The organism is Leisingera sp. CC-HEC093, from assembly GCF_059429195.1.
On record NZ_JCAIJR010000005.1, the window covers coordinates 1 to 57,671 of the forward strand.

Genomic DNA, 57,671 nt, shown 5'->3' on the forward strand with positions numbered 1-57,671 from the left:
CCCTCCGATCGCAGGGTTCGCCGCGCTTTGAAGCTGGTAGGCTCCGGCGCTATTGTTGTCGACGAGAGCATAAACCGCCGCCCCGGTATTGGGCAGGCCTTTTACGGTGACGCCCTCCAGCCCGCCACTGCCATAACTAAGAACATCAATGCTGCCCGGCAGACGGCTGGTCAGATCCTCTGTATTACTGAAGTTAAAGGTGGCCCGGCCGGACACGTTGCCGGCAACTTCAATGACATCGCTTTGAATTGCGCCGTCATTGAAAACTGCATCCATTTCAAACGTGCCGTTAAGCACCGCATCTCCTGAGACTCTGAAAACGTCATCGCCTGCCCCGTCAGCCAGGTCGATTACCGCGCCTGTCTGATGCGTCAGCCGGCCCGCTCCGGTGACTGTCCCATCAGCAATGATCGTCCCGCGGTTCACCACAGCTGCGTGAACCGTGGCGCCATCGGACAGGCCAAGAGACGACTCGTTGGTCAGTGTGCCCGATGACAGTACACCACTGCCTGATACCTGCAGCGCAGCGTCGCGCAGATCGATGCCCGCAGCCCTTGCGCGGCTGCCGCCGCTCACTTCCAGCGTACTGAAGGACAAGCTGCCCTCGACGAACATTCTTCCGGTGCTGGACAACGCTCCGGTCACGTCCGACGTCCCATCGACGGTCAGGGTTCCGCTGTTGCTGAAGAAACCCGAAACATCGCCGGCCAGCGTTGTTGTACCGTGATTAGTGACGTCACCGGTTACAGTCCCGTCCAAATCCAGCGTTGCGCCGGAATTGTTGACCACGTCTCCGATCACATCGCCGCCTGCGGAGATTTCGGCAATGCCGGCATTCTCCACCCGCATTTCAAGCCGTGCGCTGCCGCCGACCGTCAGACTGCCGGCTGCTGAGTTCTCAAATGTTGTGCCCCCTGATCCAACAAGCGTGGCACCGGTCATCTCTACCCAGCCGTCATTAACCACCGTTCCACCAGCATCCAATGTGGTGGTCCCGCCAGTTAAGGCCAGCCTGCCGCTGCCGGAATTGGAGATGCTGTCCATTCCAGTCAGATCGCCTGAGACGGTGACCGCTGAACTGTCCTGAATGGTCAGGCTGCCGTCCAGCGTGCCAGACAAATCTGCAGTTCCGCTGCCGCTGTTGACCATATCTCCGGCGATCACCCCTGTGGTCACAAAGGTACCGGAATTGGAGACGCCGCCGTTCAGGCTGCCGCTGTTGCTCAGCATGCCGCCCGACAGGGCCACAGCCCCGTCCACCGAACCGCTGTTGGCCACGGTGCCGCCCGAGATCGCCGCCGCCCCGGTAACTGTCCCGCTGTTGGTGAAGCTGCCGCCGGTCTGGCTCAGAGATCCTACAGTACCCGCATTCGACGCGGTGCCTGCGTTGCTCAGCGCAGTCACCGTACCGCCGCTGGCGATAGTCAGACCGCCGCTGGTGCTATTCTGCAAGGCCGCCGCCGTACCGCCCGTGACCGAGGCGGTGCCGCTGTTGGTCAAGCTCGCGACATTGCCGCCGGTGATGCTCACCGTGCCGCCATTGTCCACCATCCCGGCGCTGCCGCTGGTGGTCAGCTCCGCGCCCGATGCAACCGTCACATCGCCGTCCAGCGTACCGGAGCTGTCCAGCGTGCCGCCCGACAGTGTCACAGCCCCGTCCATCGAACCGCTGTTGGTCACGGCACCGCCGGAGATGACCGCCGCGCCGCTGACCGTGCCATTGTTGGTGAAGCTGCCACCGGTCTGACTAAACGATCCAACGGAACCCGCATTCGACGCAGTGCCTGCATTGCTCAGCGCAGTCACCGTACCGCCGCTGGCGATAGTCAGACCGCCGCTGGTGCTATTCTGCAAGGCCGCCGCCGTGCCGCCCGTGACCGAGGCGGTGCCGCTGTTGGTCAAGCTCGCGACATTGCCGCCAGTGATGCTCACCGTGCCGCCATTGTCCACAATCCCGGCGCTGCCGCTGGTGGTCAGCTCCGCCCCCGCCGCCACCGTCACATCACCGTCCAGCGTGCCGGAGCTGTCCAGCGTTCCGCCCGACAGTGTCACAGCCCCGTCCATCGAACCGCTGTTGGTCACGGCACCGCCGGAGATGACCGCCGCGCCGCTGACTGCGCCGCTGTTGATAAAGCTGCCGCCATTCTGCTCCAGCGTGCCAACCGTGCCTGCGTTCGACGCAGTCCCTCTGTTGTTCAGCGCTGTCACCGTGCCGCCGCCGGTGACGGTCAGTGTGCCAAAGGCGGAATTCACCAGGGCGTCAACCGTCCCGCCGGTGACCGAAGCCGTATTGGTGTTGTTCAGGTTTGAAACCGTCCCGCCGGTGACCTCCACAATACCTGAGTTTTGAACCTGCCCTGCGGTGCCGCTGGTGGTCAGCGACGCGGCCCCGCCGATCAGCACATTGCCGGACATGACGCCTGTATTGGTCAGAGTGCCTCCCGACGACGTGAGCGGGCCGCTGATGGTGCCCGAGTTGTCCAGAGTTCCGCCTGTTGCGATGACTGTACCGGTTACCGTGCCGCTGTTGCTGATGCTCCCGCCAGACTGAGTCAGCGTATCAACCGTGCCGCTATTCGTAATGCCTCCCCCAGAGTGAACCAGCGTGCCAATAGTGCCTGCATTACTTACAGTGCTGGTTCCCGAGTTGTTAACCTCCGTCACGGCAGCCCCGCTTGCCACCGTGAGGCTGCTGCTGCCGGCATTGCTGATTTCTGCAGCAGTCCCGCCTGTCACTGCCACGGAGCCGTTGTTCTGAACCACACCAGCTGTCCCGCTGGTTGTGAACACAGCACTTGCCGACACATTGACCTGGCCTGAAAGCGTCCCGCTGTTATCCATCGAGCTGTTGGACAAGGACACCGCGCCGCTGACCGCGCCGCTGTTGGTGAAGCTGCCGCCGGTCTGGTCGAGCGTGCCGACGGTGCCCGCGTTCGTGGCGGTGCCTGCGTTGCTGAGCGCCGTCACCTCGCCGCCGCTGGCAATCGTCAGATCGCCGGTGGCGCTGTTTTCCAGGTCCGCAACCGTGCCGCCGCTCACCGTGGCATTGCCGCTGTTGGTCAGACCGGCGACGCTGCCGCCGGTGACATTGACCGTGCCGCCGTTGTCCACCGTCCCGGCAATGCCGCTGGTGGTCAGCTCCGCGCCAGCCGCCACCGTCGCAGCCCCGCTGAGGGTGCCGCTGTTGGTAAAGCTGCCGCCGGTCTGGTCCAGGGTGCCCACGGTGCCTGCGTTCGTGGCGGTGCCTGCGCTGCTGAGCGCCGTCACCTCGCCGCCGCTGGCAATCGTCAGATCGCCGCTGGCGCTGTTTTCCAGGTCCGCAACCGTGCCGCCGCTCACCGTGGCATCGCCGCTGTTGGTCAGACCGGCGACGCTGCCGCCGGTGACATTGACCGTGCCGCCGTTGTCCACCGTGCCGGCAATGCCGCTGGTGGTCAGCTCCGCCCCCGCCGCAACCGTCACAGCGCCGCTGAGGGTGCCGGAGCTGCTGGCCGTCCCCGCCAGCACCGAGGTTGTGCCGCTCACCAAACCTGCATTGGTGAAGCTGCCCGAGGTCTCCACATTATCGGAAACCGTGCCGCTGGCGGTGTTCTCCAGCACCCCGTCCGCCGCATTGCTGAGGGTGCCGTGGCTGGTGCTGATGGTGCCTGCGTTGGTGATTTCCCCGTGCGCGCCGTTGCTGAGCTGCGCCACCGACAGGGTTGCGCCGTCCCCCACCGTGATGGTGGCGGCCGCCCCCGCCGTGCCGCTGTTGGTCAGCACCGTGCCGCTGCCCTCCACCCGGTCGCCCGCGCCGATGCTGAGACTGCCGCCCGCGGTATTGGCGAAGCTGTCGCCGCTGCCGCCGCCCAGCGTCAGCGTGTCGCTGCCGCCGTCCTGGGTCGAGATCGCACCTGCGTTGGTCAGCCCCGCGCCGCTGTTGCCGCTGCCGGCGTTCAGCACCCCGGAGCCGGTGAAGGTGATGCTGCCGGTGGCGGTATTGATGATCGCGCCGGCGTCTTCCACCGTGCCCCCGTCGCCCACCGTGATGCTGCCGCTGTTGGTCAGCGTGTTGCCGGTGCCGCTGAGCGACGCCCCCGCCCCCAGGGCCAGAACCGCCCCGTCCTCGTTGCTGACCGTCTCCGCCTCCAGCGACCCGCCGGCCCCGACAGAAACCAAACCGCTGTTGCTCAACGCGCCGACGTTTTCCAGCGCCGCACCGCCTGCCACCTCAAGGCTGCCGCCATTCACCGATACAGCATGGCCTCCAGCGTCCACATCGCCGGAGATCTGTGCCGTGGATCCGCTCTCCGCACGCAAATCGCCGCTCAGATCGGTATTGAGGGAGAGATCGCCATGGTTGGTCACATTGCCGGTCAGCGTCACGCCGTCCGTCACCACGGAACTGCTGCTCAGAACGATGTCATCTGCAGAGATATGCAGATCCGCAGCGCTGCCATCCAGGGTGCCGGTATTGGTAAAGCTGTGGCTGTCCGCAACACTCAAGGTCACTGTATCGCTGCCGCTGGAGGCGATTGTGCCGTTGTTCACGACATTCCCGTCTACCTCGGTGTCCGCAGCGATTTCAAAGATGGCGCTGTTGCCGCCTTCCACCGTGACATCGCCGCCAAAGCTGCCGCCTTCGGCAACCAGCCTGCCGCCCGACAGGGTCACAGCCCCGTCCATCGAACCGCTGTTGGTCACGATGCCGCCCGAGATCGCCGCCGCGCCGCTGAGGGTGCCGCTGTTGGTAAAGCTGCCGCCGGTCTGGTCGAGCGTGCCCACGGTGCCCGCGTTCGTGGCGGTGCCTGCGTTGCTGAGCGCCGTCACCTCGCCGCCGCTGGCAATCGTCAGATCGCCGGTGGCGCTGTTTTCCAGGTCCGCAACCGTGCCGCCGCTCACCGTGGCATTGCCGCTGTTGGTCAGACCGGCGACGCTGCCGCCGGTGACATTGACCGTGCCGCCGTTGTCCACCGTCCCGGCAATGCCGCTGGTGGTCAGCTCCGCGCCAGCCGCCACCGTCGCAGCCCCGCTGAGGGTGCCGCTGTTGGTAAAGCTGCCGCCGGTCTGGTCCAGGGTGCCCACGGTGCCTGCGTTCGTGGCGGTGCCTGCGCTGCTGAGCGCCGTCACCTCGCCGCCGCTGGCAATCGTCAGATCGCCGCTGGCACTGTTTTCCAGGTCCGCAACCGTGCCGCCGCTCACCGTGGCATCGCCGCTGTTGGTCAGACCGGCGACGCTGCCGCCGGTGACATTGACCGTGCCGCCGTTGTCCACCGTCCCGGCAATGCCGCTGGTGGTCAGCTCCGCCCCCGCCGCAACCGTCACAGCGCCGCTGAGGGTGCCGGAGCTGCTGGCCGTCCCCGCCAGCACCGAGGTTGTGCCGCTCACCAAACCTGCATTGGTGAAACTGCCCGAGGTCTCCACATTATCGGAAACCGTGCCGCTGGCGGTGTTCTCCAGCACCGCGTCCGCCGCATTGCTGAGGGTGCCGTGGCTGGTGCTGATGGTGCCTGCGTTGGTGATTTCCCCGTGCGCGCCGTTGCTGAGCTGCGCCACCGACAGGGTTGCGCCGTCCCCCACCGTGATGGTGGCGGCCGCCCCCGCCGTGCCGCTGTTGGTCAGCACCGTGCCGCTGCCCTCCACCCGGTCGCCCGCGCCGATGCTGAGACTGCCGCCCGCGGTATTGGCGAAGCTGTCGCCGCTGCCGCCGCCCAGCGTCAGCGTGTCGCTGCCGCCGTCCTGGGTCGAGATCGCACCTGCGTTGGTCAGCCCCGCGCCGCTGTTGCCGCTGCCGGCGTTCAGCACCCCGGAGCCGGTGAAGGTGATGCTGCCGGTGGCGGTATTGATGATCGCGCCGGCGTCTTCCACCGTGCCCCCGTCGCCCACCGTGATGCTGCCGCTGTTGGTCAGCGTGTTGCCGGTGCCGCTGAGCGACGCCCCCGCCCCCAGGGCCAGAACCGCCCCGTCCTCGTTGCTGACCGTCTCCGCCTCCAGCGACCCGCCGGCCCCGACAGAAACCAAACCGCTGTTGCTCAACGCGCCGACGTTTTCCAGCGCCGCACCGCCTGCCACCTCAAGGCTGCCGCCATTCACCGATACAGCATGGCCTCCAGCGTCCACATCGCCGGAGATCTGTGCCGTGGATCCGCTCTCCGCACGCAAATCGCCGCTCAGATCGGTATTGAGGGAGAGATCGCCATGGTTGGTCACATTGCCGGTCAGCGTCACGCCGTCCGTCACCACGGAACTGCTGCTCAGAACGATGTCATCTGCAGAGATATGCAGATCCGCAGCGCTGCCATCCAGGGTGCCGGTATTGGTAAAGCTGTGGCTGTCCGCAACACTCAAGGTCACTGTATCGCTGCCGCTGGAGGCGATTGTGCCGTTGTTCACGACATTCCCGTCTACCTCGGTGTCCGCAGCGATTTCAAAGATGGCGCTGTTGCCGCCTTCCACCGTGACATCGCCGCCAAAGCTGCCGCCTTCGGCAACCAGCCTGCCGCCCGACAGGGTCACAGCCCCGTCCATCGAACCGCTGTTGGTCACGATGCCGCCCGAGATCGCCGCCGCGCCGCTGAGGGTGCCGCTGTTGGTAAAGCTGCCGCCGGTCTGGTCGAGCGTGCCCACGGTGCCCGCGTTCGTGGCGGTGCCTGCGTTGCTGAGCGCCGTCACCTCGCCGCCGCTGGCAATCGTCAGATCGCCGGTGGCGCTGTTTTCCAGGTCCGCAACCGTGCCGCCGCTCACCGTGGCATTGCCGCTGTTGGTCAGACCGGCGACGCTGCCGCCGGTGACATTGACCGTGCCGCCGTTGTCCACCGTCCCGGCAATGCCGCTGGTGGTCAGCTCCGCGCCAGCCGCCACCGTCGCAGCCCCGCTGAGGGTGCCGCTGTTGGTAAAGCTGCCGCCGGTCTGGTCCAGGGTGCCCACGGTGCCTGCGTTCGTGGCGGTGCCTGCGCTGCTCAGCGCCGTCACCTCGCCGCCGCTGGCAATCGTCAGATCGCCGCCGGCGCTGTTCTCAAGATCCGCAACCGTGCCGCCGCTCACCGTGGCATCGCCGCTGTTGGTCAGACCGGCGACGCTGCCGCCGGTGACATTGACCGTGCCGCCGTTGTCCACCGTCCCGGCAATGCCGCTGGTGGTCAGCTCCGCCCCCGCCGCAACCGTCACAGCGCCGCTGAGGGTGCCGGAGCTGCTGGCCGTCCCCGCCAGCACCGAGGTTGTGCCGCTCACCAAACCTGCATTGGTGAAACTGCCCGAGGTCTCCACATTATCGGAAACCGTGCCGCTGGCGGTGTTCTCCAGCACCGCGTCCGCCGCATTGCTGAGGGTGCCGTGGCTGGTGCTGATGGTGCCTGCGTTGGTGATTTCCCCGTGCGCGCCGTTGCTGAGCTGCGCCACCGACAGGGTTGCGCCGTCCCCCACCGTGATGGTGGCGGCCGCCCCCGCCGTGCCGCTGTTGGTCAGCACCGTGCCGCTGCCCTCCACCCGGTCGCCCGCGCCGATGCTGAGACTGCCGCCCGCGGTATTGGCGAAGCTGTCGCCGCTGCCGCCGCCCAGCGTCAGCGTGTCGCTGCCGCCGTCCTGGGTCGAGATCGCACCTGCGTTGGTCAGCCCCGCGCCGCTGTTGCCGCTGCCGGCGTTCAGCACCCCGGAGCCGGTGAAGGTGATGCTGCCGGTGGCGGTATTGATGATCGCGCCGGCGTCTTCCACCGTGCCCCCGTCGCCCACCGTGATGCTGCCGCTGTTGGTCAGCGTGTTGCCGGTGCCGCTGAGCGACGCCCCCGCCCCCAGGGCCAGAACCGCCCCGTCCTCGTTGCTGACCGTCTCCGCCTCCAGCGACCCGCCGGCCCCGACAGAAACCAAACCGCTGTTGCTCAACGCGCCCGTTCCGCCGGAAGCACTGGATACCGTGACCGCCGATCCGGCTTCCACAACCAAGCCTCCGTTTTCGGACGCATTGGTCAATCCGCCCACATTGGAAACGGTTGCACTGTCAAAGGTCAGCAACGCATCCGGTGCGACCGATACAGATTGCGATGCCAGGCTTCCGGTCACCGCCAGGCTGCCGGACTGCACGCTGGTTGCGCCTGTGTAGGTGTTCTGTGCCGCCAACGCCACGTCGCCGCCTGCGACAGTCAGCCCGCCGGTGCCAGAGATTTCGCCATCCACCGCTGAGGATCCGCCGGTCAGCGTCAAGCTGCCGGGGCTGAGTGCCACTGTGCCTGCCCCGTTCAAACTGGCGATGCTCTCATCGCCGCTGATCGCAACAGCGCCCTCGTTGCTGAGATCAGTGCCTGCCGCCAGCGCGCCGCCATCTGCGGAGAGGCTTGCGCCGGACGCCACGTTCACAGTTTCAGAAGCGAGGCTGCCGGTCACTTCCAGGCTGCCGGACTGAACCTCTGTGGTGCCGGTGTAGGTATTGCTGCCTGAAAGGCCAACATTCCCTTCCCCGGTTAGTTCCAGGGACAACAGGCCGCTGCCGTCCTCTATGGTGCCGGAGAATTCGGCCTCTGTGCCGCTTGCTGCGTTGACAGACAGGGTTGCGGTGCCTGTGCTGGTTACGCCGGCTGCTGCGGAGAAATCCGCGTCCAGTGCCAGTTCCGCGCTTTCATCCAGTTGCAGCACCAAATCGCCAGCCAGCACATCTCCGGCAAAGCTGCCGCTGTAGGAGAGACCGGCATCCGCGCCATCCAGGACCAAGGTGCCCCCGGACAGCTGGGTATCGTTTTGAATATCCACCGTATTGGCGCTGTAGCTGGTGGTGGAGCCGTCATTGTTTTGCAGCAGAATGGTTTGAGGTCCGCTGCCGCCGGAAATTACAGCCGCCGCTGCGCTGGAATCCGGCACTGTTGCGGTGTCCCAGTTCCCTGCCTCACCCCAAAGCGCGGTTCCGCTGCCGTTGGTCCAGGATTGAGAGCCCGCAGGAAAAGCCACCATTCCTGTATAGATTGCAGTGGTACCAAGCAGAAGAATGCGCATGTTTTGACTACCGGTTTAAGATAAAATTTCAATCTAAGATGGCAAGCGGAGAGCTTTAGCAAATGCGCGCAAAATGCAATTTAAGAATGATAAGTCAACTGGACATGGTGGGGAGATTTGCAAAATATTCACCCTTTCACACACCGGCCCCGGTTGCTAAGCTTGCCGCAGAATATGCGCAACACATTGTGTTTGCCTGAATTTTGGAGATAGCAACGCGGGATAGACATCGTTTGAGAGCGCTTTCCTTGCTGCCGGGACGTCAAAAGGATGCAATCTATGGGCGTTCCCTCACACAGCCCTTGCCCGGATTTGACCCGGACGGCAGGCGCCGGGCCGGGCCGCCCGGGCTCAATTTGCCTGGCTGCAATGCAGCAGCGAATTCGCACTGACCCGCGCCGCTGCAACAACCGTTTCCCTGCCCCTCGGCACACCTCATCAGCGCGCAACCACCGACTTGGCGCCGGAATTTTGGATAACCAAACGATTTGACCCTCAACATGCATGAACAAATGCTCCCTGCCGGGACCCCGTTCGCTGACAGCGGCGACAGTGAAAAAACTCAACCGCCAATGTCCGCGTTGCGGTTCGACAGCCCTTGCGAGCTGTATCAAGGCATGCCCCAGCTAAGCCGCCTGACGCAGAACCGCCCGCTTGAGGCAGAGGATGGGCTGACCTTTCTGATGCGGTTGCGCGCCTCGACAACGCCAGAGGACGCGGTGACCTTCACCGCCTTCGCCGCGCAGCCGAAGATGTCGGTCTGGTGGGGGTACGAATGCTTGCGGCAAGCGGCTGCCAGCCTGAGTGCGGAAGACCGGCACATGATGGAACTGGTCGCCACCTGGACGACTTACCCGGATGACGAAAACCGTTTCCGAGCCGCCAGAACGGCGCTCTACGCCCCTGTTCGCAGCCCGGCGGTGTTTCTGGGATTGGCGGTTGCCTGGTCCGGCGGCGCGATTGCTCCCAATGACCCGGCTCCGGTGCCGGACCACCGTGCGCCGCGGGCGGTAAATTCGGCAGTTCTTTCCTGCCTGAGCAAAGCAGCCCTTTCGGAGCGGCCGGTGCGGCTGGCGCGGTACATTGACTTGGCCGCACCGCTGTTTCGCACTTTCTGACCGGGCCGAAAGCCCGGCACATACGCTCCTGGAACCGACCTATGCAAACAACGGCCATGACGCTGACATTGAGATTGGAAAACTTCGACTCGCTGGAAAATGGCGGGCCGGTCTGGCTTGCGCTGGACGGCCGCGACGCCAGCGTTGGCCGCAATAGTTCAATGAACTGGGTGTTGCCCGATGCGACCCGACACGTGTCCGGGCATCACTTCGACATCAGTTACCGCGACGGCAGCTACTGGCTGACTGACGTCTCAACCAACGGCACGTTTCTGCTGGGGCAGAATCACCGGCTGCAAGGACCGCTGCAGCTGCGCGGCGGCGAGCGGCTGGTTGCTGGTCATTATGTGATCGCTGTAGAGGCCGGCGCTGCCGCCCCCGTCGCACGCACACACTCAAATGAAGAGGCCGACCCATGGGATCTGGGCGTGCTGGCGCAGGAGCCAGTGAATCCGCTTCCGCACCGCACGGACGGTCCCAGGGCTTTTGACACCGCCGCGCATGAGTTCCTCCAGTTTGCCCCGCAAGCGCCGGCAGCAAGCCCCGCACCCCTGGCGGATCACCGGCCGGCAGAAACGCCGGGCGGCTACCCCCCGGTCGCACCAGTCCCCATGCCATCGCCAGGAGCTTTGCCGGTGGCGCCCCCGCCAATTGCGGCTGCCCCCGAACCGCAACCCGTTCCAACCGGCCCCCACGCCGCAGCCGCGCCCGCTGCTGCGCCCGGCACGGACATTTTGCGCGCCTTCTGCGACGGGGCCGGTCTGGACCCGGAGCTTGCGCAGAACACCGACCCGGAAAAGCTGGCCCGCTCTATCGGGCAAGCACTGCGCGGCTCGGCAGGGGAAATCATGCGGATGCTGCAGGACCGGGCCAACGTCAAGCAGTTCACCAAGGGCGGCGAGCGCACCATGCGCAATGCCCAGGGCAACAATCCGCTAAAATTCCTCCCAGACACAAATGAGGCGCTGGATGCAATGTTCCTGAACCCGCGCGAGGGCTTTATGGAAGGCCCGGAAAGCCTGGCGGCTGCCCTGACGGATCTGCGCAACCACCAGCAGGCGGTCTTTGCTGCACTCCAGCCCGCTCTTGCAGCGGTACTGCACGGCCTGTCTCCAGAGGAGATCGAATCAGCCGGCGGCAGCTCCGCGCTGCTTGGCGGAAGCCGGCGCGGCAAGCTTTGGGATAGCTATGTGGCCCGCTGGGATGAGAAGGCAGCAGAGGCAGATCACGGGATGCTTGACGTCTTTCTAAAAGCCTTTGCACAAGCCTATCAGGACGCAGCGCAGCAAAATGGGAATTTCGACTGAACTGTCACCCTTGACGACATGTTAAAGTTGATTAAGTTCGGCGCAGATTTAACGCATTCTAAAACCTCAGGTTTATTTTGGACGGGATTAATTGATGCACCGCAGCGCAATAGCCGTACCGCTGTCCGAGAGGTTGCCTTGCGGGCCGGACCTGAACGCCAGCTTTGACCCCGAGTATGAGGAATACTATTTCGGTGCGGTCGGGCGCCTTCCCGGCTTCTACATGCAGCCCGGCGTCGAACGCTCTGACGGCAGCCGCTCCCCGGACCGGATCTTCGACCCGAAAGATGTTGATCACCGCGCGGAAAAGCAGGCGCTGGATGCCCTTCTTGCACGCAGCCGAGATTTGCGGCTGCTGGTTTTGCAGGCGCAGTGGGACGCGTTGGCCGGGCGGCGCGGCGCGCTGGCGGACACTATCGAAGACATCGCCGCACTGCTGGAGCACTATCCGTCGGAGGCTCACCCGTCGTTGGACGACGGCGGGGCGGAGCGCCGGGATGCGATCAATGACCTGAACCAGCCTGCCACAATTGTGCAGCCGCTGATGTTCATGGGGCTGACAGGCACCACCGAAGTCACACTGCGCAAGATCCGTGCCGCCGCTGGCAGCAGCACCCCGCTGCAGCATGAAACGGACCTGGAGCTCAAGCCGCTTCAGGACGCCCTCGCCTCTCCTGCCAATAGCGCTAAGGTCAACGCTTGCCATCAGGATTTCATGCGGATTTCCAACGCGTTGTCCAAGATTGAAGTTGCCTGCAAGAGCAACTCTGACAGGCCGTTTTCGCCCAACTTCGACCAGATCCGGCCCGTAGTTTCCGAGATTCTGCAAACACTTGCCGAAGCACGCCCGGAACTCAAGGCAGCCGCGGCCGAACCCGCTCCGCCGGCTGCGGCTGCAACGGATGATTCGGCCAAACCCGCTCTGCAGTCGCCGCCGGTGCTGACTGCGGTGGAGCAGACGGCGCCGCAAAGCACAGTGGTCAGCCAGCTTCACGCACGCCGCATTCTTGAGGCCTGCGAAGTGTATTACCGCAAGGCGGAGCCATCCTCCGCGGCACTGCTGCTGGTCACCCAGGCGCGCCTTTTGATTGGCAAGCCTTTGGTAGAGGCGTTGCGCGCATTGCTGCCTGCCCATGCGGAAACCGCCGTTGTTGATTTCGGGTCGCCGAGCGGCTTTTTGCTGGGCGCCGGCCGGCTTGAAGAACTGAGCAACTCCCTGCCCGAAGGCGCCGCCACAGTGCCGGAACTGCCGCAGGATCCCGGCCCTGCAATCAAAATCTCAACCGCCCCGCAGGCGTCTCAGGCAATCCGCTCTGTCGAACAGTTTTTTCTGCAGCACGAACGGTCCAGTCCGGTGCCCGTTCTGCTTCAGCGCGCCCAAAGTTATCTGGATAAGGACTTTCAATCTCTGATTGCGGAACTTATACCTCAGACAAACACAGCCTAGAGTAGCAAAATAGAATTTCTATCCATTCGAAAAGACAGCCCTTTACCCGCTCCTTCCAGCCACCAGCAGCGCAGCCAGCCTTTTCGAACCGCACGTAACGGGAGTATCATTCATGGCCTCAGATTCAGGTTCCAGCTTTATCAAACGCAACCGCCCGCCGCGCGTGCAGATCCAGTACGAAGACCCGTTCGACAGCGAGCAGATGGTTGAACTGCCCTTTGTCATGGGGGTGATGTCGGATCTGTCGGGCAACAATCCGGGCGTTGAAAAAGAAGCCACCGAAGACCGCACCTTTGCGGATGTCACCAAGGATTCCATGGATGACTACATGGCTTCGATCCAGCCCGGCATGACCTTCATGGCTGAAAACCGCCTCGGCGGCGACGGCAAGGAAAAGATCGGCGTCGATCTCAAGTTTGAGAGCATGGCCGATCTGGAGCCCGCGGCGATCGCCCGCCAGGTGCCTGCCCTTAAAAAACTGCTGGAGGCCCGCGAACAGCTGGCCAACCTGCAGCGTTACATGGCCTCCAAGCCCAAGGCGCAGGACCACCTCAGAAAGCTGCTGGACGATCCGGAGCTGATGGCAGCCCTGGCAGAGCGCGCAGCACAAGACGAAACCGGCGAAGACGCCTGAACGCCGCTTGGGCGATAGACGGGAACGGGTGATTACCATGGACAATGAAGCACAGGTACTGGCAGGCGAGGCTCCTGCAGAACTGGATGAGCTGTCGGAATTTTCCGACATCCTGAAACAGACCATCAAACCGCGCAGCGACATCGCCGCCCGCGAGGTGGACAACGCCGTGGTCGCGCTGGTGCGCGAAGCGCTCGACGATCAGTCGGTTGTAGCCGATGACGTGATCGACACGGTCGACGCGATGCTGGCCAAACTGGACAAGAAACTGTCCAACCAGATGAACGCGATCCTCCACAACGAGGAATTCCAGAAGTTCGAAGCCAGTTGGCGCGGCCTGGCTTACACGTTGAACAATGCCGAAACCGACGCCTCGCTGCGGGTGAAAGTGCTGAACGTCTCCAAGAAGGAGCTGCAGGCGATGATGCGGCGCTTTCCGGGCGCCAAGTGGGACAAATCCCCGCTGTTCAACATCGTCTACGAACAGAATCTCGGCACCCTTGGCGGCAAGCCCTTTGGCTGCCTGGTCGGCGACTACCACTTCGACCACTCCTCGCCCGATGTGAACCTGCTGAACTCAATCGGCAAAATCTCCGAAGCCTCGCTGGCGCCTTTCATCTCCGGCGCCTCCCCTAATCTGCTGGGGCTGGACGAATGGAACGAAATCGCGGCGCCGCCGGACCTGTCGGAAATTTTCGAGACCCCGGAATACGCCCAGTGGAACAGCCTGCGTGACAGCGAGAACTCGCGCTTTGTCGCCCTGACGCTGCCCCGCGTCCTGTCGCGTGAGCCCTACAGCCAGAATTCCAACTCTGTGGTTGAGGAATTCAACTTCGAAGAGGAAACCGATGGCCACGCAGGCAACCAATACGCCTGGATGAACTCGGCCCACGCAATGGCGGCGAACATCAACCGCGCTTTCAAGGAACACGGCTGGACTGTTCGCATCCGCGGCGTCACCTCCGGCGGCGAAGTTGCCAATCTGCCGACCCATGTGTTCGACACCGGCGATGGCGCCAAGGATCTGAAATGCCCGACCGAGGTGTCGATCACCGACCGCCGCGAAGGCGAACTGAGCAAGGCCGGCCTGATCGGGCTGATCCACCGCCAGCACACCGACAAGGCGGTGTTCATCGGCGCCCAAAGCCTCTACCGCCCGAAAACCTATGTGGATGACCAGGCCACCGCCTCCGACAACATGTCGGCGCGCATCCCCTACATCTTCGCGGTGTCGCGCTTCAGCCATTACCTCAAGGCGATGGTGCGCGACAAAATCGGCCAAAGCCCCGATGTCTCCCAGCTGCAGCGCGACCTGCAGGCCTGGGTGAACAAATACGTGGCCGGCAACCCCGAAAGCGCCAGCGAGATGGAAAAGGCCAAGAAGCCGCTGGCTGGCGCCAAAGTTGAAGTTGTCGAGGACGAACTGAACCCAGGCTATTACCAAGGCAAGTTCTTCCTCAAACCTCATTTCCAGCTGGAAGGCATGGATATCGGCATGAGCCTGGTATCCAAACTGCCCTCTGGGAAGTAATTCGTTTCCGGTATTTGGAAGCGGTATTTAACGCCTCAAGGAGTTATTCATGGCGATTGATTGTTTTTTGAAACTTGATAACGGCATCGTCGGCGAATGCCAGGACGACAAACACAAAGACTGGATCGACATCCAGTCCTGGGGCTGGTCGATGTCCCAGTCCGGCACCACCCACATGGGCGGCGGCGGCGGCGGCGGCAAGGTCGACGTCCAGGACATTCAGGTCACCAAATACGTCGACAAGGCGACCCACGACCTGATCAAGCGCTGCTGCTCGGGTGAGCACATCAAATCCGGTCAGCTGGTGGTGCGCAAATCCGGCGGCACCGCGCCGGTGGACTATCTGAAGATCGACTTCGAAGATGTCCTGATCAGCAACTACCAGACCGGCGGCAGCAAGGATGGCCTGGACCGCGTCCAGGAAACCCTGACCCTCAACTTCCGCCGCTTCCAGGTGACCTACACCTTCCAGGAGCAAACCGGCGCCGCAGGCCCGGAAAGCCAGGCAGGCTGGGAAATCGCGGAAAACCGCGAGTGGGCCAAGTAAGCCCGGACCGGCAGGTCCTGCAAAAATCAGAGTTCCCGGGCGTATTTCTGCCCGGGCATTCAGCCGGCGGCGTCCTTCCCCTTCCCGCCGCCGGTTCCTAGTTTGACTTCCAGATTTCAGGTGCAGCCATGCCGCGGGGTGACGCAGAAAATTCCGACACTGCCCGCCGCCCCTGGCAAACCGGCAGAAAGGCCAAGACCTCGCTGCTACAGGTCTTCCGCGCCGCACATCTGGAACATGATGCCCGCCGCAACCGCGGCAAGGCCGGTGACGGCACCGCGCAGCTGACCAAGGCCCGCAAGCAGCGCCGCTTCGGCGTTTCCGAAAACGAGCTGCGCGCCCACCTTGAGGCCGATCTGGCCGCGCTTTTGAACACAACCCACCTGGAATCCGCCGTCCCGCTGGATGATGTGCCGCATGTGGCCGGCTCCATCGTGAACTACGGGTTCCGCGATCTCAGCAGCCTGGGTGCGCGCGAGCTGAACACCCCCGCCGTGGTCGAAACCCTGCGCCAGTCGCTGCTGCGGTTCGAACCCCGGCTCATCCCCGCCAGCCTGGATGTGCAGATCCGCGACGGTGACGGCCGCAAGCACCACCTTGCAGTGGTGGTGTCAGCCGAACTGATGGGAGATCCCGTAGACGTGCCGCTCGACTTCGATGCCGAGGTTGATCTTGGCGCGGGCAAGATGACTCTTTCCAAGCTGCGGATGACTGCATGAAACGGGCCTTGCGCGACGCTTACAACCAGGAACTCGGACTGCTCAAGGAACGCGCCGCCGAGTTTGCTGCTGAATACCCCGGCCTTGCCGACCGGCTGGGCGGGCTGTTGGAGGAAAACCTCGATCCTGCGGTGGCGGGCCTGCTGGAAGGCAGCGCCTTTCTGTCTGCCCGTATCCAGGTCAGGATGGACGAGGAATACCAGACCTTCACCCGCGAGCTGCTGGAGCAGATCTTTCCCGATGCGCTCGCCCCGACCCCCAGCGTCATGCTGGCCCAGGCCCATGTTCCTGCCGACAGCCCCGGCATTGAAAACGGCCTGCATTTCCAGCCTGGCAGCTACATGGACGCGCGCTTCCTTGACGCCCAGCAGCGGGTTTCCTGCCGGTTCGCCCTGGCAGCGCCCCTCTCTGTCTGGCCGGTCGCTGTCACCCAGGCGGCCTATCACGGCAGCGCCGGGCCTATTGGCGCGCTTGGCCAGGAGATCGCCAGCGGCACCAAGGCCGGGCTGGTTGCGGAACTCACCCGGCTTGGCGGTGAAGACACCGGGGCCGGCAGCTTCCGCACTCTGGCGATGGACAGCCTGACCCTGCATTTCACCGCCCCGATGGATCAGGCGGCGGCACTCTATGAACAGGTCTTCTGCAACTGCACCCGCGTCTCGCTGCGCTGGCTCAATGCGCAGGGCGATCCGGTCTTTGCCCGCCTGTCCCCCAGCCAGTTGCACAAGATCGGGTTCGAATCTGGCGAGCGGCTGTTTGCGCATCAGAAACGCCTGTTCGACGGCTTCGCCCGGCTGCGCGAGTTTTTCGTCTTCCCGCGGAAATTTCTGGGCCTGCGCCTCAGCGGCCTGCAGGACGTGCTGCCCCATGTCCGCGGCAGCAAGCTGCAGATCATTTTTGAGTTCAGCAGCGCCCGCCAGCGGCTCGCCACCGCGATGGAGCCGCATCATCTGGCGGTGAACGCCGCCCCTGCGGTCAATCTGTTCGAAGAAATGTCCAGCCAGCTGCACCTCGACCGCAAGCGACATGAATATGCGGTTGTGCCGAATTCAAGCCCGGTCACCCACTACGAGGTGCATCACGTCAGCCAGGTCTGGGCCCATTACAGTGATCGCAAGGGCAAGACTGAGGTGCATCCGCTCTATGCCCTGCCGCCCGAAGGCAAGGACCCGCGCCAGACGCTTTACTACACCACCCGCCGCAAGCCCCGCCGCCAGACGCTGAGCGAACAGCGCAACGGTGCGCCGCGCAACAGCTACCGCGGCACCGAGACCTTTCTCAGCTTCTATCAGCCCGAAGGCCACGACACCCTGAACCGGCTGCAGGTCAAACTGCTCTGCTCCAACCGGCATCTTACCGAATACCTGCCGATCGCAGGCAGTACCGATGCCTTCCAGCTGAATGACGACCTGTCGGTGTCACTTGCCTGCTTGGCCGGGCCCACTCCCCCGCTCGATAGCCTCGCAGACAGGGAAGCCGCGGCCAGCCACCGGGCCGGGGCGGGCGACACCTACTGGCGGCTGATCTCATACCTGTCTCTTGGCACCCACGGGCTGCAAAGCCCTGAAGGCGACGGCTCAGCCGCGGCCCTGCGCGAGGTGCTGTCCCTGTTTGCCGACCTGTCGGATACCGTCAGCGAAGCCCAGATCAGCGGCATCCGGCGGCTCGACTGCACCCCTGTCACCCGCACTGTCGCCGCCCCGGACGGCTATTACACCGCCCGCGGCATCGAGGTGCGCGTCACCTTTGACGAGACTGAGTTCGAAAGCACCGGAATTGTGCCGTTAGGGGCGGTGCTGGACCGGTTTTTTGCGGAATACACTGCCGTCAACAGCTTCACCCAGACTGTGATCGTCAGCCAGCAGCGCGGCGAGATTGCCCGCTTTGCCCCCTGCTCCGGCAGCGGAGCGCTGCTATGAACGAGATCCAGCCGATTTCGCAGGCCGCCGAAACCCTCGCCCGGCGCGAACAGCAGGAACAGGCGGCCTCAGGTGCCGGCCTCTTTGCCCTGCTGCGCGAGCTGGAACGCCGCGCCGGTGCCAGCGGGAAACCCCGCATCGGCAAAAACAGCCGCCTGCGCGACGCCATTGTGCATCTGGGGCAGGATCCGGCGCTGGCCTTCCCGGCGCGCGATCTGGCACGGGTGGATCTGACCAGCAGCACCCCGCGCCTGCGGGCCCAGTTCATGGGACTGTTCGGCGCTTTCGGCGCGCTGCCCCTCAACTGGACCGAGGAAGTGGAATCCTGGTTCGCCGCCGGCGACGAGAGCTTTGTCGCCTTCTGCGATATCTTCACCGCCCGGTTTCAGGAGCTGTTCTTCCGCGCCTGGTCCGATGCCAAGGCGATCACCCAGTTCGACCATCACGGCGGCGACCGCTTTCAGACCTACATCCTGTCCCTGCTCGGCTGCGGCACCCCGGCCCTGCGCGAAACCGCGGGCCTCAGCGACATGGCCAAACTGCAGCTGGCACCGCTGGCCGCGGGCCGGGTCAAAAGCCCGGTGCGTCTGCGCCAGATGCTGGAACTGCATTTTGCAGACCGCGCCGCCTTCCGCATTGAGGAACACGTACCCAGCCGGCTTGAACTGGAACCGGACGCGCTATGCCTCTTGGGCGAACAGGGCTGCACCCTGGGCGAAAACGCCTTCCTCGGCGGCCACGTGCAATCGCTCAGCGCCAAGATCCGCATCCACGTGACCGTCAGCGGCATGACCTCCTACCAGCGTTTCCTGCCCGGCGGCCCGGATCACGCCAGCCTGCGCGGCATTGTCTTCTGGTACCTTGGCCAGTCGATCGAAGTGGAAACCGCGCTCTGGATGCCGGAGCCGGACATCCGAACCGCGGTGCTGGGGGAAACCACCCAGGTCGGCTGGCTGGCTTGTGTCGGCCCGGCAGAAGAAGCCGCCGCCGCCGGCATCCCGCGCCAGGACGGCCACCTGCAGGTCAGCCGCTACCCGCTGTTCCCAGCGCCCCAGTCAGAAACCGCATTTGAAAGCCAGGCCGCATAACCCGCAGCCGCCCGTATTTAAGGCAGACACAGATGACAGAAATCACCATTGAAAAATACGCCGGCAAGATGAACCGGGCGGGCTATGACGCCTTCCTTCAGGGCATGCGCCAGGCCCGCAGCGCCCGCAACCGCTATGTCGATCTCAGCCATTGGCTGTTCCATTCCGTCTCCAACCAGAACGCCGACATTTCCGTCACCCTGCGCCAGCTGGGCCTTGATCGCGGCCGCATGCTCAAGGATCTGTCGGCCGCCATGGACCGGCTCGACAAGAATGTGACTGAAACCCCCGGCATCAGCGATCACCTGTCTGACGCGCTGAACCATGCCTGGACCTATGCCACCCTGTTCTTCGGCGAGGCGCAAATCCGCACCGGCCACGTGCTGACTGCGCTTTTGAACGACCCCGCCCTGCGCCGCCAGCTGCTGCGCTACTCGCCGCTGTTCGAAGGTATCTCCGCCGAACAGCTCGGCCAGGACAGCCGCACGCTCTGGGCCGGCAGCGAAGAGGAAACGATGCGCCCGATGGACGGCGCCAACATCTCCACTGCCGAAGACACCGGCAGCGGCAGCCCTGCCAAGGGCGGCAGCACCGCGCTGGACCGCTTTGCCAAGGACATGACCGCCGCCGCAGCACAGATGGACCCGGTCAAAGGCCGCGACGAGGAAATCCGCCAGCTCACCGACGTGCTGCTGCGCCGCCGCCAGAACAACCCGATCCTGACCGGCGAGGCCGGCGTCGGCAAAACCGCCGTGGTCGAAGGCTTTGCCCAGCTTCTGGCCGCCAACGACGTGCCGCCCAAACTGCAGGGCACCCGCCTTTATGAACTGGATATCCAGTCGATGCAGGCCGGTGCCTCCATCAAGGGCGAGTTTGAACAGCGCCTGAAATCGGTGATTGATGAGGTCCAGTCCAGCCCCGAACCGATTATCCTGTTCATCGATGAGGCCCACACGCTGATCGGCGCGGGCGGCCAGGCGGGCACCGGCGACGCCGCCAACCTGCTGAAACCGGCGCTGGCCCGCGGCACCCTGCGCACCATCGCCGCCACCACCTGGAGCGAATACCGCCAGCACATCGAAAAAGACCCCGCCCTCACCCGCCGCTTCCAGCCGGTCAATGTGGATGAACCCTCGGTCGAGGTCTGCTGCGACATGCTGCGCGGCATTCTGGAGCCGATGCAAAAGCACCACAACGTGCGGATCTCGGACGAGGCCATCGTCAGCGCCGTCACCCTGTCGCACCGCTACATCCCGGCGCGGCAATTGCCGGACAAGGCGGTCTCGCTGCTGGACACCGCCTGCGCCCGCGTTGCCATCAGCCAGTCAGCCGTCCCCGCCCGCATCATGGACACCAAGGCCCGCATCGGCGCATTGGAGGCTGAACTGGAGGGCAAAACCGCCGCCCGCGACCTCGGCGAGCCTGACCCCGAGCGCGAGGAGGAAATCACCGCAGAAATCACCGCACTTAAAGCCAGCCTGGAAGATATCCAATCCAGCTACACGCGCGAGAAGGAGATAGTGGATCAGGTGCTCGCCCTGCGGGCTTCGCTGCAATCCGCAGACCCTGACAGCAGCGAAGACGCCTCCCCCGAGGCGCTGCGCAGCGAGATGCACACCCGTATGGGCGAACTGGACGCCACCAGCCCCGATGACCGCATGGTCTATGCCCATGTGGATGCGCAGGCAGTTGCAGCTGTGATCTCCGACTGGACCGGCATCCCCGCGGGCCGGATGGTCCAGGATGAGCTGGAGGCGGTGCTGACCCTTTCCGACACCCTGCGCGAACGGGTGATCGGCCAGGACCACGGGCTGCGCACCATCGCCAAGCGGATCGAGATCAGCCGCGCAGGCCTTGCCAATCCCAACAAGCCGATCGGCGTTTTCATGCTGTGCGGCCCCTCCGGCACCGGCAAGACAGAAACCGCTCTGGCGCTCGCCGAACAGCTTTATGGCGGCGAACAGAACGTCATCACCATCAACATGAGCGAATTTCAGGAGGCCCACACCGTCTCCCTGCTGAAAGGCGCGCCTCCCGGCTACGTCGGCTATGGCGAGGGCGGGCGTTTGACCGAGGCAGTGCGCCGCAAACCCTATTCCGTGGTGCTGCTGGACGAGGTTGAGAAAGCCCACCCCGACGTGCATGAGCTGTTCTTTCAGGTCTTCGACAAGGGCGTGATGGAGGACGGCAACGGCCGCCTGATCAACTTCAAGAACACCCTGATCCTGCTGACCTCGAATGTCGGCACCGATGTCATCATGCAGATGGCAGGCAACGCGGATGATCAGCCCGGCCCGGAACAGCTGGACTTGGCCTTGAAACCCAGCCTGCTGGAGGTCTTCCCCCCTGCCCTTCTGGGCCGGATCGTCACCATCCCCTATGTTCCGCTCAGCCGCGAGGTTCTGGGCGGCATCACCCGCCTGAAACTTGCCGCCGTTGCAGACCGGCTCAAAGGCGCCCATGGCACAGATCTGGTTTACGGCCAGGACGTGCTCGACCACATCACCGCCCAATGCAACGACCCGGACAGCGGCGGGCGGATGATCGACAACATTATCACCAATTCCATTCTGCCGGACCTCAGCCGCAAACTGCTGCAGGCGCTCAGCTCCGGCCAGGAAATCGCCCGCGTCAGCGTCACAACCGGCCCGGACGGCTTTGAATACACCTTGTCCTGAATTTAGACCGCAAACCCATTTTTTGAGAGAGTATCCATGGCAGAAACCCTGGCCACCGGCCGCTGCACCGTCACCACCGACAGCCGTGAAATCACAATTGAGGAAACCCTGCTTTATGTGGCCGAGATCAACGATGAACTGGCCCAGGCAACCGGCGTCGATCTGGTCAGCGCCGCAACCGCGGGCATCGACAGCGCCGGCGCTGTCAGCATCGTGCGCCGTCTCGGACTGACGGGCCGGGCCTACATCAAACATGTGAACGGCAAGGATTACATCATCATCAAGGGCTATCCCGGTCAGCGCGCCACCCTGCAGGGCACCCGCTACCTCGCCAGCAATCCCAAGGTCGCCAAACTGGTGCTCAGCGGCAAGGACCTGGCCAAGGGCGCGGCCAAGATGACCGGTATCGCCATTGTCGCCTTCACCGCGCTGCGGGTGGTCGAGCACGTGCTTGCGGACAATGATCCGCGCCTCACCCAGCTGATCGGCACTGTGGCCTCGGATGTCGGCAAATTCGCCATCGCGGCAGGCGCGGGCTATCTGGCGGGTCTAGCCGTGGGAACCCTCACCACCATCGCTGCAGGTCCGGTCATCGCGGCCATTGCCGTCGGCATCGGCATGTCGATCCTGCTGGACCGGGTGGACCGCAAGTTCGGCCTGACCGAAACCCTGGTGCGCGCGATTGAGGACACGGTGGATTCCTTTGAAAACCCTCTGCGCAAGCTGGCCCGCCAGATCAACGCCTGGGAGCGGCACCTGGTCAATCAGGCCCTGCGCAACGCGCTGCCGCACTGATGACCAGAAGCGCGGCAGTTGCCGTCCTGGGCGGTTTTTCCCTGCTCGGCCTGCTGGCGGCGGGCTGGGGGCTGTCGGATATCTCCGCGGCCCTCACCGCCATGCAGAGCTGCGCAGCAGCAGCGGTGATCGACAACAGCGCCTTCTGGTTCCTGGGCCTGGCGGTTCTGCCCCTGTTCCTGCTGCTCGCTCCCCTGCCCGGACGCTGGCACGGGCGGGTGCTTGCCGCCATCACCGCGCTGTTCCTGATGCTGCCCGCAGGAGGATTCCTAGTGTTTCAATACAGCGCATCGGCGGCGGGTTATGCGTTTACTCCAGACCTCAGCCTGTTCGGCCTGCGCGAATTCACCGCGCCCCGCCCGCTGGCCTGCGGCGGCTGAGGCCCCTCACAGTTCGCTTAGCACCGCATCGATCTGCGCCTTATAGGCCAGCACTTCGGCGGGCACCGGGACCGCCCTGCCCCGCCCCTGCATCTTGCGGTCAGCCCAGACCAGCAGATCCGCAATCCGCTTGCCCTCCAGGAACGGATTGGCGGCCACCACTGCCGCGCCCAAGACATCCCCAACACCCAGGGAGGGGTCACTGGACAGGGCCTGATGCGCGCCCTCCGCCCCCAGGAAATGCGCCAGATACAGCTGCCCTGCGGTGGTCCGGTGGCCCCGCGCCCGCAAGTAATCCTCGTTTTCCCGTGCCAGGTTGCGCACCATTTCCCGGCTCAGCGCCGGATCCAGCCGCAGCGCCAAAAGCTCCGCCCGCGCCAGACCCTGGGCCAGATCCGGACGGTAACTGCGCATCATCCGCAGCCAGGTGCCCTCGATGAACTGACCCAGCCCGGTCGCGGTGGACAGCGGGTTTTTGGCATCGGCCCGCCCGGCGCTTTCCACCTGCACGATCCGGCTGACCAGCGCATCCACTGCCGCACCGCCGGCCTGCGCCGGATCCACCGGCTGCCCGCCCTGCCACAGTTCAAAATGCAAATGCGGACCGGTGGAGCGCCCGGTTGAGCCGACATAACCAATCAGATCACCCGCCGCCACTTCGCTGCCCGGTGCGATCCCCTCCGCAAATCCGTTCAAATGGGCATAGCGGGTTTCGGCATCTCCGCTGTGGCTGATGGCCACCAGGTTTCCATAGGTGCCGCTGTCTTCCGCCCGCCGGACGCGGCCCGCCTTCGCCGCATAAACCGGTGTGCCTCTGGGTGCGGCCCAGTCAATGCCGTTGTGCTGGCGCATCTCCTTCAGCACCGGATGCTGCCGCGGACCAAAGACGCTTGTCTTCACTCCGGTGACTGGAATTGAAAGCCCGGCGCGCAATCCCGCCACGCCAATGCCGCCCCCTCCGGAAAAGTCGAAACAGCCGAAACCGCTATCCGGTCCGGAACCCGCCGTTATATAGCAGCGCATCTGCCCCGATGGGCCGTCGACCCCGGCAAACAGAACCTGGCCGGCCCCGCGCCCTTCCTGGCCGGGATTGGCGGCAAACACCAGCGTCAGCCGGTCTTTACTGGATACGGGGCGCTCCAGGTCAAAGCGCCTGGACAGCATCACGATCAGCTCGCCGGCCAAATCAGTGGCCATCCCATTGCGCAGCGCCGTGGAATAGACCGCATCCAGCAGCCGCGGCTGCTGGCCCTGTGCCGCCTGCGAGGGCTCACTCCCTGAAAGCTGAAGCAAGTTCTTCCCAGCCCAAGGATCTGCTGCAGGCTGGAACCGCCCCGGACCGGTCTGCGCGATACTGGCTAAGTAGCGCTGCGGCCCGTAAAGGGACAATTGCAGCAACTCCCGCCCCGTTTGCCCCAGCGGCCTCGGCCGCCAGCGCAGCGCCACCAAACTGCCTGGTGCCAGCGCGCCCTCCACCTTCATCAGCCGCTGCGCCGCGCTAGCAATCTTCTCCGCCTCCTGCGGGGTGAAACCACGGCCCTCCAGAAGTCCGCCCAGCGTCTGCGCAGATGACAGCCGCAGCACCGTCTCCTTGAACAAATGCGCGCGCGCCGCCGCCGCGACAACCACGGCAGCGCTGGTGGCATCGTCTGGCTGGGCCAATGTTACAGCGCCCGGCCGGTCTGCACCCGGTTCTTCCGACACAGGCAGCGCCCGGCGCCTATGTGCTTGAAACAGCGCAAAATCATCGCGCTCCGACGGCAGGTGCACCGTCAGCTGCTGCCCTATTGCGAACAAATCATCCTGCAGGACCGTCAGCCGCTGCGGCCCGGGCGGGCCTGCGCGCTCAGGCCGCAGCCCTGGCGGACCCGGCAGCGCCCGCTGCCTCCCCCCCTGCCCGTCTTCCTTCAGATGCAGCAGCATTGGCGCGCGGCGCAGATGCAGCATGGCCCGGTTTTGCGCATTTTCCCGTGCCGGTGCCGGTGCCGGTGCTGCAGCTGTGCTGTCCGCCACCATTGTCAGGCCGGCTTCTTCCTCAATCCCGCGGTTCTGCGCCCAAAACACACTGGCTGCCACCCCGAAGATAAGGACCGCAGCAGCAGCGCCAGACCTGGCCAACAACCGCCGCCGCCGCCGGGCCGCGGCCTTGGCTTTCGCTCTGTGAAAGACAGGATCGACCCGGATGCCCATCGATACCGCGCTGCCTACCGGAACACCCCGCCCAGGGTGGTCCCAGGCGTGATGAGCTGGGCCGGCTGACTGGGCTGCGCAGTCCCAGTCCGGCGAACTTGGTGCCGATTACCGCCGCTGTTTCTGTTTGTGCGCGGGGCTGTGGCGACCGGGCGGGCGCACACAACGTCATCCTGGCTGATGATCAAGCGGAACAATTCTGCCGTCGCGGCCAAAGTCACAGGGCTGCCGCCGCCTGCGGCCTCGAAATACCGGCGTGCCGCGGCCTGCGATCCGCGCCCCCAGTCGCCATCAATCCGGCTTGTGTAGCACCCCATACGGGCCAGTTCGCTCTGCAGGGCCTGCGGCAGCAACTGCGCCGGAGGATCGAACGCCCCGGCATTAATCAGACTCCCGAACAGAGCCGGGTCGCTGTCCCGCAGACGCCGCCGCGCGGCCAGATTGTCATAGGCGATTTCATTGCCCTGCGGGTCTGCCGCGTCTTGCGCCGCTGCAAAAACAGTGCCGTCCGCGCCCTCAATCAGCCCAACAATAACTGAAGGTTCCGGCAACCCCTCTTCCTGCGGCAACGCAGCGATTCGCGACGCTGGAGGGGGCGAGAATATTGCCACGGTGTCCTGCCGCCCCGCGCCGCCTGCGCGCAGACCGTATGCCGGCGCCGCTGCAGGCTGGACCGCAGCAACCGGGCGAACCGCCGTCCGGGCCGGGATAAGGCTGACCGTATCCGCAACGGCCGCCTGCTCGCGCCGGGCCGGGGCGGCGATGACTGTCTTGCTGTTTAACCAGGCCAGCCCATTTCCGGGACCATTTTGCAGAAACGGCTGCAAAACATCCGCAGCGGCGGTGCCTTGCGCCTTTGCCGCCGCTTTCATCGCATCGCTCAGCCGTCCGCCTGTATCTGCCGTTGGACAAGCCTCTCCGGCCCCGGCACTTGCGGCTATCGTCAATGTGACCCCCGCCTTTGCAGAGGCGACAGACAGGTCAGGCAGCGCCGCGGCTTCCGTTGCCGTGCCGGCGCAGTTCTCGACCAGCAGCAGCAGATGCGACAGCCCCGCTGCCGCCAGCGGTTCAATTCTGGGTGCCAGCGCCAGCTCGCGCCCTTCTGCAAGCACTGTGCCATCTGCCTTTACCGGGCCCGCATAATAGACAACCAGCCGTTCCGCTCCCTGCAGCGTATCCAGTGTTTCCTCCACAACGCCATGTGCCGCATTGCGCAACAGCACCAGGTCACCGCCGCTCCAGCCCCGGATTGCCTCGCCTGCATAATACGCGTCAGCAAAAGCCCGTGCAGCGCCGCCGCCGCTGTCGCCGATCACCAGTCCCCGCCACTCCTGCGCCGCCGCTGGCCCGCTGCCGATGCAGACCAGCGCAGCCAGGGCTGAGACGGCCCGGCGGGCCAGGGGAAAATGGACGGGTCGCAATCGCTTCAACCTAAACGCGGTGATCAATAGGTGCTTCATATCCTAAAGGGCGATCTCAGTGGAGCTGAATATCCGGCTATTGCGCCGCAGAGCGCAGGAAAAATGTCCAGCTATCTGCCTGCTGCGTGTCCACCTCATGAAACCGCGCGCCGGTATAGCCCCTGACCAGGCAATCCGATTCGCCACGGATCTGGAAACGCTCCGTGTCCACGCACATGGGTGTCGCCCCCTCAAGAAGCACCCGCCCGAACACATCTTTTGCAAAAACATAAACGAAGCGCGCCTGCAACTTATGGCTGATAACATCAGCACATTGATTTGGCCCGACAACCCACCAGCCTGATGTTTCAAAGGCTCCGTCCTCAAAGGCGCCGAGCGCAAGATTGGCAACATCCAAGGTCTGATTACAGACGGTAAACGCCGCCTTGGCGGGGTGCGCAGTCATCGAACAGACGGCAATAGTGATGAGCAAAAGGTGGCGTATCTGCATGCACTTGTTGCAAATTTTTACTTACCTCCGTTTCTTAACCTCATCTTCCTGCGGGTGAAAGTGGGATATTGGCAACATTTTCAGATCTGGCCCTAAGATCTGCGAAAGAATCCACTGGCGCTGCACAGCAGCATGTCTAAAGTGCCCGGCATGGTACGGTATATCGCGATCAGCGCAGGCCTAGTTTGTCTTTCAGTTGCCGCAGGAGTTGCATTGGTCCTAAGCCACGATGTGGTTTCCGACCAGCGGCGCCTGGCGGCCCTGTTGCCTCCGGCACAGGCTGCGTCCGCGGTCCGGCGGGATGCAAAAGCCGCTGCAACAGCAGCCCTGCCCGGCCCTCAGGCCCAGGCCGCGTCCGTGCAGGCAGCGCAACCTGCCGCCAGTGACCCCGCAGCTCCCGCAGTCTGCTGCTCTGAATCCTCTGCTCCGCGGAGCTCCTGGCCGGCATCTGCGCACCGGGAAACGGTCTCCCCCGCACCCCGGCCTGCGGTTCAAGAGCTGCAAGCGCAGCCTTCGCACGCAGAAGAACTCGCCGCACCGCAGGACACCATCACTGTCGCCGGGGCACAGCCGGCTGCGGCTTCACTGCCGCCGCAGCTCAAACGCAGGGAACCGCATTCCGCGCTTCCCGGTTTCTTTATCGGGGTCTTCCGGTGACTCGGCCATAACGGGTTTTTTCTTCTGAATTTTCCCGGTTGACCTGTGCCGCAGTTTATCGCCCTTATAGCCGCGATTTGATGACCAGACCCACTGAGGAAAAAATGCGTATTCTATCTGCCCTTAAACCCGGGGCATTGGCAGCCGCCCTTCTGGCCCAGGGCGCAGCCCTGGCCGCACAGGAAACCGATCAGTTTCAACTTGATCTGAACGCCGTCACCGAGACTGAAGCCGGTGACTGCCGTCTGACCTACGTTGCAGCGAACCAGTCCGCGACCGCGCTGGAGCGCGCGTCTTACCAAATCGCCCTGTTTGACGGCGAGGGCGTCGTCAGCCGTCTGCTGGTTCTGGAATTCGGCGCCCTGGTCGAAGGCAAAACCAAGATCCTGCAATTCGATCTGACCGGCACGCCCTGCGGCGGGATCTCGCGAATTGTCGTCAACGACGCCCCGGCCTGCACCGCCAGCGACGGCAGCGAAAGCCCGCTTTGCATGGCTAACCTCGTGGCCAGCTCGCGCACGCCCATCCAGTTCGGCATCTGACACCCGCTGCCTCTCAATGACGGCGCGCCGCCTGCGGCAAGCCAAGGAGTATTTTCATGTCCGGTTTCCAGGGCGATTTGTTTGATCCTTATACGCTGACAGTATTTGCGGCCTTGTTCCTGATGTCCTTCACGGTGCTGTCGGTCTTCTTTTTCAAACTGCTCCAGTTCTCCCGCCTGGGCGTGGGAAAGCGCAGTCTCGCCGAGAAGATCATTGATACCTGGCTTTCCGGCCAGGCAGAGGATGCCATGCAGCAGGCCGCTGCGCGGCAGTCGGTTCTGTCCAGGGTTTTGCATGCAGTCTTTACCGGCCTGCAGGCCCGCCCGGGCGAAACCGCATATGCCGAAGAACTGGGGCGGCAGACCGCGATCGCCGAACTTGCCACACTGTCAGACCGGATGCGGACCCTGGAACTGGCGGTGCAGGCGGCACCCATGCTGGGGCTTCTTGGAACGGTGATCGGCATGATCGATGCCTTCTCGGTGCTGGCACAGTCGCAGGCCGCTGCAGATCCGGCTGCGCTGGCAGGCGGCATCTGGACGGCGCTCACCACAACCGCGGCGGGGCTTGCGATCGCGCTGGTGGCCTACTTCCTCGCCAACTGGCTGGACGCCCGGATCGAGCGGGAGCGCAATCTGATTGAGGTTCTGGTTTCTGCGGCCGTGCACGGCCGGGTCGGCCAGACTGCAGGCGCGCAGGCGCGGCTCTGATGCATGCCAGCCGGCTCGGCCTTCCTCCCCGCAAGCGGCGCTTAACCTTTGCGATGACGCCGCTTGCGGACATCATGTTCCAGTTGCTGATCTTCTTCATGCTGTCTTCCAGCCTTACGCCCTTTTCGTTATTGCCACTGCACAACGGCGGCCCTGTGGCTGAACGCCCTGCAGGCGCGGCACAGGCCGCCGCCAGCGCAGAGACCCCGGCTCCAGCCGCCCCCGGCGGCACTGCCCTGTGGAACCTGGAAGCCGGCAAGCTGCAGGTGCAAGGGCAGGAATTCACCTTTGACGCGCTCCCCGGCCTTGCCAAAGCCCTGCGCGAGGACAACCCGGAGGCAGGTGTTGTGGTCATCGTGAAACCTTCGGCCCGGGTTCAGGATGTGGCCAGCGTGCTGGAACAGCTGCGCATCGCCAGGATTACACGGGTCCAGCTCAGCGCAGGAGCCAGCTGACAATGTCCCGACGATCCCTGCTGCCGCCGCATCAGGCCCTGCGTACGCCCGGCACCTCGCTTGCCATCGTCAATATCGTGCTGCTGCTGCTGTTCTTCTTCCTGGCCACTGGATCCCTGCTGCCCGCACCGGAAACCCGCGTGCAGCTGCCTGCAACACAGGACTTGCCTGCCGGCCATTTGCCCAGCCCGCTCCTTGAGGTCGGCCAGAACGGCAGCCTGCACCTTGACGGCACCGCGGTAACGGCCGCTGCTTTGCAAGGCGCCTTTTCTGTCGGCCAGGTTTTGTATGTGCTGATCGACAGCACCGCACCCGCGCTGGACCTGCTGGAGCTGCTTGCACAGCCGCCCTTTGCGGACCTCGATATCAAACTGGTCACCCGTCACAGTCAGGCCGGGGCATGAGCGCTCTTCCCTATGGCCGATCCGCCAGCGGAGGCTGGCTTACCGCGAGCGGAAGTTCTTTGGCCGTTCATATTGCCCTGGGTGCATTTCTCCTGGGCGGCCTGCAGCCTCTCCTGGGCCGCTCCGCCCCGCAGAATGCAACACCGGAGTACCGTGTCACCCTGCAGCGGCTGGACTCCGATACTCTGGCTGGCCTTGCCATTCAGAACGGCCTTGCCGGCGCGGAAGATTCCGCAGACAGCGATACCCGCTTGCCAGAGCTCTTGCCCGCCGCAGACAATGGTCTTGAGGCAGAGAATTTTGCAGGCGATCAGGCATTCGAAGGACTGGACGACACGGCCAAGCCGGTCCAACGGTCTCCCGTCCCGCTGACCGCCGCTTCCCCTGCGCCGGCGACGGATATTGCATCCCCCCTTCTGCCGGTTGAGACCGGCCCGCTGGAACCGGAACTCCTCGCCCCGGTGGCCTCCGGCATTGCTGTGGCACCGGTCGCTGCCGCCGATGGAAACATCACGGCCTTGCGGCCGCTGGCAGCGCTGTCAGGGAACCCTGCCGCTGCAGCAGACCCGCCAGACGCAGCGAAAACACAGCCGCCGCCGCCGCGCGCACAGGATCTCGCTGCAAATGATCTGATTGCCCGAATCCGGGCAAAAGGCGGGCCGGAGTGTCTGCTGGCCTTGCCCCGCAGGGACGGTGAGGACAGCATCGGCCTGGAAATGCTGGCCGCCCGCGATGCGGCCTTTGGGCAATTCACCCAATCTGTCCTCAGTGAAAGCGACAGCACCCTGCGCCAGACCCGGACCCTGCTGGATCCACGCCAATGCCCGGCAGCAGAATACGTCCGCCGCAACCGCGATTACCCGGCGACCCGGCTGGGCCTCCGGCTTAACTCCGGCAAAGTCGCCAGCGGTGAGCGGCTCACTGGCGTGCTGCGCGGCACTGCCGGGAAATACGTCGCGCTCCTGCTGGTGGACAACAATGGCGTGGTTCAGGACCTGCAGCGCTTCCTGTCGCATTCCGGGAACCTCACCCGCTTTGATGTGCCGGTGACATTAGCCGGCCCGGTCCGGGACACGGCGCAGATGCTGATTGCGATTGCCAGCCCCAGCCCGCTGCATCAAATCCGCAACCGCAACGGGCGTCTGGCCCAAGATGTCTTCGCCGGCCTTAGCGGAGACTTGACCGGGTCTGCAGCCCTGGCAGTAACGGCGTTCGACATCAGATAAGCCATTGCAAGAGCCGTTAAGCAAGTAAGCGAATCAATCTGCCGGGATTTCTCCTCCCTGCGCATTTTCTCCCCTGCCCCTTTGCGAAACGCCTCAATGCCCCGCGCAACTTACAGCAACGGATTTAACGCTGCAGGCTGGCCGCATAGACTTGTTTCAGTCACGGCGGCTGCGGCAGGAAACACACTGAGCGCTCCTCAGGTTGCTCCCGTCCAATTGCGGTTCAGAAATACCCAGGAAAAAAAGCCCGCGCCGTGGTCCGGCAGATTTCCACCGCGCCTTCCCGGCTGAACTCGTCCGGATGGGCATGAAAATCAGTCCACAGCCCTTCCAGCAAAGACATGATCGCCATGGCCACCCTCTCGGGATCGCCTTCCGTGCCGCAGGCTTCGCACAGCACCTTGCAGCAACGCCGCACATGGTCATGCAGGGCGGTTTCACGGGTTTCGATGTATCCAGACCCAAGCACTTGCAGGTCCGGCTCGGCGCGAAAGGCAAAGGTCAGCCGGGCGCTGCGCTTGTTCAGCACCGCTTCTGAAAAATCCGTCACAAACAGCGCCAGCATACGGGCGGCGGCATCTTCCGGTGTGCTCACCTCTGCGGCGGCTTGGCTGGTAAAGCTCTGCCAAGCGTCATTGTACTGCCGCGTCATGTGAATCGCGAGTTCACGAATCAAATTGTCCTTGGACTGAAAATGCAGATTGATCATGCCGCGCGACAGGCCTGACTCCTCTTGAATACGGCTGATGGTGGTGCCGCTGACACCGTGCCGGAGGATCACGCTGGCGGCAGCCTCCAGCAGAACCTCCCGGTGCAGATCCTTGCCCGCCTTCCGCTTTTTCCCGGCGTCTTCAGCACTTACCATCTGCCCGCCCCTCTTCTCCATGCCACCGGCCCGCTGCCTTTCCAGCACCCTGCCCGCGATTGCAACAGGTTTCCATCGACAATGAACGATCATTCACTTAAACATATGTATGAACGTTCATTCATTAAAATAGCAACTCTTGACAGAGGGCCGAGATGACCAATCCCAAAAGCAGCTTCGAAAACTTCCAAACCTGGGACAAGGAGAATTACTTCCACCCGTGGGAAGCGCTGGAAGTTCAGGGTGCCGGAAAAGCCGGCAGGACGTTCAGCGAATTCGCCGAAGGCATCTATGTCCACGACGAACACGGCAACAAGCTGATCGACGGTCCCGGCGGCATGTGGTGCATGCAGCTGGGTTACGGAAACACGGAAATCGCCGATGCAATGGCCGCGCAGGCCCGCAGGATGGCCTACTGCTCCCCTTTCAGCGAGGCCACATCCGTGAGCGCGGAATTCGCCCATGCCATCGCCGGCCGGGCACCGGGCGACCTCAACCGGGTTTATTTCACGACCGGAGGCTCCACCGCAGTGGATACCGCAATCCGCTTTGTCCACTTCCGCAACAACCTTCTGGGCAAACCGTCGAAAAAGCGGATCATCACCCGGGCGCATGCCTATCACGGCGGCACCTACCTGACTGCCTCGCTCAGCGGCAAGCCAAGCGAACGCCAGTGGCTCGACACCGACCAGTCCATCCCGCATTTCCTGCCCGACGTGAACGCCTTCCGCCGCCCCCAGGGCATGACGATCGAAGCCTTTTTGGATGAAAAGGTGGCAGATCTGGAAAACGCCATCCTGGACCTGGGCGCGGACAATGTCGCAGCCTTCATCGCCGAGCCGGTGCTGGGCTCCGGCGGCGTGATTGTACCGCCCGCGGGCTATCACAGCCGCTGCCTGGAGGTCTGCCGCAAGCATGACGTTCTTTACATCTCGGATGAGGTGGTCACCGGCTTCGGCCGCCTGGGCCACTGGTTCGCGTCCAAGGAATTGTTCGGCATCACCCCCGATATCATCACCTGCGCCAAGGGGCTGACCTCCGGCTATGCCCCGATGGGCGCCGCGATCTTCTCCGACCGGCTGTTCAGGGATATTGAAGGCGAAGTCTCCAAGGGCGTCTATTTCACCAGCGGCTACACCTATTCCGGCCATCCGGTCTGCGCCGCCGCGGGCCTGAAGAACATTGAGATTTTCGAACGCGACGGCATCCTGGACCATGTCCGCAAGGTGGCCCCGCACTTCCAGAAACGCTTGCACCAGATGCAAGCGCTGCCGCTGATTGCGGATGTGCGCGGCATCGGATTGGTGGGCTGCATCGAATGCTCTCTGACCCGCGGCGGCCAGGCCAGCGCTGAAACCGACGCCGCCATCGGCGCCGTGATCGACGCCCGCTGCCAGGAGCTGGGGCTGATGGTCCGCCCCTACGGCAGCATGGCGATCTTCTCTCCGCCGCTGGTGATCACCGAAGCGCAGATCGACACCATGTTCGACATTCTGACCGAAGGCGTTGAGCGCGCCACCCGGGACCTGCTGGGCCAAGGGCTGGAACTGGAAACGGCACAAGCGTGAGCCAGGCATCTGAAAAGAAAGAACAGCCCATGATCCCCAGCCGGCAGCACGCCTGTTTCCGGCAGACGCACCCGGGGTCCTCTGCCGGCTTCTCCAGGCACCCCAGCAGGAGACCTAGCACTTGTTGTGGAAAATGAAGCCGATGAAATTCAGCAGGATCTGTGCAGCCAGGATCTGGGTGCTCTCGGACGGATCATAGGCCGGGGCCACTTCCACCAGATCGATCCCCGCAACCTCGCCGCGTTTGCTCAGCCCTTGCAGGATTTCAAGCACGTCATAGTACAGGAAGCCGCCGTGGCTGGGGGTGCCGGTGCCCGGCGCTATCGACGGGCAGAAGGCATCGATATCGATGGTCACATAGTAGCGCGCGCCTTGGGGGATGCGGTCCAGAACAGCTTCGGTCCCCAGCTTGCGCACCTGGCGCACCGACAGAATGTCTGACCCGCGCTCGCGGGCGTCGGCATAGCCTTCCTTGGCAGTGGAGGAGACATTCCGGATGCCCAGCTGGGTCATGCCGCAGACATAATCTTTCTCGATCGCGCGGCGCATCGGGTTGCCGTGGCCGTCAGTAACGCCCATGCGTTCATCGACGAAATCCAGATGCGCATCGATCTGGACCACATGGATCGGGCCGTTTTTGGCGCAATCCCCGGCAAAGGCGTTTATGCAGGGAATGTTGATCGAATGGTCGCCGCCGATGGTGACCGGCAGCGCGCCCGCCTCCAGGATCTTCTTTACGCCGAATTCGATACTGGCGTGGCTTTCTTCGGTCTTGGTGTGAATGATGTCCGCATCGCCCAGGTCAACGATGCGCACGTCCGCCCCCAGATAGGTGGCGTCATCCTCGTGGTCAAAGGCGCCGGAATGACCGAAGCTGAACAGCGTCGAGGCTTCCCGCACCGCCCGCGGACCGAACCGCGCGCCAGAGCGGAACTGACAGCCAAAGTCAAAGGGTGCCCCCAGGATTGCAACATCAGCATCGATGTTGTCCCAATCCTCCACATAGGGCTTCTTGCCAAACGTGGCGATGCCGACAAAAGGCAGGTTCAGGCGGCCGGATTCGTAATCATGTGCAGGCATTTTTGATTCTCCGTTTTCCTAACGATAGGCCAGTTCCGGCAAAAACAGGCCGCAGGGGCAAAAACCTGCGGCCTGCTATCCGTCCACTGATCCAGGGGAAGGCCCCTAATCGTATTGAACCCGCCCGTCATAGCCGCCCCGCGCGGTGATCGCATGCACCATCGTGGCCAAAGTCGTCAGATCCGCAACCGGCAGGCCGAGGGCCGCCTGCAGCGCATGCGCATAGGGCGGCAGGTCGGTGCATTCCAGCACGACTGAGGTCACATCCGGCGCCTCCTCCAGCAGCTGCCGCCCGGCTTCAACCAGTTCCGCAGTCAGCTTCATCTCGTCTATCGCGGTCCGCTTGCTCTGCAGGATGACCTCCGAAAACTCCGGCTTGTCCTCCATTCCGATGACCGCAACCGGGGTCTTTCCTGCCCCAACCGCCGCGAAATGCGCCGGGGTCAGCGCGGTGGCGCGGGCGGTGATCACCCCCACTCTGCCCCGCCGCCCGGCCATCTGGTGCATCAGCGGGATCTGGATCAGGCTGGAGGAAAACACCGGAACAGAAACCTGTTCCGCCAGCTCCTGCTGATACAGCGCCATGAACCCGCAGCTGCCGGTGATCGCGGCACAGCCAGCCTGCTCCAACTCCTGCGCGGCGTCCAAAAACGGCGCAAAGAACTCAATGCTGGGACGCTCCAGCAACTCCGCGATGGTGGTGCCTTTGACCACCGCCTTGCGCACCGGGAACGGCAGGCTGCTGGTGCAGCGGATGTGTCCCGGCGGTTTGGCAAAACGGGTGTCCAGGCACAACAGGCCGATGGGGGCGGTATCCGCCGGCGGTGTCATTTCAAAATATCCTTTCTGGTCTCAGAAGCGTCCGGTGGCATAGGGGCTGCAATCAATGTTCGGGGTCCGCCCGGTCAGCATGTCGGCCAGCAGCTCCCCGGTCTTGGGGGCCATCATCAGCCCGTAGTGTGAGTGGCCAAAGCCCGCATAAAGCCCCGCGTGGCCGCCAAACTCACCGATCATCGGCAATGTGTCGGGAAAGGACGGGCGGCGGCCCATCCAGAATTTCGGCGCCGCGGTCACCAGATCGGGAAAGGCCGCCTTGGCCTGCGCCTGCATCCGCGCCTGCTTGCGGCTGTCCTGCGGCGCGTCGATTGCCGCGAACTCCGCCTGCCCGGCCACCCGCAGCCCGCCCGTCATTGAGCTGGCGACGAATTTCGCATCCGTATCCATCACCGAATTGTTCAGTTCGATGCCCGCTTCGGGAAACTCAATGTGATAGCCGCGCTCGCTGGCCAGCGGCACCGTGATGCCCAGCGGTTTAAGCAGCTCCGCCGACCAGGCCCCCATGGCAATAACCACCCGCCGGGCGCTATAGGTCTGCGTCCCGCAGGTGATCCGCCAGCCGTCCTCTGCGCGCCGCAGGCCATCAACACGCGCCTCCAGGATCTCAATGCCGAGCCGCTCTGCCTTTGCCGCCAGCGCCGCCATAATCTGCCCCGGCGACAGCGCCCGGGCCTGGCCGTGGATCAGCACCGCCGATTTGAAGCCGGGCGACAGCGCCGGCTCGATGCGCCGCAGCTCGTCCTGTCCGACCAGCTCCAGCCGGGCGCCCTTCTCGGCCCGGATGCGGTAGTCGATCGCCTGCAGCAGATCCTTGCCGTCCTTCCGGTAGGCATGGACATAGGCGCAGTCCTGCACCAAATGCTCCTGACCGGTGCCTTCCAGATGCCGCCGGTACAGATCCACCGACGGCATGCACAGCGGCTCCATCGCATCCGCGATCTCCTGCACCCGCTGGGCTGAGCTGTTGCGCAGGAAGGACAGCCCCCAGGGCACCATCCGCGGCCAGTAGCCGGCCCGCACGCTCAGCGGCTGATAGGCGCCGAACATCAGGTCCGGCAGCTTCTTCCAGATCCCCGGCAGCGACTGCGGAATAAAGGACCAGGGCGAAATCACCCCGGCATTGCCGGCGGAGGTTTCCTGCCCCGGTTCGCCGCGGTCGATAAGCCGCACCGGCACGCCGCGCCCGGCCAGAGAGAGCGCGGTGCACAGACCGACTGCACCGGCACCCAGGATCGTGACTTGATCGCGCATTGTGCTCAGGCCGCCTCCGCCGTGGACCGCCGCGCCTGCAGCAGCTGGCTGATGATGGCCGGACCGGCCACCGCCAGCGCCGCCAGATCCGCCTGCAGCGACGGGGCGATGAAGATCAGCCCGGCCAGCGCCAGCAGGATGCGGTACACGGCACCCATCGGGACAAGCCAGTAGCCGACAACCGCCGCCGACAACGCCAGAACCCCGGCAATGCAGCTGGCCGCTGTATAGGTGAACTCGACAAAGTCGAAGCCGGTCGAGGAGACAAACAGCAGCACCGGCGCATAGACAAAGGCCATCGGCGCCACCACCTTGCCCAGCCCCAGCGAGAACGCCGACAGCCCGGTGCGGAACGGGTTGGAGTTGGCAATCGCCGCCGCCGCATAGGCCGAGGTGCAGACCGGCGGCGTGATCTCTGCCACCACCCCGTAGTAGAGCACGAACATATGGCTGGCGATCGGCGGGATGCCAAGCTGCGCCAGCGCAGGCTGCGCCACCGACACCAGCATGATGTACAGCGCCGTGGTCGGCACCCCCGCCCCCATCAGGATGCAGGCAATGGCGATGAAGACCAGGCTGATGAACAGGGTCAGGTCCTCGACACTGAACAGCTCGAAGCTGCCGATGCTGAACAGCCCGTGCAGATCGCCGCCCAGATTGGCCGCCGCCTGGGTGACCATGAATCCGATGCGGAAACCGACGCCGGTGGTGTTGATCACCCCGATGACGACGCCGACCGCCGCCGCCGCCGCGCCGACCGCCAGCGCGTATTTCACCCCGGTCTCCAGCGTGTCTGCCATCTGCGGCATCGTGGTGCGCTCTTGCGGGTTGAAACAGGCCAGAACCGCGCCGCCCATCAGCATCAGCGACATCGGCAGATCAAAGCCGCCGCCAGTGTATTTCCACAGCACAAAGGCAATAAAGGCCGCCGGATAGGCCAGGGTCAGCGGCGCCTTCACCCGGCTCATCCCCGCGATCAGCGCCAGCGAGATGCCGCAAAAGGCCGACATATAGGGCGTGTAGCCGGAGAACAGCACTGTCAGCAGACCAACCAGCGGCACCAGGTTGGCCCAGCCGTCACGCCAGACCGCGCCCAGCTTGGGCAGCATGTCCTTGGAAATGCCCTTCAAGCCCAGGCGGCGCGCCATCAGGTGCACCACGGCAAAAACGCCGGTGTAATGCAGCAGCGCCGGGAAGATCGCCGCAATGACGATGGTGGTGTAGGGAACCTCCAGGAATTCCGCCATGATAAAGGCCGCAGCCCCCATGATCGGCGGGGTGATCTGCCCCCCGGCTGAGGCCGCGGCCTCAACCCCGCCCGCGAAATGGCCCGGATAGCCCAGCCGTTTCATGTTGGGGATGGTCAGCGCACCGGTAGAGACGGTGTTGGCCACCGAGGAGCCGGAAATCGTGCCGAAGAAGGCAGAAGACACCACCGACACCTTGGCCGGCCCGCCGGTGTAGCGGCCCGCCAGGATGGTTGCGTTGTCGATGAACAACTGCCCCAGTCCGGTGCGCTGCGCGATAACGCCGAACAGGACAAAATGAAAAACGATGGTGGACACCACCCACAGCGTCACCCCGAAAATGCCTTCCTGCGGGAAATACATCGACGACACGAAAGTGCGGAACTTGACGCCCGGATGCTGCAGGATCCCCGGGAACACCGGCCCGAACAGCGCATAGGCGATGAACACGCAGATAATCAGCGGCAGAATCCAGCCCAGCGTGCGCCGGGCAATGTCCAGCACCAGCACGATCAGAATGCAGCCGAACACCATGTCATAGCTGTTGGGGTTGCCCATGCGGAAGGTCTGCTCTTCGATGCCAAGCATCGGAATGCCATGCCAGGCAAAGCCGAGGTACAGCGCCGAGGCGGTGCCAAGAACCATCAGCAGCACATCCAGGAACGGCACCCCGCCCAGGTGAAAGGCACCTGTTTTCAGGTCAAAGGCGGTCTTGCTCTTCAGATGCGGAAACAGCGCATAGATCAGGATGAACAGCCCCGACAGATGCCAGCCCATGTGCCAGTAATCCGGCGGCAGCGCAAACCCGGCTGTCAGATAGTGATAGCCTGCAAAAGCCAGCGCGACATAGCGCAGGAAGGCGCTGAACAGGGCCGAGACTTCGCGCGTGGCGGCGCCTTCGTCGTATTTCTTTTCGATCGCAGCCAGTTCCTCGGCCGAGAGTTCCGGGGCGTTCTGCGGAGGCGCGTCGCTCATAGCGAACCTTCCTGCTCTGAGTAACGTGAAAATCAATGCGGGCGGCGTGCCTGCGTCAGGACGCCGCCCGCTGTTCTGGTCCGGGGGGAGAGAGGCCGGATCAGTTCAGAACCCCGGCTTCGCGGTAGAACTTCTCGGCACCCGGATGCAGCGGCACGCCCAGCGACCCGATCCCGTCCAGCGCGGTCTCCAGCGTGATCTGCTTGCCCTTGGCATGGCCGTTGTCCAGCAGATTGCGGGTATTGTCGTTCCACATCGCCTGGGTGATGCCATAAACCAGCTCGTCCGGCAGGTCCGCAGAGACAACCAGCAGCGCCGACACCGCCGGGGTCTTCACCTCGTAATCCACGCCCTCATAGACATTGGCGGGGATTTCCGACGGGATGTAGGCCGGGATGATCTCGTTGATCTTCGCCAGGTCCTCGTCGGTGAAACTGTGCAGCTCCATGCCCTTGGTGGTGGCCAGCTGAACCATCGCCGACACCGGCCAGCCTGCGGCGTAGAAATAGCCGTCAAGCTGCCCGTCGGCCAGGCGCTCTGCCGACTGGCTGTTGTTCAGTTCGGCTTCGTCCATATTGTCGCGGGTCACGCCCCAGGCCTCCAGCATCTGCAGCACCGCAACCTGGGTGCCGGAACCGGCCTGCGCAATGCCGACCCGCTTGCCGGTAAGATCGCCGAGACCGCTGATCGTCTGGCCCTTGGGCAGCACCAGGTGCAGGTCTTCCGGGAACAGATTTGCAACGATGCGCAGTTTCTCATGCGGTTTGCCGTCGAATTTGCCCTCGCCCAGATACATCGACCGGGTCACATCCGCCGCCGCCATGCCGGCCTCCAGCTCGCCGTTCTGCACCGCGGTGTTGTTGAACACCGACGCGGTGGTGGACTGCGCAATCGCGATCAGCCCCGGCACGCCGCACTGGCCGCCCTCATCGCAGGGGCGCGAGCCGGGCGGCGCGGAAATGCCGTTTGCGATGGTGCCGCCGATCGGAAAATAGGTGCCGCCGGCGCTGCCGGTGCCAATGCGGAAAAAGGTCGGGCTCTGGGCTGCGGCGGCACCCGCCAACAGCGACGCTGCCAGGATCGCCCCGCTCAGCCGTGTCATCATGGTCATCTTACTCTCCTGTTGGTCTGGCCCGGGTTTGGTCCCGGGAACGCTGTCGCAAAAGGATGAGCCAGAGTTGTGATAAAAACAAATTTTAATATTTTCAGTTTTCCAAAGTTTTGCTTATGTATTGAGGGCGCCTGGCCCGGCTGCAGCAATGACATGGGGTTCCCGCATGAATCTGTCCCAAATGACCGCCTTCCGCGCGGTGATGGAGGCTGCGTCTCTGTCCGCCGCCGCCGAAAAACTGGGCCGGACGCAACCCGCCGTCAGCCTGGCGATCCGGTCGCTGGAGGACACGCTGGGCCTCAAGCTGTTCGAACGGCGCGGCCGCCAGCTGGTACCGGTGCCCGAAGCGCACTACTTGCACGCCGAGACCAGTGACATTCTGGACCGGCTCAGCAGCGTCGCAGGCACCATGAAAAGCCTGACCGCCGGCCAAAGCGGCAGCCTGAACGTGGCCTCGATGCCGGGGCCGTCCACCTTCCTGTTTCCGCGCTACATCAGCCGCTTCACCGGCAGCAATCCCCGCATCCGCATCTCACTGTCGTCCCGGACCTCGCCGCAGATCCGCGAACTGGCCGCAACCCAGGGCCTCGACTTCGGCTTTGCCGACATGATCGGCCGCGAGCCATCGGCCCAGACCTTCCGTCAGGAAACCATCGGCGCCGATTGCTTCTGCGCCATTCCGCAGGACCACCCCTTGGCGCAAAAACAGGTGATCGCCTGGAAGGATCTCGACAACGTGCCGCTGGGGCTGCTGCAAAGCAGCCACATCACGCACCAGAAAACCGTAGCAGAGCTGCGCCGCGCCGGCGGCACCCCCAACGTCGTCCTCGACAGCCAGTTTTTCCTGCCGATGATGCCCTTCATCAGCGCCGGGCGGTGCCTGTCGGTCGTCGACCCGCTGACCGCAGTGACAGAGCATGAGGTCGACAGCACCGGCGGCCGCGTGGTCTTCCGCCAGCTGGAGGGCAGTTTCCGCTACGAATACACCATCATCTCCCCCGTGTTCCGCCCGCTGTCGCAGCTGGCACTGCAAATCAAGGACGGCTGGAAAACCGAGGTGATGGACCTGCTCGCCAAGGCGGGTGCCCGGCCGGAGTACTTTCCTTCCGCACCGGAACAATGACCGGCAGCCAGCCCCCTGCCCTTCTGCAGCGGATAGGCCAGTGCCGCCGTCCCCGCCCGCAGCCATCGCTGAACCGGCCAACTATAGAAAACACTTGCACGAATCCCGCTCTTTGGCCAATAGTCACGGAAAAGAGGCGGCAAACGCCAATTTCCGTGAACACGCCAGGCAGCAAAGACACGGGTAAAAGGCAGAGCGGCGCAGATGGCAGGCACAAGGGCATATGGATCATACATACACACCTGAGGATCTCAATGCGGTGATCCGGCAGCATTCCGAATGGATTGCGGCCCAGTTGCATGCGCAGCGCGAAAGCCTGTTCCCCCCGAACGCCTCCAAGACCATGCGAAAATTCACCTCCGGCGAGGCCGCGGCCCTGCTCGGAGTGAACGATTCCTACCTGCGCAAGCTGCATCTGGACGGCAAGGGCCCCTCGCCCGAACTGACGGCCGGCAACCGCCGCCAGTATTCCGCCGAGGACATCCAAGAGCTGCGCGAGCTGCTGGAGAAAACCGCCCGCAAGCCCGGCGACTACCTGCCCGGCCGCCGTACCGGTCCGGAGGGCGGCGAGGGCTATGCCGATCACATGCAGATCATCGGCGTGATGAATTTCAAGGGCGGCTCCGGCAAGACCACCACCTCCGCCCATCTGGCACAGCGCCTGGCGCTCAAGGGCTACCGGGTGCTGGCGATCGACCTCGACCCGCAGGCCTCGCTGACCGCCCTGCACGGCGTCCAGCCGGAGTTCGACCTCAAAGACGGCGGCACGCTTTACGACGCCATCCGCTATGACGATCCGGCCCCGATCTCCTCAGTGATCCGCAAGACCTATATCCCGAATCTCGACCTCATTCCCGGCAACCTCGAACTGATGGAGTTTGAGCACGACACCCCCCGCGCCCTCGCGCAGGGCAGCGCCGGATTGTTCTTCTTCCGGGTCAAAGAGGCTCTAACACAGGTCGATTCCGACTATGACGTGGTGGTGATCGACTGCCCGCCGCAGCTTGGCTTCCTCACCATGTCGGCGCTCTCCGCTGCTACCGGCGTTCTGGTGACGATCCATCCGGAAATGCTGGACGTGATGTCGATGTCGCAATTCCTGCGCATGACCGCCGACCTGATGGACGTGATCGCCCAGTCCGGCGCCGACATGTCGCACGACTGGATGCGCTATCTGCTCACCCGTTACGAGCCGTCGGACGCGCCGCAGAACCGCATCGTTGCCTTCCTGCGCACCATGTACGGCGACAAGGTGCTGAACGCGCCGATGCTGAAATCCACCGCGATTTCCGACGCCGGCCTCACAAAACAGACTCTATACGAGGTGGAGCGCAGCGCCTTCACCCGTTCCACCTATGACCGCGCGGTCGAAAGCCTGAACGCGGTCAACGATGAAATCAGCCAGCTCGTTCAGGAAACCTGGGGGCGCACATGACCAGCAGCAAGAAATCCCGTCTCTCCATGCTCGACAGCCTGGCCGCCGCCGGCGCGCCCGTGGCCTCCCCTGCCCCGGCGGCCTCGATGATGTCCAGCAACCGCGCCCTGCGCTCCGCCCGCGACGCGGTGGATTCGCACCGGGTCTGGGATCTGGAGCCGCACCAGATTGAGGACACCCGCGTCCACGACCGGCTCGACCCGAACGACGTGCTCGACCTGCGCGACGCGATTGAGGCAAACGGCCAGACCGTGCCGATCCTGGTGCGCCGCCACCCGTCCGAGGCCGACCGCTACCTCCTGGTCTACGGCCGCCGCCGGCTCGAGGCGATCCGCTCGTCCGACAAAGTGGCCAAGGTCCGGGCGCTGGTCGCCAATCTGGACGAGGACGCCGCCGTGCGCGCCCAGATTTCGGAAAACATGGCGCGCCGCGACCTCTCCTTCATCGAAAAGGCGCTGTTCGCGCAGGAGCTGGTGGAAAACGGCTTCGGCAACCAGTCGCAGGTCGCCGAGGTGCTGACCGTCACCAAATCCTCCGTCTCCATGGCCATCGCCATTGCCGAGGCAATCGGCGCCGATCTGATCCGCGCCATCGGCCCGGCCCAGGGCATCGGCCGCCCCCGCTGGGACGCGCTGGCCAAGGCAATTGCCGGCAGCGGCGCCAGCCAAGAGGGGCTGATTGCCATCGCCCAGAAGGAATATGATGAGTTCACCATGCGGGCCGTCAACGGCACCGCTGAGGCTGAACCCGCCGACCCCTCTGTGCTGGCGTTTGAGGCAGTGTTCCGGGCCGCGGTGCCCTCCCCTGCCCCGCAGAAACAGGCCAAGGCACCCAAGGCCCGCACCCTCAGCCAGCCGCTCACCGTGGATGGCCGCCGCAGCGCCACCCTGCGCCGCACCGCCAAGGGCGTCAGCCTGGAACTTCCTGGCGGCGGCTTTGCCGACTGGCTGGAGACCGAGGCCCAGAATGTAATTGAAGAGCTTCACGCGCGCTGGCAGTCGCGCGGCGAAGAGTAAATGATAACAATAACTTAGGAGGCACAGAGCAGGCAAAAAGAAGGCCCCGCAAAACCGAAGCTCCACGAGACCAACTTGTTTCTAGCACCTTCAAGTTAGTGGCCGGAGCCTTTGACCGCAAGTCCAAAGCGATTCGCGGGCCGCTCTTTTTTTGTCTTTCGTGATGATGACATGGGATATATGCCCCTCACGCCTTTCGGGCGAACGGTGGATGCTGTCCTGCTGAAACACCAGCAGGCCGCCGCTGAACACTCCTCTATGCAATCCAGCGTCAGCAAATGGGACGCGCTGCGCGACCTCGCCGCCGCACGCAAGGCTTATGGCCTGAACGACCGCGACCTCTCCGTTCTTCAGGCACTGGTCAGCTTCCTGCCCGGCACCGAGGTCGATCCCCGGCCCGGCGTCACGGTGGTGCACCCCTCCAACCGGACAATCTGCGAGCGGCTAAACGGCATGCCCAACTCCACCATGCGCCGCCACATGGCCAAACTGGTCTCTGCTGGCATTCTGATCCGCCGTGACAGCCCCAACGGCAAACGCTACGTTCGCCGCTGCCAGGGGGAGCGCATGGCCTTTGGTTTCGACCTCTCCCCCCTCGCCCGCCGTTACGCCGAATTTTCAGAGGCTGCCGAGGCTGAGCGCGCCCTGACGGCCCGGATCAAGCAGCTGCGCGAAACCGTCAGCCTGATGCGCCGCGACCTCCTGAACCTCGCACTCCTCGGCGCGGCAGAGCGTCCTGAGCTTGCCATCTGGGACCAATACAATGACCTCGCCCAGCTGACCGCCCGTAGCTTGCGCCGTAAGCTGGAACTGGCAGACCTGGCAGAGATCAAGGCCCGTCTCGCCGCCGCACTGAATGAGACTAAGCAGCATTTAGAGCCTTTGTTTGCAGAAGAACCGGGCACCAGTGACGTTCAAAATGAGCACCACTATCAGAATTCAAAGATAGACTCATTTGAATCTGAACAGGCCGTTAAGGCAGCGCACGCACCTCAAACGGAATCGCAAGACGAAACCGGCTATGCTGAGAAACCCCAGGAAGAAAGGCCCGTGCCCAGTGAAACGCCGCCCCGCCCGCCAATGGCCCCTCGCTCCAGCGGCCCAAACCTGCCGCTCCGCCTGATCCTCTCCGCCTGCGGCGAGATTCAAGGCTACGCCGATGGTGCCATCCGCCATTGGGCCGATCTTCTGCGCGCCGCCGACACCGTGCGCCCGATGATGGGAATTTCCGCGGTCGTCTGGGAAGAAGCCAAGACCGCCATGGGCGCGGCAGAAGCCGCGACTGTGCTCGCCGCCCTGCTGGAGCGGTTCTCCGATATCCGCTCGCCCAGCGGTTACCTCCGGCATCTCAGCGCCAAGGCGGTGTCCGAGAACTTCTCCAGTACTCCCATGGTCATGGCCCTCGCCCGCAAGGCCGCAGCGTAGAAGTTCACAGCTGTGAACTCACGCCTCGTGGAACTTACGCCGAAACCGGTCCCGAGCGCACATGGCGCTGCAGCGGTGTTAGGCCGGGATTGGTATAAGTTCCGCGGCCAGCATATGGAGCAGTGCGCCGACTTCAGCCTGGGCTTGATCCTGCGATTTCTTACTGCGCAGCTTGCGGGCCAGCGTGGAGCCTCGGGCGGCGGCGTCCTGCGCCAACAGCAGCAATGCGATTTCACGCAGCTGGTGCACGGCCAGATCGCCCTCGTCCCGACCCAACTGCGCCGCCAGCGCTGGCGGGGGCTGGCATTCGGCCAGCAGATGCTTGAGGGCGGACCCGTGTTTCGACGCCTCGGCCCGGGAGATGCAAAGGTCTGTCATCTCTGCCATAGCCGATAGGAAAGCCTCCGCCGGAAGGCGGGCGGTCTGGCTGGAGTAGCCCGCCTGCCGCACGACATGCAGATCCGCCTGAGCCGGGTCAAAGGACAACGTCATCCCGTCAATTGACACTTCGGACGCGGCCTGCTGCCCGAAGCGTTTGCGCAGGCTGAGCGCCTCGGCAAACAGCACCAGTTGCAAAAGGCCGGCCTGCGGCAGGTCGCAGGAAATCCGCTGGATGCCGCTACGGCCGGCGTGCTTGTAGTTCAGCGCGAGCCGGGCACCGCCGTCTTCCCGCGCCTCCATTGAGAATATCTTTGCAGGCATGGCGCGAGTTACAGGTAAAGCGGCGGGGCCTGCAAGGGTGGCCTGCGGTGTAGAGCAAGGCTGGGCGGCATTGTGCTCAGGCGTGCCAGTCGGTCTAGCCGGTGTTGCTGATGATCTGGGTGACCTGGGTATGCTCGTAGCTGCGCCAGAAATGTGTCAGTCGCGGGGTTGCCATAGGGAGCTGGCGGCGGTGGTCGGGCGGATCGTCATCAAGCTGCGGCTGTGCTGTGCGCGCACCAGCAGTTTCAAACGTGCCGCTGATCCCTTAAAGGCCACGCTGGATAGCGACCAGAAGGTAGGTGCCGTTCCCGGTCATTCCAACCCTGAGGCGGAACCGGTGGAACAGGCTGCAGCCTAAATGCTGGCCAGAAAGCTCATCCGGGGCAGGCCGTAGGGTTTCTCGGGGATTTTGATCGCAATTTCTATATTTATCACAGTAATACAATGGGTTAGTCGGAATCTGACTCGCTTCTGCGGGGCCAGATCGATTTTTATGTCCCGGATGCGGCGATGTTGACAGAAAGCAGCCAGATCTACCGCAGCCGCTGACTGGCGACGATGTGTCGAACGCAGCTTTCCCGTGGCGGGCGGCTCAGATGGGCGAGGGGGCGGAAACGGGGGATAGGCGGCGCCCCTGGTCGCTGTCCACTGCGCTGAATGCTGCCGCAAAGGGCACGCCGGGCCGTTAGCTGAACGTCAGTTGAAAACAGGCGCCGCGGCTGGAGGCGGCGATGCTGAGGCGGCCGCCGATGGCTTCGGCGGTGGCCTTGACGATGTTGAGGCCCATGCCGGTTCCGCCGTTGTCCCGGCGGGTGGTAAAGAAGGGCTGCAGGATCTTGCCGGCATTGCCCTCGCTGATCCCGGGGCCGTCGTCCTGCACCTGCAGGCAGGTGGCAGCACCGTCCCGCGAGGCGGTCAGGAGAACCTCCTGGGCGCCGTGCTGCTGGGCGTTTTCCAGCAGGTGGGTCAGCAGGATACCCAGGGTGGGCTCTGCCACCGGCAGCGGCAGGCTGCCATTTTCCACCGTAAGCGCGAGGGCAGGGAAGGCGCGCGCCATCTGCGGCGCGATACCGTCCAGGCAACAGCTTCCTGCCATGGCGCTTTGATCCGCCAGGCTGAAGGCGCGCATGTTGGCCAGCAGATCCTCCATCCGTTTACCGCCCTTGTCCACGGTGTCGAGCAGCCGGTGCTTTTGCGCCGGGGGCAGATCGTCGTCGCGCAGCAGCTCCGCCGCGCCTTTCAGGGCGGTGAGCGGCGATTTCAGTTCATGCGTCACATGGGCGGTGTAGGTCTTCAGCGCGTCCTGCTTGCTTTGCAGGCGGTCGGTCAGCGACTGGAAGCTGAGGCTCAGATCCTCGATTTCGCGGGTGCCGAGCTGGTCCGGCGGCTCCCACGCCTGGCTGCCGTGGCCCGCGGACTGGCTGCGCTGGATCAGCAGCTGGATCGGCCGGGTGATGAACCGCCAGAACACATAGCCGATGAGCGCAGTGGAGAGGGCGACAAAACCCGCGGCCTTGGCCAGGTTGAAGCGCTCGCCATAGAGAAAGCGGAAGATGTGGTTCGGTGTGCGGCTGAGGTAGACCGCGCCAATCAGGGTCTGGTCCGCAAAGACCGGCATCGCCACAAAGACGCGCACGCGGGCGCCGCGGCTGAGGGTGTAGAGCGCGGGCGGCGCATCCGCACGCACGCGGGTGCGGGCGACAGAGACGGTTTCACCTGCCAGCGCGCCCCTGACCTCATCCACATGGCCCAGGAAGGTGCCGGTTTCGGCGGTGCCTGCAAACACGTTGCCGCGGGCATCAAGGAAGCGGTAGCCGGCCAGCGTCTGCGCCTGCGCGGCATTGGCGATGCGGGTTAGCGGGGTTGCGATCTTCCGGTAAGGGGCACCGGCAGGACCGGAGAGCGGTTTTGCGTCAGGGCGCGGCGGCAGGACGGTTTCGCGGTTGACCGACAGCGACGGGAACACCGCGTGCTCGCCGGAAACCGGGCGTCCGCGGGGCGGCTTGGTGCCGGCCGCGCCTGCATAAAGTTCTGCGTAGGCCGCCGACATCACCGCGGCCTGGGTCAGCAGGCTTTCCTCGGTCTGCTGCACCAGCTGGCTGTCATAAAAGCGGAACAGGATCAGCCCGGCGAACGGCAGGCACAGGACCAGCGCCAGCACCAGAAGCACCACCGCCCAGAGCCGCGGCCGCCATTTGCGGTTCAGCCTGGCGTGCATGCGCCCATCCTGAGGCCGACGCCGTGGACGGTCACGATCCCCTCGGCGCAGCCGGCCTGGGCCAGCTTGGCGCGGATGTTGCGGATGTGGCTGTCGATGGTGCGGTCGGAAACATGGATGTTGTAGCCGTAAAGCGCATCCACCAGCTGCGCCCGCGACAGGACGCGGTCAGGGCGGGCCATCAGGGTTGCCAGCAGGCGGAGCTCTGATCCGGTCAGGGTCACCGGCGTGGCAGCGAAGCGGCACAGGTGGCGTTCCGGATCGAGCTGAAGGCTGCCCTGAGACAGCACCGGATCGGGCTGTGCCGGGGCAGGGGCGCTGCGTTTCAGGATGGCCTTGATCCGGGCCACCAGTTCGCGCGGGGAGAAGGGTTTGGTCAGATAGTCGTCGGCGCCCAGCTCCAGCCCGACGATGCGGTCGATTTCGTCATCGCGGGCGGTCAGGAACAGGATCGGCACGTCGGAGGATTTGCGGATCTCGCGGCAGACCTCCAGCCCGTCCTTTTCCGGCAGGCCGATGTCCAGCACGATCAGGTCGGGATTGTCGTCGCGGCTGGCGCTGAGGGCGGCGAGGCCGTCGCTGGCAAAGAGGGTCTCGTAGCCTGCCTTTTCCACCGCGAACCCTGTCACCTGAAGGATATCGGGATCGTCATCGACAACAAGAATGCGGGCTGGCATCAAATGGGGTCCTTCAATTCTGCTGCTGATAATAGGCTTGGATGCGCCAGCTCCGAAAGCCCCATTCGCGCCAGTTGGTGGTGGCGTCCCTGGCCGGATCATACTGCATTCCGCTGCCGCAGACCTGCTGGCCGGTTTCACTTTCATGGGCGTGGATGGCGGGATAGGCACCGGCGCCGAGGCTGCAGATGTAATAGGTGTCCGGTTCCGCCAGGGTGCTGGCGCGGGTCAGATTGTAGCTGGCGATCACGCCGGCGAAGTTCACGAAGCCGCAGGTGTAGAGGGTGGCCAGCAGTGCGGCAAAGCAGCGGCGTAGCAGCCAGGCGGTGCCGTGCCCTCGGTGGATCTGCACCACGGTCAGCAGCAGGCCCGCCAGCACCAGCGCCATCCAGATGAAGGCGGCCACCCGCAGATAGGTCAGCGCATAAGCCCCGACATAATGGTGCAGCCGGATGGCCGCGGTCAGCACCAGGAACATGTTCTGCGCCAGCCACAGATAGACCAGGGCGCGCAAGGTCCGGTCGGCGCCGATCATGCTGCGGGTCACCAGTGTGAATACGCCCGCCAGCAGCGCGGTTACCACCAGCGGATAGGCGCCGCGGTGGGCGTAGGACGCATAGCTCATCCCCTGCGGCAGGGACACGCCGCCGGTCAGGATGCCGATGTCCATGACGGTCTGCACAAGGAACAGCAGGTTGAACAGCAGCAGCGAATTGCGCACCGACACTGGATTGATCAGAAAGGCGGCCCGGCTGGGGCCTGCCTTTTGCACGGAAGCGGGGCGCGCGGCGTTGCCCAGCCATGTCTCGCTGAGGTTGAGGCAGGGCCACAGCAGCGCCGCCGTCACGGTCCAGAACAGGAGCCGCAGCCAGAACTGCAGCTCGAACAGGCGGCCCGGGTCCAGCTCTGCCAGGAGCTCCTCCAGCACCGGGTTGGCGGAGGCCAGCAGCATCAGGAAAACCGTGCCCATGAGCAGCGGCAGCGCCAGTGACGCCGCCTGGCGGCGGGCGCCGGAGCCGAGGCCCGCGGCGGGCAGGGCGCGAAACGCGCTGCGCAGCATCAGCGCGGCGCCGATGGTCGGCAGGCGCAGGGCAAGGCGCAGCACCAGCCGTTCGCCGGCGGCAGGCCCGTAGACCGCCCAGGCCGCAAGGCAGGCCAGCCCGCCGAGGCTGAACAGCACGGACAGGAACTGCAGCTCAATGGCTGCGGGCAAGTTGCTGAGCACCGCAAAGCCGAGCGCCGCGGCCCATTGCCGGGCGGTTGGCCGCCGGGGCTTCATGGCCAGGATGGCGGCGGAAAGGACCAGCGCAAAGACCGCAAAGGATATGCCTGCGGGCTGATCCCAGAACAGCCAGTCGGCCAGCGCAACCAAGGCCCCGAGAAGCGGGATCGCGTGGCGCATCCGCAGCGAAGCGAGCAGCGGGCCGCCTGCCTTGCGGCGGCCGTTCTGCGCCGGGGGCGGGGCCGCCGCCGTTTCCAGCCACCATGCGTCCAGCCGGATGCTGTCGGGCACTCCGTGAATCACCAGTTCCTGCCTCATGTCCTGTCTCCTGCTTGCTGTTTTTCTTGCCTGCAGTGATGCGGGCTGCACTTGCATCTTTGGGGGGCGGTCTGCGCAGGTTTCAGGGGGCTTTCGTGCAGAAACTGTGCAGAGACGGGAAGCGGAAGGAATTGGTGGAGTTGCCGGGGAGGGCAGGGCGGCCGCAATTAAGCTGAATTGGCATTTGCACAGGGCATTTGATGCAGTAGACACAAGCGGAGCCATACAATTTCCTAGAATTGTAGTGGCTGGTATGACAGGGCAACGAGGCAGCACATGGCGTCCCCATCCCGCCGCGAACAGGTCGTCCATGACATCAAGAGGCGCATCACCTCGCGGGCGCTGGCGGCGGGGGATAAGCTGCCGTCCATCCGCGGCTGCGCGGCCCGGCTGGGGGTGTCTCCGTCGACGGTGGCGGACGCCTATGACCAGCTGGCTGCCGAAGGGGTGATCTATGCGCGGCGCGGCGCGGGTTTTTACGTCGCCGACAAGCCGCAGCCCTTTACGGTATCGGAAACAGGGCCGCAGCTGGCGCGTGAGGTGGACCCGCTTTGGGTGGCGCGCCAGTCGATCGATTCCCGCAAGGATGTGCCGATGCCCGGATGCGGCTGGCTGCCGGATGACTGGATGCCGGTCTCTGCGCTGCGCCGGGCGATGCGGTCGCTGGCGGCGGGCCCAAGCGCCGTGCTCACCACCTATGGCAGCGCGAAGGGGGAGGCGGGGCTGCGGCGGCACATCGCCCGGCGGCTGTTCGACCAGGGGCTGGAGGCGGAGCCGGACCGCATCCTGCTGACGGGCTCAGGCTCGCAGGCGCTGGATCTTATCTGCCGGCTGCTGCTGCGGCCGGGCGATGCGGTGCTGGTGGACGATCCCTGCTACTTCAATTTCCAAGCGCTGCTGCGGGCACATCAGATCCGCATCGTCAGTGTGCCCTATACGCCGGCGGGGCCGGATCTTGGGGCGTTCGAAGCGGCGCTGGCGGCGCAGCGGCCGCGGCTGTACCTGACCAATTCGGCGCTGCACAATCCAACCGGTGCAACCATTTCCGCCGCGGTTGCGCACCGGGTGCTTGCCCTGGCTGCAGCGCATGAGATGATTATTGTCGAGGACGATATTTTTGCCGAGTTCGAGCCGGATGTTTCGCCGCGGCTGGCGGCGCTGGACGGGCTGGAGCGGGTGGTGCGGATCGGCAGCTTTTCCAAGACGCTGTCGGCCTCGCTGCGCTGCGGTTACATCGCTGCCTGCGGCGGTTGGATCGAGGCGCTGACGGATCTGCAGGTGGCGGTGAATTTCAGCGGCCCAAGCCCGATGGTGGCGGAGCTGCTGTGCAGGGTGCTGAACGAAGGCGGCTACCGCAGGCATGTGGATGGGCTGCGGGACCGGCTGGGCCGCTGCCGGGCCGAAACGGAGAGCCGGCTTCTGGATCTGGGCATCCGGCCCTGGGTGCGGCCGCGCGGCGGGTTCTACCTGTGGTGCGAACTGCCGGGCGGCGCGGATGCAGCGGAGATTGCCCGCGCCGCGCTGCAGGAACGGCTGGTGCTGGCACCGGGCAATGTGTTCAGCGCAACGCAGAGCGCTTCGTCTTTCATGCGGTTCAATGTGAGCCAGATGCAGGATCCGTCCTGCTACCGGATCCTTGGCCGCTTGCTGGGTGCGGCGGCGGGTTAGTTCAGCTGGCCTTTGCGGCGGGCAACCAGGCTGCGCAGCCCGGTCAGAAAGGTGTTCCGGTCGCGCGGCCCGATTTGCGAAAACAGGGAAACGGCTTCGCGCTGGTCCCGCTGCAGAGGCTCGCAGGTGGACGAAAATTCCGTCGAGACCAGATGGGCCCGCGACACCAGCAGGGCCAGCGAGGCCGGGTCCATCCCATCGGTCAGATCGGCCCAGAATCTGAGATTCCTTCCTGAGGCCTGGCAGGCCTTTTGCAAAAGTTCCAGATCGCTGCTGCGGGAGGGCAGGTCAGCCCCAGTGCCCCCGGAGCGGTGCGGGTTATCGTCCGATTGTTCCAATGGAAACTCGCCTATTGCGGAAAAGTTCGCGCGCCTTGATTGTTGATAGGTTGATTGACAAGTGTCAACTGTTCGAAGAAAAAGTCACATATGTGAACTTTTGAGGTGCCGATGATCGCTGACCGTATTGATGCCGCCTGCCGGGTCGCAGGGGTGAAGCTGATGAAGGCCTGCGCGATTTCCGGCGTCAATTACGGCACGCTGAGAAGCCAGATGCGGAACAACCGCGAAATACCTGCCTCTTCGGTGGCGCTGCTGTCGGCGGGTCTGGGCATTCCAATCCAGTTCTTCTTTGACCCGCCCGGCGGTGCCGGGGGGGCTGCGGGCGGGCTCAACCGGTGGCGGGCGGCAGATCGCGCCAATGCGGAGCGCGCGGCCTGCTGCAGGGCCGGCTTCAACGTGACTACCGACCACATTCTGGACTGGTACCATCAGGAAGGCGGCCAGCTGAAAAACTGGGAGTGGTTCGAGGACCAGGTTGACCTTTACAAGCCGATCGAGGCCACGGACCAGATGATGCACCCGATCCAGATCGGCAAGCGCAGCCCGACCGCTGAACGGCTGATGCTGGCGGGAAACCGGGATTTTTACCGCATCGTCGGCTCCTTTGAGGAGAAGATCATCCAGCGCGCCATGCATTCGCACCGGATGCTGGATGAGGTGCCCTATCTGGTGACCGACGAGGAGCTGGACGTGATCATCAAGGGGCTGCGGGTGAAGGGCGGCTACCGCAAGGTGACCATGAGGGTGACCGGCCCCCAAGGGGCGCCGGTCACTGCAGTTTTTTCAAAGCTGACCTGGCTCGACACTGCTGACAATGTGCGAGAAATGGACAGCGTTGAGGCCTAGGATCATCTGATCATTCGACAGCCCTTCCGGGACCGGTTCAGCCCAGCTGATGGCATTGCGGTATTTGCCGTTGAAGCCGTAGTCGTCGGCTAGGCGGCGGTGCTTGTAGGCGATGATCGTGTACATCCAGTCGAACTCCCAGCGCAGGGCGGCCAGCAGTTTCACGTACTGGGCGAAGTCGCCGAGCCGCCGGATGCCGCCCCGTTCGTCAGGAGCGACTTCGATGCCGCCAAAGTAGATGAGCCTGCCCTGCAGCTCATCGATCAGCGGCTGCGAGACGCTTTCCACGACCCCGTCCCGTCCGCCGTAGCGGGATGCAGCGAGGCTGCGGAAATAGTTGCCGAAGTCCTGGCCGTCCAAAACGACGCGCTTGGCGGAGATGCAGGTGATGCATTTGCTGCCGCGTTTGAGGAACAGCCAGAAGGCCCGGTCCGAGCGCAGTTCCTGGTCACTGACTTCGGACATGGGGTGAACCCGCTCTTTGCCGATTTCCTCCAGGAGGCCCGGCAGTTCTGCCGGGCTGGTGCACACGTAGAGCGACAGCCCCTCTGCTGCGAACCGGTCTGCAATGGCCTGCATGTGTGTCAGGATGTTGTTGTGTTCCATATCGTTATTCCTTTGCTTGATGGAAAGGCGCTCGCGCATTGCGGGCGCACGGCAAAGGTTTCCTCATTTTTACGCTCAGAACACGTTTTCCGGCCGCGGTTGCGGCGGAAGGGGCGGCTGCACGGCTGGCTGGCTAAGGCGGGCCGCGGCCGCGGGGGCGGTGGCGCTGCGTTGATGGCGGAGGCCGGGTTTTGCCGGTCAGGCACCTGTCAGGCAGCAGTCAGGCACCGGCCGGGGGCGGGCCGGGCGGCGGTCCGGCCAGCAGCGCATTCAACCTGGCAGCGCGGTTCACTGGATTAATGTGCCAAAATTGACTATAGTGGGTCGGCTTACCAACAGTCTTGCCGGCCGGGCATCCCGGATGTTCCGCAGTGCAGGGAAAGGGGGCGGGATGCTTATAGTGGTCGCGCTCGTCTTGATCGTAGTAGGGTCCATCGCGTTCCATCTATTCAGCCCATGGTGGTGGACACCGATCGCGTCGAACTGGGACTATATCGACAACACGCTGGTCATCACCTTCTGGATTACCGGGGCGGTGTTTGCTGCGGTTGTGTTGTTTACTGCCTACTGCGTGCTGAAGTACCGGCACCGGCCGGGGCACAAGGCGGTGTTCGACCCGGAAAACAAGCGCCTGGAGTGGTGGCTGACCGGGGTGACCGCCGTTGGGGTGGCTGCGATGCTGGTGCCGGGGCTGTTCGTGTGGAAGCAGTTCGTCACGGTGCCGGAAGACGCTGCCGAGCTTGAGGTCTTCGGCCAGCAGTGGAGCTGGTCCTACAGGCTGCCCGGTGCTGACGGGGTGCTGGGCACCGCGGATGCAGAATGGGTGAGCGGCGAGAATCCTCTGGGCATCAACCCGCATGACCGGTTCGGCAAAGACGACCTGATCATTGAGGGCGGCGAGGTCTATCTGCCGGTGGACCGGCCGGTGAAGCTGCTGCTGCGCTCAATCGACGTTTTGCACAATTTCTATGTGCCGGAGTTCCGCGCCAAGATGGACATGGTGCCGGGCATGGTCACCTACATCTGGTTCACCCCGACCCGCACCGGCGGCTTTGAGGTGCTGTGCGCCGAATACTGCGGCACCGCGCATCCCTTTATGCGCGGCTATGTGACCGTGGTGGAGGCTGGCGAATACCAGGAGTGGCTGCAGGAGCAGCTGACTTTTGAAGACTACGCCCGTGCACGCGACCCGGGGACCCAATTCGCCGCACGATGAAGGCTGTGCCTTAACGCGAAGAGGGCAGGGTCCGTCCGGGGGCGGAAACAAAGTGCCCCGCCCGTGGCGGCGGGCGGTCGCTGCCCGGCCTTCGGCCAGGCGGGGCGTAACAGTAACGGAGTCTTGCAATGACCGACTACCTGCCTGACCAAGACAGCACTTTGCCGCCGCGCGAAGTTGCCGACGTGATGCCGCCGCATGCGCACAGCTGGATCGGCAAGTACGTCTTTTCGCAGGACGCCAAGTACATTGCTCTTCAGTATTCCGGCACAGCCGCGGCGATCGGCCTGGTGGCGCTGGTGCTGTCCTGGCTGATGCGGCTGCAGCTGGGCTTTCCCGGCACTTTCGACTTCATCACCGCCGAGGCCTATTACCAGTTTGTCACCATGCACGGGATGATCATGGTGATCTACCTGCTGACCGCGATCTTCCTTGGCGGTTTCGGCAATTATCTGATCCCGCTGATGGTCGGCGCCCGCGATATGGTGTTCCCCTTCGTCAACATGCTCAGCTACTGGATCTATCTGCTGGCGGTGCTGGTGCTGGTGGCCAGCTTCTTTGTCCCCGGCGGGCCGACCGGCGCGGGCTGGACGCTGTACCCGCCGCAGGCGGTGCTGTCGGGCACCCCGGGCGGGGCGCAAAGCGGCATCATCCTGATGCTGGTGTCGCTGGTCCTGTTCATCATCGGCTTCACCATGGGCGGGCTGAACTATGCGGTCACCGTGCTGCAGGCCCGCACCCGCGGCATGACGATGATGCGGCTGCCGCTGACAGTCTGGGGCATCTTCACCGCCACGGTGATGGCGCTGCTGGCGTTCCCGGCGCTGTTTGTGGCCTGCGTGATGATGCTGTTCGACCGGCTGCTGGGCACCTCGTTCTTCATGCCGGCGCTGGTGGAGCTGGGCGAAAAGCTCAGCTACGGCGGCGGCAGCCCGATTGCCTTTCAGCATCTGTTCTGGTTCTTCGGCCACCCCGAGGTCTATATCGTGGCGCTGCCCGCCTTCGGCATCGTTTCGGACCTGATCGCGGTGCACGCGCGCAAGAATGTCTTTGGCTACCGGATGATGGTCTGGGCCATCGTCATTATCGGCGCGCTGAGCTTCATCGTCTGGGCGCACCACATGTATGTCTCCGGCATGCACCCGTGGTTCGGCTTTTTCTTTGCCACCACCACGCTGATCATCGCCATTCCGACGGCGATCAAGGTCTACAACTGGGTGCTGACCCTGTGGCGGGGCGATATCCATCTGACATTGCCGATGCTGTTTGCGCTTGGGTTCATTGTGACCTTTGTGAACGGCGGGCTTACGGGTCTGTTCCTTGGCAATGTGGTGGTCGATGTGCCGCTATCCGACACGATGTTCGTGGTGGCGCATTTTCATATGGTGATGGGGGTGGCGCCGATCATGGTGATCTTTGGCGCCGTCTACCACTGGTATCCCAAGATCACCGGCCGGATGCTGAACGAGGCGATGGGCCAGATCCATTTCTGGGTCACCTTCATCGGCGCCTATGCGGTATTCTTTCCGATGCATTATGTCGGGCTTGTCGGGGTGCCGCGCCGGTATTTCGAGATTGGCGAGCCTGAGTTCCTGACCGCGCCGGTGGATGGCTTGAACGCCTTCATCTCCTCTGCCGCGCTGATTGTCGGGGCCGTGCAGGTGCTGTTCCTGTTCAACATCTTCTGGAGCCTGCGCCGCGGCCGCGCGGCGGGCGGCAATCCGTGGCGGGCGGCCTCGTTGGAGTGGCAGACGCCCGAGACCCCGCCGCGCCACGGCAATTGGGAGGCGCTGCCCGATGTCTACCGCTGGGCCTATGATTACAGCGTGCCCGGCGCACCGGAGGATTACGTCGCCCAGAACGATCCCTGGGTGCCGGACGGGGAGGGCAGGCGGCTGTGACGGTCATCCTTGCCTTTCTGGCGCTGGTCGCCCTGGCTGCCGGGCTGTGGCTGTCGCAGCAGCGGCTGGCCTCCAAACCCTGGCTGGAAACCGGTATTGCGCCGCTGGCGGGCCATGGTCCGGGCCGGGCGCCCGGGTTTGTCTTTATCGTGGTCTTCCTGGCGGTGGCCGGCGGGCTGTTTGCGATGCTGGGCAGCGCCTTTGTCATGCAGATCGAGGAGACCCCCTGGGAGCTGGTGCCGCTGCCGGGCCGGGTCTGGCTGAATACCGCGCTGCTGCTTTTGGCCAGCGTCTGCCTGCAGTTCGTGGTGATTGCGGCGCGGGCGGGCACCGCGCGCTGGCTGCGCGCCAGCCTGATTGCCGCCAGCATCGCCACACTGGCCTTTCTGGCGGGCCAGGTGCAGGTGTGGATCACGCTGGCCGCGGGCGGTTACCGGCTGGACGGCGCCCCGGCAGCGAGTTTCTTTTACCTGATCACCGGCCTGCACGGGCTGCACTTGCTGGGCGGCATCATCGCGCTGGCGGCGGTGTGCCTGCGCCATGCCGGGGCAGGGGATGTCAGGGCGCTGCTGCCAGGCGTCCGGGCCTGCGCGCTGTACTGGCACGTGCTGCTGGCGTTCTGGCTGATGCTGTTTGCGCTGCTGCAGGGCTGGGGCAACGCGTTTCTGGCGCTGTGCCGCGCTGCCGTGAGTTAGGGGGATAGACATGGAGAGCAAATTCCAAGGCCAGGACCAGTCCCTGCTGCAGCAGGGCCACAGCGGCTTTGCCGCCGACTGGGGGTCCGATCAGCGGGTGTTCAAGCGGGTC

The 57,671-nt window shown here is 64.2% G+C and carries 44 protein-coding genes (1 of these 44 running past the window's edge); 28 read left to right on the forward strand and 16 right to left on the reverse strand.

What is annotated here, in order from left to right:
- The coding region (locus AC5STB_RS21855) for a hypothetical protein (protein WP_495444972.1) at positions 1-8,958 on the reverse strand (8,958 nt) is incomplete at its 3' end.
- A gap of 572 nt (positions 8,959-9,530) precedes the next feature.
- Between AC5STB_RS21855 and AC5STB_RS21860 the strand changes: the two genes are divergently transcribed.
- The 12 genes from AC5STB_RS21860 to AC5STB_RS21915 all read left to right on the forward strand — a co-directional run bounded on the left by AC5STB_RS21860 (position 9,531) and on the right by AC5STB_RS21915 (position 23,121).
- Entirely contained in the window at positions 9,531-10,076 is a 546-nt protein-coding gene (locus AC5STB_RS21860) for a DUF6931 family protein (RefSeq protein ID WP_495444973.1), read from the forward strand.
- Positions 10,077-10,132: 56 nt separating this feature from the next.
- Entirely contained in the window at positions 10,133-11,383 is a 1,251-nt protein-coding gene (tagH, locus tag AC5STB_RS21865) for a type VI secretion system-associated FHA domain protein TagH (protein WP_495444974.1), read from the forward strand.
- Between the two features lie 94 nt (positions 11,384-11,477).
- Entirely contained in the window at positions 11,478-12,830 is a 1,353-nt protein-coding gene (locus AC5STB_RS21870) for a type VI secretion system protein TssA (protein WP_495444975.1), read from the forward strand.
- Between the two features lie 112 nt (positions 12,831-12,942).
- The gene (gene tssB, locus AC5STB_RS21875) at positions 12,943-13,464 is read left to right on the forward strand and encodes a type VI secretion system contractile sheath small subunit (protein WP_495444976.1); all 522 of its coding nucleotides are present in this window, start codon (positions 12,943-12,945) and stop codon (positions 13,462-13,464) included.
- 37 nt (positions 13,465-13,501) lie between these two features.
- Complete coding sequence (gene tssC / locus AC5STB_RS21880) at positions 13,502-14,995, forward strand: type VI secretion system contractile sheath large subunit (RefSeq protein WP_495444977.1); 1,494 nt, start codon at positions 13,502-13,504, stop codon at positions 14,993-14,995.
- A 49-nt stretch (positions 14,996-15,044) separates the two neighbouring features.
- Positions 15,045-15,542 (forward strand): Hcp family type VI secretion system effector, encoded by a 498-nt coding sequence (locus AC5STB_RS21885; RefSeq protein ID WP_495444978.1) that lies wholly within the window; start codon positions 15,045-15,047, stop codon positions 15,540-15,542.
- A 128-nt stretch (positions 15,543-15,670) separates the two neighbouring features.
- Entirely contained in the window at positions 15,671-16,261 is a 591-nt protein-coding gene (gene tssE, locus AC5STB_RS21890; RefSeq protein WP_495444979.1) for a type VI secretion system baseplate subunit TssE, read from the forward strand.
- Positions 16,258-18,180 (forward strand): type VI secretion system baseplate subunit TssF, encoded by a 1,923-nt coding sequence (tssF, locus tag AC5STB_RS21895; RefSeq protein WP_495444980.1) that lies wholly within the window; start codon positions 16,258-16,260, stop codon positions 18,178-18,180. Before tssE ends, tssF begins: the two co-directional genes overlap by 4 nt.
- Positions 18,177-19,268, forward strand: a complete 1,092-nt coding sequence (gene tssG, locus AC5STB_RS21900) for a type VI secretion system baseplate subunit TssG (protein ID WP_495444981.1) — start codon at positions 18,177-18,179, stop codon at positions 19,266-19,268. Before tssF ends, tssG begins: the two co-directional genes overlap by 4 nt.
- Before the next feature lie 32 nt (positions 19,269-19,300).
- Positions 19,301-21,946: a type VI secretion system ATPase TssH gene (gene tssH / locus AC5STB_RS21905; protein WP_495444982.1), complete on the forward strand. Its 2,646-nt coding sequence runs from the start codon at positions 19,301-19,303 to the stop codon at positions 21,944-21,946.
- Positions 21,947-21,982: 36 nt separating this feature from the next.
- Entirely contained in the window at positions 21,983-22,741 is a 759-nt protein-coding gene (locus AC5STB_RS21910; protein WP_495444983.1) for a hypothetical protein, read from the forward strand.
- Positions 22,741-23,121 (forward strand): hypothetical protein, encoded by a 381-nt coding sequence (locus AC5STB_RS21915; protein ID WP_495444984.1) that lies wholly within the window; start codon positions 22,741-22,743, stop codon positions 23,119-23,121. Before AC5STB_RS21910 ends, AC5STB_RS21915 begins: the two co-directional genes overlap by 1 nt.
- A 6-nt stretch (positions 23,122-23,127) precedes the next feature.
- On the opposite strand, the gene AC5STB_RS21920 is transcribed toward AC5STB_RS21915, so the two are convergent.
- The 3 genes from AC5STB_RS21920 to AC5STB_RS21930 all read right to left on the reverse strand — a co-directional run bounded on the left by AC5STB_RS21920 (position 23,128) and on the right by AC5STB_RS21930 (position 27,222).
- On the reverse strand, positions 23,128-25,068 hold the full coding sequence (locus tag AC5STB_RS21920) for a peptidoglycan DD-metalloendopeptidase family protein (RefSeq protein WP_495444985.1): 1,941 nt from the start codon (positions 25,066-25,068) through the stop codon (positions 23,128-23,130).
- 257 nt (positions 25,069-25,325) lie between these two features.
- Positions 25,326-26,732, reverse strand: coding sequence for a hypothetical protein (locus AC5STB_RS21925; protein WP_495444986.1), 1,407 nt, complete (start codon positions 26,730-26,732; stop codon positions 25,326-25,328).
- Positions 26,733-26,808: 76 nt separating this feature from the next.
- The gene (locus AC5STB_RS21930) at positions 26,809-27,222 is read right to left on the reverse strand and encodes a DUF1036 domain-containing protein (RefSeq protein WP_495444987.1); all 414 of its coding nucleotides are present in this window, start codon (positions 27,220-27,222) and stop codon (positions 26,809-26,811) included.
- A gap of 761 nt (positions 27,223-27,983) precedes the next feature.
- Here AC5STB_RS21930 and AC5STB_RS21935 point away from each other — a divergent pair.
- From AC5STB_RS21935 to AC5STB_RS21955, 5 genes are read left to right on the forward strand one after another with little or no spacing between them, the layout of a single operon-like run.
- Complete coding sequence (locus AC5STB_RS21935; RefSeq protein ID WP_495444988.1) at positions 27,984-28,421, forward strand: hypothetical protein; 438 nt, start codon at positions 27,984-27,986, stop codon at positions 28,419-28,421.
- A 56-nt stretch (positions 28,422-28,477) separates the two neighbouring features.
- Positions 28,478-29,131, forward strand: coding sequence for a MotA/TolQ/ExbB proton channel family protein (locus AC5STB_RS21940; RefSeq protein ID WP_495444989.1), 654 nt, complete (start codon positions 28,478-28,480; stop codon positions 29,129-29,131).
- Between the two features lie 53 nt (positions 29,132-29,184).
- Complete coding sequence (locus AC5STB_RS21945; protein ID WP_495444990.1) at positions 29,185-29,586, forward strand: ExbD/TolR family protein; 402 nt, start codon at positions 29,185-29,187, stop codon at positions 29,584-29,586.
- A gap of 2 nt (positions 29,587-29,588) precedes the next feature.
- Entirely contained in the window at positions 29,589-29,990 is a 402-nt protein-coding gene (locus AC5STB_RS21950; RefSeq protein ID WP_495444991.1) for a biopolymer transporter ExbD, read from the forward strand.
- 59 nt (positions 29,991-30,049) lie between these two features.
- The gene (locus tag AC5STB_RS21955; RefSeq protein WP_495444992.1) at positions 30,050-31,216 is read left to right on the forward strand and encodes a serine/threonine protein kinase; all 1,167 of its coding nucleotides are present in this window, start codon (positions 30,050-30,052) and stop codon (positions 31,214-31,216) included.
- A 223-nt stretch (positions 31,217-31,439) separates the two neighbouring features.
- On the opposite strand, the gene AC5STB_RS21960 is transcribed toward AC5STB_RS21955, so the two are convergent.
- A complete protein-coding gene (locus tag AC5STB_RS21960) occupies positions 31,440-32,102 on the reverse strand; it encodes a TetR/AcrR family transcriptional regulator (RefSeq protein WP_495444993.1) in 663 nt (220 codons plus the stop codon).
- Between the two features lie 134 nt (positions 32,103-32,236).
- Here AC5STB_RS21960 and AC5STB_RS21965 point away from each other — a divergent pair, with 134 nt between their 5' ends.
- Positions 32,237-33,649 carry an aminotransferase gene (locus tag AC5STB_RS21965; RefSeq protein ID WP_495444994.1) on the forward strand — a complete coding sequence of 471 codons (1,413 nt, stop codon included), beginning with the start codon at positions 32,237-32,239 and terminating at the stop codon, positions 33,647-33,649.
- 114 nt (positions 33,650-33,763) lie between these two features.
- On the opposite strand, the gene speB is transcribed toward AC5STB_RS21965, so the two are convergent.
- The 5 genes from speB to AC5STB_RS21990 all read right to left on the reverse strand — a co-directional run bounded on the left by speB (position 33,764) and on the right by AC5STB_RS21990 (position 40,150).
- Complete coding sequence (speB, locus tag AC5STB_RS21970; protein ID WP_495444995.1) at positions 33,764-34,729, reverse strand: agmatinase; 966 nt, start codon at positions 34,727-34,729, stop codon at positions 33,764-33,766.
- Between the two features lie 105 nt (positions 34,730-34,834).
- On the reverse strand, positions 34,835-35,560 hold the full coding sequence (locus AC5STB_RS21975; protein ID WP_495444996.1) for an aspartate/glutamate racemase family protein: 726 nt from the start codon (positions 35,558-35,560) through the stop codon (positions 34,835-34,837).
- Between the two features lie 21 nt (positions 35,561-35,581).
- Positions 35,582-36,817: an NAD(P)/FAD-dependent oxidoreductase gene (locus AC5STB_RS21980; protein WP_495444997.1), complete on the reverse strand. Its 1,236-nt coding sequence runs from the start codon at positions 36,815-36,817 to the stop codon at positions 35,582-35,584.
- Between the two features lie 5 nt (positions 36,818-36,822).
- Positions 36,823-39,039: a TRAP transporter permease gene (locus AC5STB_RS21985; protein ID WP_495444998.1), complete on the reverse strand. Its 2,217-nt coding sequence runs from the start codon at positions 39,037-39,039 to the stop codon at positions 36,823-36,825.
- Positions 39,040-39,139: 100 nt separating this feature from the next.
- Positions 39,140-40,150 (reverse strand): TAXI family TRAP transporter solute-binding subunit, encoded by a 1,011-nt coding sequence (locus tag AC5STB_RS21990; protein ID WP_495444999.1) that lies wholly within the window; start codon positions 40,148-40,150, stop codon positions 39,140-39,142.
- A 166-nt stretch (positions 40,151-40,316) separates the two neighbouring features.
- Between AC5STB_RS21990 and AC5STB_RS21995 the strand changes: the two genes are divergently transcribed.
- The 4 genes from AC5STB_RS21995 (at position 40,317) to repC (ending at position 45,149) form a co-directional block, all read left to right on the forward strand.
- Entirely contained in the window at positions 40,317-41,273 is a 957-nt protein-coding gene (locus AC5STB_RS21995) for a LysR family transcriptional regulator (RefSeq protein WP_495445000.1), read from the forward strand.
- A gap of 223 nt (positions 41,274-41,496) precedes the next feature.
- Positions 41,497-42,708 (forward strand): plasmid partitioning protein RepA, encoded by a 1,212-nt coding sequence (gene repA, locus AC5STB_RS22000; protein WP_495445001.1) that lies wholly within the window; start codon positions 41,497-41,499, stop codon positions 42,706-42,708.
- Positions 42,705-43,724, forward strand: a complete 1,020-nt coding sequence (repB, locus tag AC5STB_RS22005; RefSeq protein WP_495445002.1) for a plasmid partitioning protein RepB — start codon at positions 42,705-42,707, stop codon at positions 43,722-43,724. The genes repA and repB overlap by 4 nt, the downstream gene beginning before the upstream one ends.
- A 171-nt stretch (positions 43,725-43,895) precedes the next feature.
- Entirely contained in the window at positions 43,896-45,149 is a 1,254-nt protein-coding gene (gene repC, locus AC5STB_RS22010) for a plasmid replication protein RepC (RefSeq protein ID WP_495445003.1), read from the forward strand.
- 78 nt (positions 45,150-45,227) lie between these two features.
- Here repC and AC5STB_RS22015 read toward each other — a convergent pair whose 3' ends face one another.
- The 4 genes from AC5STB_RS22015 to AC5STB_RS22030 form a co-directional block, all read right to left on the reverse strand.
- Complete coding sequence (locus AC5STB_RS22015) at positions 45,228-45,851, reverse strand: hypothetical protein (RefSeq protein WP_495445004.1); 624 nt, start codon at positions 45,849-45,851, stop codon at positions 45,228-45,230.
- 685 nt (positions 45,852-46,536) lie between these two features.
- The gene (locus AC5STB_RS22020; RefSeq protein ID WP_495445005.1) at positions 46,537-48,069 is read right to left on the reverse strand and encodes a sensor histidine kinase; all 1,533 of its coding nucleotides are present in this window, start codon (positions 48,067-48,069) and stop codon (positions 46,537-46,539) included.
- Complete coding sequence (locus AC5STB_RS22025) at positions 48,054-48,746, reverse strand: response regulator transcription factor (protein ID WP_495445006.1); 693 nt, start codon at positions 48,744-48,746, stop codon at positions 48,054-48,056. The genes AC5STB_RS22020 and AC5STB_RS22025 overlap by 16 nt, the downstream gene beginning before the upstream one ends.
- Positions 48,747-48,759: 13 nt before the next feature.
- Positions 48,760-50,286 carry a DUF4153 domain-containing protein gene (locus AC5STB_RS22030; protein ID WP_495445007.1) on the reverse strand — a complete coding sequence of 509 codons (1,527 nt, stop codon included), beginning with the start codon at positions 50,284-50,286 and terminating at the stop codon, positions 48,760-48,762.
- 276 nt (positions 50,287-50,562) lie between these two features.
- Between AC5STB_RS22030 and AC5STB_RS22035 the strand changes: the two genes are divergently transcribed.
- A complete protein-coding gene (locus AC5STB_RS22035; RefSeq protein ID WP_495445008.1) occupies positions 50,563-51,954 on the forward strand; it encodes an aminotransferase-like domain-containing protein in 1,392 nt (463 codons plus the stop codon).
- Here AC5STB_RS22035 and AC5STB_RS22040 read toward each other — a convergent pair.
- The gene (locus tag AC5STB_RS22040; RefSeq protein WP_495445009.1) at positions 51,951-52,292 is read right to left on the reverse strand and encodes a hypothetical protein; all 342 of its coding nucleotides are present in this window, start codon (positions 52,290-52,292) and stop codon (positions 51,951-51,953) included. The genes AC5STB_RS22035 and AC5STB_RS22040 overlap by 4 nt on opposite strands.
- 111 nt (positions 52,293-52,403) lie before the next feature.
- Between AC5STB_RS22040 and AC5STB_RS22045 the strand changes: the two genes are divergently transcribed.
- Positions 52,404-53,141, forward strand: a complete 738-nt coding sequence (locus AC5STB_RS22045; RefSeq protein ID WP_495445010.1) for a hypothetical protein — start codon at positions 52,404-52,406, stop codon at positions 53,139-53,141.
- Here the strand turns inward: AC5STB_RS22045 and AC5STB_RS22050 are convergent.
- Positions 53,079-53,747, reverse strand: coding sequence for a hypothetical protein (locus AC5STB_RS22050; RefSeq protein ID WP_495445011.1), 669 nt, complete (start codon positions 53,745-53,747; stop codon positions 53,079-53,081). The genes AC5STB_RS22045 and AC5STB_RS22050 overlap by 63 nt on opposite strands.
- A 391-nt stretch (positions 53,748-54,138) precedes the next feature.
- On the opposite strand from AC5STB_RS22050, the gene AC5STB_RS22055 reads away from it, so the two are divergent.
- From AC5STB_RS22055 to AC5STB_RS22070, 4 genes are all read left to right on the forward strand, one after another.
- Positions 54,139-54,963, forward strand: coding sequence for a cytochrome c oxidase subunit II (locus AC5STB_RS22055; RefSeq protein WP_495445012.1), 825 nt, complete (start codon positions 54,139-54,141; stop codon positions 54,961-54,963).
- Between the two features lie 128 nt (positions 54,964-55,091).
- On the forward strand, positions 55,092-56,864 hold the full coding sequence (locus AC5STB_RS22060) for a cbb3-type cytochrome c oxidase subunit I (RefSeq protein ID WP_495445013.1): 1,773 nt from the start codon (positions 55,092-55,094) through the stop codon (positions 56,862-56,864).
- The gene (locus AC5STB_RS22065) at positions 56,861-57,559 is read left to right on the forward strand and encodes a cytochrome c oxidase subunit 3 (RefSeq protein ID WP_495445014.1); all 699 of its coding nucleotides are present in this window, start codon (positions 56,861-56,863) and stop codon (positions 57,557-57,559) included. Before AC5STB_RS22060 ends, AC5STB_RS22065 begins: the two co-directional genes overlap by 4 nt.
- A gap of 10 nt (positions 57,560-57,569) precedes the next feature.
- Positions 57,570-57,671 carry the 5' end (the start) of a heme-copper oxidase subunit III family protein gene (locus AC5STB_RS22070; RefSeq protein WP_495445015.1) on the forward strand. The gene runs 615 nt beyond the window's last position, so only the first 102 of its 717 coding nucleotides appear in the window; it begins with the start codon at positions 57,570-57,572; its stop codon lies off the right edge, out of view.

What these genes read in the sequence shown, in the direction of transcription:
- tssB (WP_495444976.1), top strand. Translation starts at nt 12,943, where the DNA reads ATGGCCTCAGATTCAGGTTCCAGCTTTATCAAACGCAACCGCCCGCCG.
- AC5STB_RS21885 (WP_495444978.1), top strand. Translation starts at nt 15,045, where the DNA reads ATGGCGATTGATTGTTTTTTGAAACTTGATAACGGCATCGTCGGCGAA.
- tssE (WP_495444979.1), top strand. Translation starts at nt 15,671, where the DNA reads ATGCCGCGGGGTGACGCAGAAAATTCCGACACTGCCCGCCGCCCCTGG.
- AC5STB_RS21930 (WP_495444987.1), bottom strand. Translation starts at nt 27,222, where the DNA reads ATGCAGATACGCCACCTTTTGCTCATCACTATTGCCGTCTGTTCGATG.
- AC5STB_RS21985 (WP_495444998.1), bottom strand. Translation starts at nt 39,039, where the DNA reads ATGAGCGACGCGCCTCCGCAGAACGCCCCGGAACTCTCGGCCGAGGAA.
- tssG (WP_495444981.1), top strand. Translation starts at nt 18,177, where the DNA reads ATGAACGAGATCCAGCCGATTTCGCAGGCCGCCGAAACCCTCGCCCGG.
- AC5STB_RS22050 (WP_495445011.1), bottom strand. Translation starts at nt 53,747, where the DNA reads ATGGAACACAACAACATCCTGACACACATGCAGGCCATTGCAGACCGG.
- tssF (WP_495444980.1), top strand. Translation starts at nt 16,258, where the DNA reads ATGAAACGGGCCTTGCGCGACGCTTACAACCAGGAACTCGGACTGCTC.
- AC5STB_RS21860 (WP_495444973.1), top strand. Translation starts at nt 9,531, where the DNA reads ATGTCCGCGTTGCGGTTCGACAGCCCTTGCGAGCTGTATCAAGGCATG.
- AC5STB_RS21990 (WP_495444999.1), bottom strand. Translation starts at nt 40,150, where the DNA reads ATGACCATGATGACACGGCTGAGCGGGGCGATCCTGGCAGCGTCGCTG.
- repA (WP_495445001.1), top strand. Translation starts at nt 41,497, where the DNA reads ATGGATCATACATACACACCTGAGGATCTCAATGCGGTGATCCGGCAG.
- AC5STB_RS22055 (WP_495445012.1), top strand. Translation starts at nt 54,139, where the DNA reads ATGCTTATAGTGGTCGCGCTCGTCTTGATCGTAGTAGGGTCCATCGCG.
- AC5STB_RS21870 (WP_495444975.1), top strand. Translation starts at nt 11,478, where the DNA reads ATGCACCGCAGCGCAATAGCCGTACCGCTGTCCGAGAGGTTGCCTTGC.
- tssC (WP_495444977.1), top strand. Translation starts at nt 13,502, where the DNA reads ATGGACAATGAAGCACAGGTACTGGCAGGCGAGGCTCCTGCAGAACTG.
- AC5STB_RS21920 (WP_495444985.1), bottom strand. Translation starts at nt 25,068, where the DNA reads ATGCTGCATCTGCGCCGCGCGCCAATGCTGCTGCATCTGAAGGAAGAC.
- AC5STB_RS22045 (WP_495445010.1), top strand. Translation starts at nt 52,404, where the DNA reads ATGATCGCTGACCGTATTGATGCCGCCTGCCGGGTCGCAGGGGTGAAG.
- AC5STB_RS22025 (WP_495445006.1), bottom strand. Translation starts at nt 48,746, where the DNA reads ATGCCAGCCCGCATTCTTGTTGTCGATGACGATCCCGATATCCTTCAG.
- AC5STB_RS22020 (WP_495445005.1), bottom strand. Translation starts at nt 48,069, where the DNA reads ATGCACGCCAGGCTGAACCGCAAATGGCGGCCGCGGCTCTGGGCGGTG.
- repC (WP_495445003.1), top strand. Translation starts at nt 43,896, where the DNA reads ATGGGATATATGCCCCTCACGCCTTTCGGGCGAACGGTGGATGCTGTC.
- AC5STB_RS21910 (WP_495444983.1), top strand. Translation starts at nt 21,983, where the DNA reads ATGGCAGAAACCCTGGCCACCGGCCGCTGCACCGTCACCACCGACAGC.
- tssH (WP_495444982.1), top strand. Translation starts at nt 19,301, where the DNA reads ATGACAGAAATCACCATTGAAAAATACGCCGGCAAGATGAACCGGGCG.
- AC5STB_RS22030 (WP_495445007.1), bottom strand. Translation starts at nt 50,286, where the DNA reads ATGAGGCAGGAACTGGTGATTCACGGAGTGCCCGACAGCATCCGGCTG.
- AC5STB_RS21940 (WP_495444989.1), top strand. Translation starts at nt 28,478, where the DNA reads ATGTCCGGTTTCCAGGGCGATTTGTTTGATCCTTATACGCTGACAGTA.
- AC5STB_RS21975 (WP_495444996.1), bottom strand. Translation starts at nt 35,560, where the DNA reads ATGACACCGCCGGCGGATACCGCCCCCATCGGCCTGTTGTGCCTGGAC.
- AC5STB_RS21965 (WP_495444994.1), top strand. Translation starts at nt 32,237, where the DNA reads ATGACCAATCCCAAAAGCAGCTTCGAAAACTTCCAAACCTGGGACAAG.
- AC5STB_RS21945 (WP_495444990.1), top strand. Translation starts at nt 29,185, where the DNA reads ATGACGCCGCTTGCGGACATCATGTTCCAGTTGCTGATCTTCTTCATG.
- AC5STB_RS21935 (WP_495444988.1), top strand. Translation starts at nt 27,984, where the DNA reads ATGCGTATTCTATCTGCCCTTAAACCCGGGGCATTGGCAGCCGCCCTT.
- AC5STB_RS21915 (WP_495444984.1), top strand. Translation starts at nt 22,741, where the DNA reads ATGACCAGAAGCGCGGCAGTTGCCGTCCTGGGCGGTTTTTCCCTGCTC.
- AC5STB_RS22015 (WP_495445004.1), bottom strand. Translation starts at nt 45,851, where the DNA reads ATGCCTGCAAAGATATTCTCAATGGAGGCGCGGGAAGACGGCGGTGCC.
- tagH (WP_495444974.1), top strand. Translation starts at nt 10,133, where the DNA reads ATGACGCTGACATTGAGATTGGAAAACTTCGACTCGCTGGAAAATGGC.
- AC5STB_RS21950 (WP_495444991.1), top strand. Translation starts at nt 29,589, where the DNA reads ATGTCCCGACGATCCCTGCTGCCGCCGCATCAGGCCCTGCGTACGCCC.
- AC5STB_RS21980 (WP_495444997.1), bottom strand. Translation starts at nt 36,817, where the DNA reads ATGCGCGATCAAGTCACGATCCTGGGTGCCGGTGCAGTCGGTCTGTGC.
- AC5STB_RS22060 (WP_495445013.1), top strand. Translation starts at nt 55,092, where the DNA reads ATGACCGACTACCTGCCTGACCAAGACAGCACTTTGCCGCCGCGCGAA.
- AC5STB_RS21960 (WP_495444993.1), bottom strand. Translation starts at nt 32,102, where the DNA reads ATGGAGAAGAGGGGCGGGCAGATGGTAAGTGCTGAAGACGCCGGGAAA.
- speB (WP_495444995.1), bottom strand. Translation starts at nt 34,729, where the DNA reads ATGCCTGCACATGATTACGAATCCGGCCGCCTGAACCTGCCTTTTGTC.
- repB (WP_495445002.1), top strand. Translation starts at nt 42,705, where the DNA reads ATGACCAGCAGCAAGAAATCCCGTCTCTCCATGCTCGACAGCCTGGCC.
- AC5STB_RS22035 (WP_495445008.1), top strand. Translation starts at nt 50,563, where the DNA reads ATGGCGTCCCCATCCCGCCGCGAACAGGTCGTCCATGACATCAAGAGG.
- AC5STB_RS21995 (WP_495445000.1), top strand. Translation starts at nt 40,317, where the DNA reads ATGAATCTGTCCCAAATGACCGCCTTCCGCGCGGTGATGGAGGCTGCG.